This window comes from Alteromonas sp. PRIM-21 (assembly GCF_027563165.1).
GTDB classification, from domain to species: domain Bacteria; phylum Pseudomonadota; class Gammaproteobacteria; order Enterobacterales; family Alteromonadaceae; genus Alteromonas; species Alteromonas macleodii_A.
In genome coordinates this window covers 57,672-115,342 of the sequence record NZ_JADOEK010000008.1, presented here as the reverse complement: position 1 = coordinate 115,342, position 57,671 = coordinate 57,672, and the positions used below count along the sequence as shown (strand labels likewise).

The 57,671-nt window shown below is 44.6% G+C and carries 48 protein-coding genes (2 of these 48 cut by a window edge); 25 read left to right on the top strand and 23 right to left on the bottom strand.

What is annotated here, in order from left to right; all coding sequences use genetic code 11:
• Positions 1–71, bottom strand: the 5' end (the start) of a protein-coding gene (locus IW644_RS12565; RefSeq protein ID WP_269917889.1) for a sensor domain-containing diguanylate cyclase. 2,212 nt of this gene lie to the left of the window's left edge; 71 of the gene's 2,283 nt are visible here — the first part of the coding sequence; the start codon lies at positions 69–71; the stop codon falls past the left edge of the window.
• A gap of 270 nt (positions 72–341) precedes the next feature.
• Here IW644_RS12565 and plsB point away from each other — a divergent pair, with 270 nt between their 5' ends.
• The gene (plsB, locus tag IW644_RS12560) at positions 342–2,795 is read left to right on the top strand and encodes a glycerol-3-phosphate 1-O-acyltransferase PlsB (RefSeq protein ID WP_269917888.1); all 2,454 of its coding nucleotides are present in this window, start codon (positions 342–344) and stop codon (positions 2,793–2,795) included.
• A gap of 291 nt (positions 2,796–3,086) precedes the next feature.
• On the opposite strand, the gene ilvA is transcribed toward plsB, so the two are convergent.
• Positions 3,087–4,634 (bottom strand): threonine ammonia-lyase, biosynthetic, encoded by a 1,548-nt coding sequence (gene ilvA, locus IW644_RS12555; RefSeq protein WP_269917887.1) that lies wholly within the window; start codon positions 4,632–4,634, stop codon positions 3,087–3,089.
• Positions 4,634–6,484, bottom strand: a complete 1,851-nt coding sequence (gene ilvD / locus IW644_RS12550) for a dihydroxy-acid dehydratase (RefSeq protein ID WP_269917886.1) — start codon at positions 6,482–6,484, stop codon at positions 4,634–4,636. The genes ilvA and ilvD overlap by 1 nt, the downstream gene beginning before the upstream one ends.
• A gap of 428 nt (positions 6,485–6,912) precedes the next feature.
• On the opposite strand from ilvD, the gene IW644_RS12545 reads away from it, so the two are divergent.
• Positions 6,913–7,530: a trimeric intracellular cation channel family protein gene (locus tag IW644_RS12545; protein WP_269917885.1), complete on the top strand. Its 618-nt coding sequence runs from the start codon at positions 6,913–6,915 to the stop codon at positions 7,528–7,530.
• A 200-nt stretch (positions 7,531–7,730) separates the two neighbouring features.
• The gene (locus IW644_RS12540; protein WP_269917884.1) at positions 7,731–9,245 is read left to right on the top strand and encodes a YifB family Mg chelatase-like AAA ATPase; all 1,515 of its coding nucleotides are present in this window, start codon (positions 7,731–7,733) and stop codon (positions 9,243–9,245) included.
• A gap of 19 nt (positions 9,246–9,264) precedes the next feature.
• Here IW644_RS12540 and ilvY read toward each other — a convergent pair whose 3' ends face one another.
• On the bottom strand, positions 9,265–10,137 hold the full coding sequence (gene ilvY / locus IW644_RS12535) for an HTH-type transcriptional activator IlvY (RefSeq protein WP_179985055.1): 873 nt from the start codon (positions 10,135–10,137) through the stop codon (positions 9,265–9,267).
• 157 nt (positions 10,138–10,294) lie between these two features.
• On the opposite strand from ilvY, the gene ilvC reads away from it, so the two are divergent.
• A complete protein-coding gene (gene ilvC, locus IW644_RS12530) occupies positions 10,295–11,773 on the top strand; it encodes a ketol-acid reductoisomerase (RefSeq protein ID WP_269917883.1) in 1,479 nt (492 codons plus the stop codon).
• A 150-nt stretch (positions 11,774–11,923) separates the two neighbouring features.
• Here ilvC and IW644_RS12525 read toward each other — a convergent pair whose 3' ends face one another.
• Both IW644_RS12525 and IW644_RS12520 read right to left on the bottom strand, forming a co-directional pair.
• Positions 11,924–13,174: a multidrug effflux MFS transporter gene (locus IW644_RS12525; RefSeq protein ID WP_269917882.1), complete on the bottom strand. Its 1,251-nt coding sequence runs from the start codon at positions 13,172–13,174 to the stop codon at positions 11,924–11,926.
• Between the two features lie 139 nt (positions 13,175–13,313).
• A complete protein-coding gene (locus IW644_RS12520) occupies positions 13,314–15,299 on the bottom strand; it encodes an alpha/beta hydrolase family protein (protein WP_269917881.1) in 1,986 nt (661 codons plus the stop codon).
• Between the two features lie 276 nt (positions 15,300–15,575).
• On the opposite strand from IW644_RS12520, the gene IW644_RS12515 reads away from it, so the two are divergent.
• Together IW644_RS12515 and IW644_RS12510 are read left to right on the top strand one after the other, a co-directional pair.
• Positions 15,576–17,414, top strand: coding sequence for an autotransporter assembly complex protein TamA (locus IW644_RS12515; protein WP_269917880.1), 1,839 nt, complete (start codon positions 15,576–15,578; stop codon positions 17,412–17,414).
• Entirely contained in the window at positions 17,411–21,313 is a 3,903-nt protein-coding gene (locus IW644_RS12510; protein ID WP_269917879.1) for a translocation/assembly module TamB domain-containing protein, read from the top strand. The genes IW644_RS12515 and IW644_RS12510 overlap by 4 nt, the downstream gene beginning before the upstream one ends.
• Before the next feature lie 41 nt (positions 21,314–21,354).
• Here IW644_RS12510 and IW644_RS12505 read toward each other — a convergent pair whose 3' ends face one another.
• Complete coding sequence (locus tag IW644_RS12505; protein ID WP_269917878.1) at positions 21,355–21,975, bottom strand: hypothetical protein; 621 nt, start codon at positions 21,973–21,975, stop codon at positions 21,355–21,357.
• Positions 21,968–22,474 (bottom strand): RNA polymerase sigma factor, encoded by a 507-nt coding sequence (locus IW644_RS12500; protein ID WP_269917877.1) that lies wholly within the window; start codon positions 22,472–22,474, stop codon positions 21,968–21,970. Before IW644_RS12500 ends, IW644_RS12505 begins: the two co-directional genes overlap by 8 nt.
• Positions 22,475–22,612: 138 nt before the next feature.
• Between IW644_RS12500 and IW644_RS12495 the strand changes: the two genes are divergently transcribed.
• A complete protein-coding gene (locus IW644_RS12495; protein ID WP_269917876.1) occupies positions 22,613–22,963 on the top strand; it encodes a hypothetical protein in 351 nt (116 codons plus the stop codon).
• Between the two features lie 51 nt (positions 22,964–23,014).
• On the opposite strand, the gene IW644_RS12490 is transcribed toward IW644_RS12495, so the two are convergent.
• The 4 genes from IW644_RS12490 to proB form a co-directional block, all read right to left on the bottom strand.
• Positions 23,015–23,917 (bottom strand): DMT family transporter, encoded by a 903-nt coding sequence (locus IW644_RS12490; RefSeq protein ID WP_269917875.1) that lies wholly within the window; start codon positions 23,915–23,917, stop codon positions 23,015–23,017.
• Positions 23,918–23,926: 9 nt separating this feature from the next.
• On the bottom strand, positions 23,927–24,925 hold the full coding sequence (locus tag IW644_RS12485) for a D-2-hydroxyacid dehydrogenase (protein ID WP_442864438.1): 999 nt from the start codon (positions 24,923–24,925) through the stop codon (positions 23,927–23,929).
• Between the two features lie 11 nt (positions 24,926–24,936).
• A complete protein-coding gene (locus IW644_RS12480) occupies positions 24,937–25,374 on the bottom strand; it encodes an acyl-CoA thioesterase (protein WP_179985066.1) in 438 nt (145 codons plus the stop codon).
• Positions 25,375–25,478: 104 nt separating this feature from the next.
• Positions 25,479–26,579: a glutamate 5-kinase gene (gene proB / locus IW644_RS12475; RefSeq protein WP_269917874.1), complete on the bottom strand. Its 1,101-nt coding sequence runs from the start codon at positions 26,577–26,579 to the stop codon at positions 25,479–25,481.
• Positions 26,580–26,773: 194 nt separating this feature from the next.
• On the opposite strand from proB, the gene IW644_RS12470 reads away from it, so the two are divergent.
• The 4 genes from IW644_RS12470 (at position 26,774) to IW644_RS12455 (ending at position 32,031) form a co-directional block, all read left to right on the top strand.
• Positions 26,774–29,236 (top strand): M1 family aminopeptidase, encoded by a 2,463-nt coding sequence (locus IW644_RS12470; protein WP_269917873.1) that lies wholly within the window; start codon positions 26,774–26,776, stop codon positions 29,234–29,236.
• Positions 29,226–29,810, top strand: a complete 585-nt coding sequence (locus tag IW644_RS12465; protein WP_269917872.1) for a DUF6702 family protein — start codon at positions 29,226–29,228, stop codon at positions 29,808–29,810. Before IW644_RS12470 ends, IW644_RS12465 begins: the two co-directional genes overlap by 11 nt.
• A gap of 207 nt (positions 29,811–30,017) precedes the next feature.
• Positions 30,018–30,419 carry a hypothetical protein gene (locus IW644_RS12460; RefSeq protein WP_269917871.1) on the top strand — a complete coding sequence of 134 codons (402 nt, stop codon included), beginning with the start codon at positions 30,018–30,020 and terminating at the stop codon, positions 30,417–30,419.
• Positions 30,420–30,663: 244 nt separating this feature from the next.
• Positions 30,664–32,031 carry an ABC1 kinase family protein gene (locus IW644_RS12455; RefSeq protein ID WP_269917870.1) on the top strand — a complete coding sequence of 456 codons (1,368 nt, stop codon included), beginning with the start codon at positions 30,664–30,666 and terminating at the stop codon, positions 32,029–32,031.
• Between the two features lie 161 nt (positions 32,032–32,192).
• Here the strand turns inward: IW644_RS12455 and IW644_RS12450 are convergent, their stop codons facing one another.
• Together IW644_RS12450 and IW644_RS12445 are read right to left on the bottom strand one after the other, a co-directional pair.
• Positions 32,193–32,501 (bottom strand): DUF6482 family protein, encoded by a 309-nt coding sequence (locus IW644_RS12450; protein WP_269917869.1) that lies wholly within the window; start codon positions 32,499–32,501, stop codon positions 32,193–32,195.
• 96 nt (positions 32,502–32,597) lie between these two features.
• Complete coding sequence (locus IW644_RS12445; RefSeq protein ID WP_269917868.1) at positions 32,598–32,990, bottom strand: hypothetical protein; 393 nt, start codon at positions 32,988–32,990, stop codon at positions 32,598–32,600.
• A gap of 384 nt (positions 32,991–33,374) precedes the next feature.
• Here IW644_RS12445 and IW644_RS12440 point away from each other — a divergent pair, with 384 nt between their 5' ends.
• From IW644_RS12440 to IW644_RS12410, 7 genes are all read left to right on the top strand, one after another.
• On the top strand, positions 33,375–34,235 hold the full coding sequence (locus IW644_RS12440; RefSeq protein ID WP_269917867.1) for a DUF3014 domain-containing protein: 861 nt from the start codon (positions 33,375–33,377) through the stop codon (positions 34,233–34,235).
• The gene (locus tag IW644_RS12435) at positions 34,222–34,848 is read left to right on the top strand and encodes a DUF1285 domain-containing protein (RefSeq protein ID WP_269917866.1); all 627 of its coding nucleotides are present in this window, start codon (positions 34,222–34,224) and stop codon (positions 34,846–34,848) included. The genes IW644_RS12440 and IW644_RS12435 overlap by 14 nt, the downstream gene beginning before the upstream one ends.
• A gap of 196 nt (positions 34,849–35,044) precedes the next feature.
• Positions 35,045–36,337: an amidohydrolase family protein gene (locus tag IW644_RS12430; RefSeq protein ID WP_269917865.1), complete on the top strand. Its 1,293-nt coding sequence runs from the start codon at positions 35,045–35,047 to the stop codon at positions 36,335–36,337.
• A gap of 24 nt (positions 36,338–36,361) precedes the next feature.
• The gene (locus tag IW644_RS12425) at positions 36,362–36,949 is read left to right on the top strand and encodes a YqaA family protein (RefSeq protein WP_179985077.1); all 588 of its coding nucleotides are present in this window, start codon (positions 36,362–36,364) and stop codon (positions 36,947–36,949) included.
• A 171-nt stretch (positions 36,950–37,120) separates the two neighbouring features.
• Positions 37,121–37,582, top strand: a complete 462-nt coding sequence (locus tag IW644_RS12420; protein WP_269917864.1) for a hypothetical protein — start codon at positions 37,121–37,123, stop codon at positions 37,580–37,582.
• Positions 37,583–37,609: 27 nt separating this feature from the next.
• Positions 37,610–37,792, top strand: coding sequence for a hypothetical protein (locus IW644_RS12415; RefSeq protein ID WP_269917863.1), 183 nt, complete (start codon positions 37,610–37,612; stop codon positions 37,790–37,792).
• Positions 37,793–37,908: 116 nt separating this feature from the next.
• Positions 37,909–38,712, top strand: a complete 804-nt coding sequence (locus IW644_RS12410) for a DUF1206 domain-containing protein (protein WP_269917862.1) — start codon at positions 37,909–37,911, stop codon at positions 38,710–38,712.
• A 52-nt stretch (positions 38,713–38,764) separates the two neighbouring features.
• Here the strand turns inward: IW644_RS12410 and tusA are convergent, their stop codons facing one another.
• The 3 genes from tusA to rph are packed head-to-tail and all read right to left on the bottom strand — an operon-like array spanning position 38,765 to position 40,427.
• Positions 38,765–39,025 (bottom strand): sulfurtransferase TusA, encoded by a 261-nt coding sequence (gene tusA / locus IW644_RS12405; protein WP_214992661.1) that lies wholly within the window; start codon positions 39,023–39,025, stop codon positions 38,765–38,767.
• Positions 39,015–39,656 (bottom strand): orotate phosphoribosyltransferase, encoded by a 642-nt coding sequence (gene pyrE, locus IW644_RS12400; RefSeq protein ID WP_269917861.1) that lies wholly within the window; start codon positions 39,654–39,656, stop codon positions 39,015–39,017. The genes tusA and pyrE overlap by 11 nt, the downstream gene beginning before the upstream one ends.
• 57 nt (positions 39,657–39,713) lie before the next feature.
• The gene (rph, locus tag IW644_RS12395; RefSeq protein ID WP_025257195.1) at positions 39,714–40,427 is read right to left on the bottom strand and encodes a ribonuclease PH; all 714 of its coding nucleotides are present in this window, start codon (positions 40,425–40,427) and stop codon (positions 39,714–39,716) included.
• Positions 40,428–40,728: 301 nt separating this feature from the next.
• Between rph and IW644_RS12390 the strand changes: the two genes are divergently transcribed.
• Entirely contained in the window at positions 40,729–41,592 is an 864-nt protein-coding gene (locus tag IW644_RS12390) for a YicC/YloC family endoribonuclease (RefSeq protein WP_269917860.1), read from the top strand.
• Positions 41,593–41,857: 265 nt separating this feature from the next.
• On the top strand, positions 41,858–43,171 hold the full coding sequence (locus IW644_RS12385; RefSeq protein WP_269917859.1) for an ATP-binding protein: 1,314 nt from the start codon (positions 41,858–41,860) through the stop codon (positions 43,169–43,171).
• Positions 43,172–43,235: 64 nt separating this feature from the next.
• Here IW644_RS12385 and IW644_RS12380 read toward each other — a convergent pair whose 3' ends face one another.
• From IW644_RS12380 to IW644_RS12370, 3 genes are all read right to left on the bottom strand, one after another.
• Positions 43,236–44,741 carry a tryptophan halogenase family protein gene (locus IW644_RS12380; protein WP_269917858.1) on the bottom strand — a complete coding sequence of 502 codons (1,506 nt, stop codon included), beginning with the start codon at positions 44,739–44,741 and terminating at the stop codon, positions 43,236–43,238.
• Complete coding sequence (locus tag IW644_RS12375) at positions 44,719–46,410, bottom strand: tryptophan halogenase family protein (protein ID WP_269917857.1); 1,692 nt, start codon at positions 46,408–46,410, stop codon at positions 44,719–44,721. The genes IW644_RS12380 and IW644_RS12375 overlap by 23 nt, the downstream gene beginning before the upstream one ends.
• A gap of 142 nt (positions 46,411–46,552) precedes the next feature.
• Positions 46,553–49,483, bottom strand: coding sequence for a TonB-dependent receptor (locus tag IW644_RS12370; RefSeq protein WP_269917970.1), 2,931 nt, complete (start codon positions 49,481–49,483; stop codon positions 46,553–46,555).
• A 522-nt stretch (positions 49,484–50,005) separates the two neighbouring features.
• On the opposite strand from IW644_RS12370, the gene IW644_RS12365 reads away from it, so the two are divergent.
• From IW644_RS12365 to IW644_RS12350, 4 genes are all read left to right on the top strand, one after another.
• Positions 50,006–51,343 (top strand): GH1 family beta-glucosidase, encoded by a 1,338-nt coding sequence (locus IW644_RS12365; protein WP_269917856.1) that lies wholly within the window; start codon positions 50,006–50,008, stop codon positions 51,341–51,343.
• A gap of 17 nt (positions 51,344–51,360) precedes the next feature.
• On the top strand, positions 51,361–52,911 hold the full coding sequence (locus IW644_RS12360) for an MFS transporter (protein ID WP_269917855.1): 1,551 nt from the start codon (positions 51,361–51,363) through the stop codon (positions 52,909–52,911).
• Positions 52,912–52,956: 45 nt separating this feature from the next.
• The gene (locus IW644_RS12355; protein WP_269917854.1) at positions 52,957–53,958 is read left to right on the top strand and encodes a LacI family DNA-binding transcriptional regulator; all 1,002 of its coding nucleotides are present in this window, start codon (positions 52,957–52,959) and stop codon (positions 53,956–53,958) included.
• A 381-nt stretch (positions 53,959–54,339) separates the two neighbouring features.
• Positions 54,340–54,831 carry a nuclear transport factor 2 family protein gene (locus tag IW644_RS12350; RefSeq protein ID WP_269917853.1) on the top strand — a complete coding sequence of 164 codons (492 nt, stop codon included), beginning with the start codon at positions 54,340–54,342 and terminating at the stop codon, positions 54,829–54,831.
• Between the two features lie 37 nt (positions 54,832–54,868).
• On the opposite strand, the gene IW644_RS12345 is transcribed toward IW644_RS12350, so the two are convergent.
• The 3 genes from IW644_RS12345 to IW644_RS12335 form a co-directional block, all read right to left on the bottom strand.
• Positions 54,869–55,510, bottom strand: a complete 642-nt coding sequence (locus IW644_RS12345; RefSeq protein ID WP_179985088.1) for an OmpA family protein — start codon at positions 55,508–55,510, stop codon at positions 54,869–54,871.
• A gap of 379 nt (positions 55,511–55,889) precedes the next feature.
• On the bottom strand, positions 55,890–57,086 hold the full coding sequence (locus IW644_RS12340) for an HD-GYP domain-containing protein (protein WP_118491070.1): 1,197 nt from the start codon (positions 57,084–57,086) through the stop codon (positions 55,890–55,892).
• Between the two features lie 67 nt (positions 57,087–57,153).
• Positions 57,154–57,492, bottom strand: a complete 339-nt coding sequence (locus IW644_RS12335) for an MGMT family protein (RefSeq protein WP_269917852.1) — start codon at positions 57,490–57,492, stop codon at positions 57,154–57,156.
• 98 nt (positions 57,493–57,590) lie between these two features.
• Here IW644_RS12335 and IW644_RS12330 point away from each other — a divergent pair, with 98 nt between their 5' ends.
• A protein-coding gene (locus tag IW644_RS12330) for a tRNA-uridine aminocarboxypropyltransferase (protein ID WP_269917851.1) crosses the window boundary here: on the top strand, positions 57,591–57,671 show its 5' end (the start). It continues 501 nt past the right edge of the window; 81 of the gene's 582 nt are visible here — the first part of the coding sequence; its start codon is at positions 57,591–57,593; its stop codon lies off the right edge, out of view.

Genomic DNA, 57,671 nt, shown 5'->3' with positions numbered 1-57,671 from the left:
TCAAGATCCAACGGCACCTCATTGCTGAGCAAAAAGTCATCAATCGTCTTCAATCGGTTTTGATCATCCACTACAACATGCTCATATTCGTTAATATTTATAAAAATAGTAATAGACACCACTTATAGCAATTTAAATACTGCTAATGTTGCATTGCTCAAAGGGTCAGTGAGGTTTACTCTAAAAAACGCTTAAATACACAGATACTTTTGAACATCTTGAACTAACCGCTAGGTAGGAAGTCTGTAAAACAAGCAAATCAATAACATTGGCTCGTCGCGAGATTGTGACGCGATTGTGTTACACTTCACCCGTTTTTATTTCATAGGATTACATAATTCATGTCGTGGATGCGAAAAGCCCTTTTGTCGGTATTTCATTATCCTGTTAAGTTACTGGTAAAAGCTCACAGTATTCCAGTTAACGTTGAAACCGAATTAGGAATAGATAAGAGCAAGCCTATTGTTTATCTACTTCCCACAAACTCAGTGACCGACCAGCTTGCGCTGAGAATGTCGACCAAATACCTAGGCCTTCCTAGCCCAACAGACACACTTACACTGGCAGGTAGAGAGTATTCGTCTACTCTGTTTTTACGTAAAACCCAGCCTCTTTTTCGCTCGTCAGCGAAGGATACGGGTATTGAAGATGTGTTCACTGACCTTTTCCACTTACACCGAGACCACGAAAACCTCGACCTACAGGTAGTTCCTGTGTACGTAACCTGGGGCCGAGCACCTGGGCGCGGTAAACCAGGGCTAAGCGACTTAATTGCTGATAACGCTGCACCTAGCTGGCTACGTAAACTCTTCATCGTGCTATTTTTAGGCAGAGATAACTTTATCAATTATTCTAAAGCTGTCTCAGCACGCGCTATGTCAAATCAACATGGTAGTGATCAAAGCATTGCTCACAAGCTTGTACGCGTAGCAAGTACTCACTTTCAGCGTAAGCGTCAAAGTATGACAGGCCCTACGCTGCTAGAGCGACAAGAACTCAATAACAGTGTATTGGGTTCAGATGCCGTACGTCGTGCAATCGCCGAAGAGTCGAAAAGCAAAAAAGTCACCCACGAAAAGGCCAAAGAGCGAGCTCAAAGCTATATTACCGAGATTGCGGCTGATTATCGCGAAGGGCTTATCCGCTTTGGCGACAGACTGCTTACTCGTATATGGAACAAGATTTACAACGGCATTAGCGTAGGCCACGCAGACCGCATTCGCGAGCTGGCAGCTAACGGGCACGAAATTATTTATGTACCTTGCCACCGCAGTCATATGGACTATCTGTTATTAACCTACGTGATTTATCACGAAGGTATGGTAACGCCTCACATTGCAGCAGGTATCAATCTTAACTTTTGGCCTGTAGGAAAAGTATTCCGCCGAGGAGGGGCTTTCTTCCTTCGCCGGAGTTTTGCAGGCAACAAGCTTTACACGGCCGTGTTCAGAGAATATTTAGAGCTGCTGTTTAACAAAGGCTATTCGGTAAAATACTACCCTGAGGGTGGGCGCAGCCGCACAGGTCGTTTAATACCGCCGAAAACAGGTATGCTGGCCATGACAATTCAAGCCATGCTTAAAGGCGTTAACCGCCCAGTTAGTATTGTTCCTGTCTACATTGGCTATGAAAATGTGATGGAAGTGAAGAGTTACCTGAACGAACTTAAGGGTTCGAAGAAGAAAAAAGAGTCTAACCTTCAGGTTTTCTCCGCCATTCGTAAGCTTAAGAATTACGGGCATGGATATGTGAACTTTGGTGAGCCTATCGCTCTTAATCAGTTCCTTGAAAGCCATGTGCCGAATTGGCGCGACTGTCGCGATGCCGAACCAGAGAAGAAGCCTGCTTGGTTAACGCCTGCCGTTAATCAATTAGCTAACAACGTCATGACGCGCATTAACCGCGCTGCGGCACTTAACGGCATGGCATTAGCTTCGCTATGTCTACTGTCTTCTAAAAGGCAGACTATGAGTGAGGTTGAGCTTAAACAAGCCATGGATGACTTCATGAACTTGTTCAAAACAGTGCCCTTTAGCGATGACGCCACTATCCCAGATTCATCAGCACAAGAATTGCTTCGGGATACATTAAAATTAGGTCGTTTTGACGTTAAGGAAGACGATTACGGTCGTTTGATAAGTCCTCAGCCTAAATCTGCTGTATACCTGACCTATTATCGCAACAATATTTTGCATTTGTTCGCCATACCAGGTCTTATCATGGCGTCTATCTTCGCTAAGAAGGGCGCAACCAAGAACAGTATTTTCCAACTGATTGCAGCACTTTATCCTTTGCTACAAAAAGAACTGTTTTTACATCTAACACAAGATGAAGCGCTTGCGCATACTGATGCGTTGATCACCGCGATGTTAGACAACGGACTGCTGCGCCAAAAAGACGGTGAGCTTTTACCACCAGATGCACACTGCAAGCAGTTCCATTCTGCTTGGTTATTAAGCCGCTGTATGCAAGAAACATTGCAGCGTTATGCCGTAGTGCTGACGATTCTTGATAAAGAAAAGGTGATTAGCCGCAGTGCATTAGAGCGAGAAAGTAAACAAGTCGCTGAGCGCTTATCAGCCCTTTATGGCTTAAGCTCTCCTGAGTTTTACGATAAGAACGTACTTTCTAGCTTTATCGGCGCACTAAAAGATAACCATTGGTTAGATTCAGAAAAAGACGGCTGCTTAAAATACTCGGAAGAGTGTGAAGCCTTGCGAGCTGACGTGATGGCGCTGATATGGCCTGAGATGATTCAGCATTTGGAAAATGTTGCGCTTAACTCGGCAAATTAGCGTTGTAAGCAACAAAGACTATCGCTTTGTTAAAGGCGTAAAAAAACCCATGCATCCGCATGGGGTTTTTATTGGCCGTATTCCTAACTTATACCTATATTTCGATAGGCACTCAGCCAGGCCTCCATAGAGGCTGATATAGTAAAGTTGAAATAGTGCCGCTTTGTATCGCTCCTCGGTAAACCTGCGCTTAACGTGAAGCAATACAAAGCGAAAAAAGGTTTAAAACGAGCTAAGTTTCGCTTTTGAATGTATAGCTATCAAAGGCTGCTGTGCATAGCCGACAAAACGTTATGCTGGTTGCGACAGAAAAAAGCGATACGCAGGGTTATCCGTTACTTCTTCTACCTTATAGCCCAATTCAGCTACATGCTGGTTAAAGTCATCCCGGCTTTCTGGCGCAATGTCAAAACCAACCAATACCAAGCCTTCCGCAGCTCCGTGGTTACGATAGTGGAATAAAGTAATGTTCCACTGCTCGCCCAATGTATTTAAGAAGTTTAGTAGTGCACCTGGGCGCTCCGGAAATTCAAAGCTGAACACCTGCTCGTTTAAAATGGTCGGCGGGCGGCCTCCTACCATATGCCGAACATGAAGCTTTGCTAACTCGTTATCAGTTAGGTTAACGCAGTCATATCCTTTACTTTCAAGGTCACTTTGAAGGGTCGCGAATTCTTGTTGACCGCCTTTTAGCTTAACTCCAACAAAAATATGCGCTTCGCTCTCACTTGCATAGCGATAGTTGAATTCAGTAATCGCTTTTGCCCCAACGCATTCACAAAATTGTTTAAACGCGCCTTTAGTTTCAGGAATTTTAACGGCAAAAACGGCTTCTTTTTGCTCGCCTAATTCACAGCGTTCAGACACATAGCGCAGGGTGTGAAAGTTTATGTTTGCGCCACATAAAATACCGCCTAGCTTTTTACCTTTAAGGTCATGTTGCTTGGCATATTTGCGAATTGCCGCTACCGATAATGCACCAGCAGGCTCGGCGATAACGCGAGTATCATCGAAAATATCTTTTATAGCCCCGCAAATCTCATCATTGCTAACCGTAATAGTTTCATCAACTAAGCGGTTACACAGGCGAAAAGTTTCTTGCCCCATTACTTTCACAGCCACGCCATCGGCAAAAATACCTACGCTTTCCAACTCAGTAGGCTCGCCTTGCGCTTTTGCTTTAATGAAACAGGCCGACTCTTCTGACTCAACGGCTACAATCTTAATACTGGGTTTGAGTTGCTTTAAGTACACCGCAATGCCCGCGGCTAGACCGCCACCGCCAACAGCAATAAACAAAATATCCAGGTTTGGGTTTTGCTCTAACAGTTCTCGTGCAACAGTACCTTGTCCGGCGATTACATCGGGGTTATCGAAGGGCGGAACAAAGGTATACCCGTGGGTATCACACAATGCTTTGGCATGGTTGCTTGCCTGGTCGAAGCTGGTGCCATGCAAGACTACATTTACGTTATCACCACCGAAACGACGTACAGCGTCCACTTTAATGTCAGGGGTGGTTTCGGGCATCACGATAGTTGCTTGAATGCCCTTCATTTTTGCACTGTATGCTAAGCCCTGGGCATGATTACCCGCTGATGCGCCAATAACGCCAGCTTGTAACTGTGCTTCACTCAACGAACAAATACGGTTGTAGGCGCCGCGCAGCTTAAAGCTTTTTACTGGCTGCTGATCTTCTCGTTTCAAGAAGATCTCGTTGCCAAGCTCCGCTGAAAGCAAAGACATATAAGACAGCTCACTGGCCACCGCCACATCGTAAACGGGAGCGAGTAATATCTTTTTCAGATACTCGTGGTCGCTAACGTGCTCGTTTTCCATTACAAGTCTTCCAACTTAGTGACATCGCGCACCGCACCTTTGTCGGCACTGGTTGCCAGCGCTGCAAAGGTCTTAAGTGATGTAGACACTTCGCGTACACGATCTTTCGGTTTCCAAGGCTTATCGCTTGCTTCCATTTTTGCACGGCGCTCGGCAAGTGCTTCATCAGAAATAACGATGTTGATGCTTCGGTTAGGGATATCTATTTCAATCTTATCACCGTCTTCAACTAAGCCGATGCCGCCACCGCTGGCAGCCTCTGGTGAACAGTGACCGATAGACAAGCCACTTGTACCACCACTGAAACGCCCGTCGGTTACTAGCGCGCAGTGTTTACCCAGCCCCTTCGATTTCAAATACGACGTTGGGTACAACATTTCCTGCATGCCTGGACCACCGCGAGGGCCTTCATAGCGAATAAACACGACGTCACCGGCTTTTACTTCGTCACCTAAAATACCTGCCACCGCATCATCTTGGCTTTCGTAAATACGGGCAGTGCCGTTGAATTTTAGAATGGACTCATCCACACCTGCGGTTTTTACAATGCAGCCATCTTCCGCCAAATTGCCATAAAGCACCGCTAGGCCACCTTCTTGGCTAAATGCATTCTCGATAGAGCGAATGCAACCATTTTCACGGTCGGCATCGGCCTCATCCCAGCGACAATCCTGGCTGAAGGCTTTAGTAGTGCGAATACCCGCAGGACCTGCACGGTAAAAGGTTATCGCGTCTTCGTTTTCAGGGTTAGTGATGTCCCACTCGCTGATAACCTCAGTAAGCTGCTTGCCTAAGACGTGATTAACATCGGTATTTAGTAAGCCTGCCTTGTTCAACTCGTTCAAAATACCCAGTACGCCGCCGGCACGGTGAACGTCTTCCATATGATATTTAGGGGTAGAAGGCGCCACTTTACATAAGTGAGGCACTTTGCGAGACAAGCGGTCGATGTCTGCCATAGTAAACGGCACTTCGCCTTCCATTGCCGCTGCTAACAGATGCAAAATGGTATTGGTCGACCCACCCATGGCAATATCCAAGCTCATGGCATTCTCAAAAGCTTTAAAGTTGGCAATGTTCCGCGGCAATACGCTTTCATCATCATCGCCGTAGTAGCGCTTACAAAGCTCTACAATTTGCTTACCGGCTTGCTTAAACAAACCTTCACGGTCAGCGTGAGTGGCCAGCATAGAGCCATTGCCCGGTAGTGATAGACCTAACGCTTCAGTTAAGCAGTTCATTGAGTTTGCAGTAAACATACCCGAACATGACCCACAAGTAGGGCAGGCAGAGCGCTCAATTTCGTCAGTATCTGCATCGCTCACTTTATCATCAGCAGCCGCTACCATGGCGTCAACCAAATCAAGCTTAATCAGCTGGTCTGAAAGCTTGGTTTTACCCGCTTCCATTGGGCCGCCAGATACGAATATAACGGGCACGTTCAAACGCATAGACGCCATTAACATTCCCGGGGTGATCTTGTCGCAGTTAGAAATACATACAATGGCATCCGCGCAGTGTGCGTTCACCATGTACTCCACTGCATCAGCAATGATTTCGCGAGACGGAAGACTATACAGCATGCCGCTGTGACCCATTGCGATACCGTCATCTACCGCTATAGTATTGAATTCTTTGGCGACACCACCGGCTTCTTCCACGCTGCGCGCTACTAGCTGACCGAGGTCTTTGAGGTGAACGTGCCCAGGTACAAACTGCGTAAATGAGTTAGCAATAGCAATAATAGGCTTGCCGAAATCAGAATCTTTCATTCCGGTTGCACGCCATAGCGCACGAGCGCCGGCCATATTTCTACCTTGTGTGGTAGTTGCAGAACGTAACTTGGGCATAAATCCTTCCCGTTAATTTTAGGTGCTAGGGTGTAATGCTAGACCTTTATGTGAAACTTAAAAACAGTGGTAAACCAGTAATGCTTTGGCTTGTCTTCCATTACGCGCTGTTTTACTCAAAATTGCATGTCATACTGATGATGTATTAAATCATCTTAGGTCGTTCAAACGAAGGGCGACAAAGCCTTACTGCTTACAGATCAGTAGCGCTTTGTTTTATATGATATCTTTGACTTACAATGCCGTATTCCTTTGGCATTATAAAAATGAAATGTTGTTCGTTAGGGGTTATGGCTTTTCCCCTACACGCAATGCGCGATAAGTCGCGAATTGGTATTGCGCAAAGAAATAGCATGAAACACACGGTTTGATCAAGTTTTTTGCGGTAGAAATAGCGGGTTATTAAGAGTAGTAAAAGGGTAATAAGCATGTTCGATTGGTTTCACTGGTTAAACCTAGCAGGCGTTGCCGTGTGTGCAATTTCAGGCACCCTTATGGCTTATCAAAAACGTATGGACGGATTTGGCGTGGTAGTGCTTGCCAGTGCTACAGCCATTGGCGGCGGTACCTTGCGAGATGTGATGCTAGATGTACCCGTGTTTTGGATTGCCGATACCGATTACTTGTACACCACGCTAATTGCCGCCTTTATACCCATTGTTTGGCTACGAATTAGCCCACGCTTCCCTTTTCACTACCTGTTGATCGCCGATGCTTTTGGGCTAGCACTTTTTAATGTAGTAGGCATAGAGAAAGCCTTAGCCAACGACACAGGCATGGCAGTGGCGGTAGCAATGGGCACCATTACTGGCGTGTTTGGCGGCTTGCTACGAGACGTTATTTGTCGAGAAGTACCTCTGGTACTAAACGGCGAGCTTTATGCGATGACTTGTATTGCTGGCGGTATTGTATATGGCATCGCACTTGAATTTAACCTTGCTACCCAGTGGTGCGGTATTGCAGCCCTTGCAACCACCGTATTGTTTAGACTAGGCGCCATGCGCTGGCATTGGCAGCTACCTGTATTTTACAACGATCATCATTAGCATCTAACCTTCGTTGCCGAGCAAGGTAATCAATGGCCTAGCTCGGTGAGTATTGGCGATAAATCCCATCGTTAGTACAGTTACATCTTCATTGCATTCTCTCTAGAGTTTATGCCCAGTGCGTTGACTATTTAGCCGCACTTAAGTTTTGAAATTTCAATTAGGCGAACAATGAGTGTGTAAGAGAGGGTGTTCACAATATGGGAATGGCTGTTGTTAAAACCTTTGCAGGGCAGGGGGTGTCTGCACCAGAGGTAAGTGTTGAAATTCACTTGGCGAATGGCCTACCTGCCTTTCAACTGGTCGGTATGGCGGAAACCAGTGTAAAAGAAGCCCGTGAGCGGGTACGCAGCGCGCTGATTAACAGTGGTTTCGAGTTTCCTGCCAAACGTATAACGGTTAATTTAGCGCCGGCTGATATCCCAAAGTTTGGCGGCCGGTTCGACCTTCCTATTGCCGTTGGCATTTTAGCAGCATCGGGTTACATTTCAGATATTAGCTTGCTTAATATTGCCTTTGTGGGCGAGTTAGCGCTAAACGGTGAGATTAAACCGGTTAACGGGCTTATTCCTGTAGTGATGACGGCAGCGAACGAAGATATAGCCCTTGTGTATCCGGGAGATAACGATGTTGAAGCAGCCCTGGTTTCCCACGCCACACGCTTCCCGGCCTTCGATCTTCTATCTGTTTATGAACACCTTACCGGTAACAAAAAGCTCGCCAAAGGTCAGCCTTTCACTGCTCACTCATCACGCAATTCCCCAACTGGTTGGGACGATATTATTGGTCAAGAGCAGGCTAAACGAGCCCTAATTATTGCAGCTAGCGGGGCTCACAATCTACTGATGGTAGGTCCGCCCGGCACAGGTAAAAGCTTGCTTGCCAGCCGAATGTTGTCGCTATTACCGGATATGAGTGAAGAAGAAGCCTTGGAAGTCGCGGCTATTCACTCAGTGAAAGGCGAAAAGCTAAATGCTGAACGTTTTCTAACCCGCCACCTGCGCTCCCCCCATCACACAAGTTCTGCGATAGCGCTCACTGGCGGTGGTTCTAACCCTGTGCCGGGAGAAATTTCGCTGGCCCACAACGGTATTTTGTTTTTAGACGAGCTCCCCGAATTTGGCCGAAAAGCGCTGGATGTATTGCGCGAACCGCTTGAAACTGGCGACGTGCATTTATCCCGAGCATCAGGAAGTGCAACCTACCCCGCAAATTTTCAACTCGTAGCCGCCATGAACCCAAGTCCTACTGGGGATATTGACGACAACCGCCTGACACCCCAGCAACAGCTTAACTACTTAAACCGTTTGTCAGGCCCGCTGCTAGATAGAATAGATATACAAGTCGAGGTGCCTAGACTACCAGACTACGACTTGCCAGAGCGGGGCAATAGACCTGACGACTCGTTACATGACATGCGGGAAAGGGTGATAGCTGCACGGCAAAAACAAGAGTCTCGACAAGGCAAACCCAATGGCGCTTTACACGCAGGAGAGCTTGCCGACATCTGTTTGCTAGATGACGCAGATCTCCTATTTTTACAAGCAGCTGCGAAACAACTTAATTTATCTATGCGCGTATTTCACCGCACGTTAAAAGTGGCTAGAACCATTGCCGACCTTGAAGAGGAAAAAGCCGTATCTAGGGCTCATATCGCGGAAGCGCTGGGCTATCGAGCTCTCGATAACCTTATAAAGCAGCTCAGTGCTAGCTAAGCGCAACTAATAAAATAACTTACCCTCGGGAATGCAGGTTTAGCTGCATAAAGGCATTGATAAGCGGTTCGTTTTGCTTATCTTGTAAACAGCATAGGCCAAGGGCATAAGGCTCGATATCTTCAACCTGAATTTGGGTTACCGCATTAGCCATACTGGAGTGATCGAGCACTACCTTTGGCACAAAGCCTACACCACACTCTAGCGCTACCATGCTTACAATAGCTTCGTTACCGCCTACATAGGCATACACGTTAGGCCGAATACCGTGCTCGGCAAACCAGTGATAGGCGGTGCGTCGAGTTGGCCCGGTTTCAGGCATTATCACCTGATGCTTGGTCCAATCTAGCTGACTTAGCTGAGTAAGTCGCCATTCCCTTGGCGCAATAAGAACCAAAGGCACGTTATCAAGGGCGGTGAAATGCAGATCTGTCGGCATGTCAGGGGTATAGATAGCAATAGATAAATCACACTGCTTACTTTTAACTTTCTCTATAGCAAGGGCAGGGTCACCGGTTATTAAACGTATATCGACCCCAGGGTGTTGTTGCCTAAACTGCCTTAGCATAGCGGGCAAATGGCTTTGACTGGCAGTTACCGAGCAAAATACACTTAGTTCCCCCTGAAGTGCATCACTATCTTCTTTTAAGTCAATTTTTAATTGCTGCCAATCAGCTAGCGCTTGTTTTGAGAAGGATAGTAGCTTGTGCCCACTATGGGTGAGCGCGACTTTGCGGTTATCCCGTTTAAACAAGGTACAGCCTAACTCGTCTTCAAGACGCTGAATTACACGGCTTAACGTAGATGGCGATACATACATGGCCTCGGCGGTGACGCCGAAGTGTAGGCTGGTAGCCAGGTGGTTAAAGAGCTGTAAACTGCGAAAATCCATATGCATTTCACTTTTTGCAATATTATCTTGCAAATATATCATTTTCCAAAACAAAAGAAATCTTTTAGTCTCACTACCAAGTCGTCATAGACGAGGTCTGTCAACGCCAAGGTCGGTGTTTGATATTGACAAAAATGAATGTTGTTCGGAAATTTTTATGGCTAATTATTTCAACACCCTGTCACTTCGCCAGCAGTTAGACCAGCTTGGCCGCTGCCGTTTTATGGCACGCGATGAATTCGCTGACGGTTGTCAGTTCTTAAAAGGCAAGAAAATTGTCATTGTAGGCTGCGGCGCGCAGGGCCTTAACCAAGGCCTGAATATGCGTGACTCAGGGTTAGATGTTTCTTATGCGCTGCGTCAGGCAGCGATCGATGAGCAACGCGACTCTTACAAACGCGCTTCAAGCAATGGATTTACTGTTGGTACATATCAGCAGCTTATTCCAGAAGCTGATGTAGTTTACAACCTAACACCTGATAAGCAGCACGCAAGTGTAGTAGAGGCAGTAATGCCGCTTATGAAAAAAGGTGCAACCCTAGGTTACTCACACGGTTTCAACATTGTTGAAGAAGGTCAGCAAATTCGTAGCGATATCACAGTAATTATGTGTGCGCCGAAAAGCCCTGGCTCAGAAGTACGTGAAGAATATAAGCGTGGCTTTGGTGTGCCAACACTAATAGCTGTGCATCCAGAAAATGACCCTGAAGGTAAAGGTTGGGATCAGGCTAAGGCACTGGCAAGTGCAACTGGCGGTGACCGCGCAGGTGTACTTGAGTCTTCATTTGTGGCTGAAGTTAAATCTGACCTTATGGGTGAGCAAACCATTTTATGTGGTATGCAACAAGTTGCAGCAGTACTTGCGTTCGAGAAAATGGTTGATGACGGTATCGACCCAGGTTATGCAGGTGCGCTTATTCAGTACGGCTTAGAAGCTATTACTGAAGCACTTAAGATTGGCGGTGTAACTAACATGATGGACCGTCTATCAAACCCTGCAAAAGTGAAAGCGTTTGAGCTTTCTGAGCAATTAACTGATTTACTTCGTCCGCTATTTGAAAAGCACCAAGACGACATCATCAGCGGTGAATTCTCTCGCACCATGATGGAAGATTGGGCAAATGGCGATGCGAACCTACTTAAGTGGCGTGAAGAAACCGGTGAAACCGCGTTTGAAAACGCACCAGCTTATGAAGGTGAAATCAGCGAACAAGAATTCTTTGACCACGGCATTTTACTAGTTGCCATGATCAAGTGTGGTGTTGAGGTTGCGTTTGACGTAATGGTTGAAGCTGGAATTCTGCCTGAGTCTGCGTACTACGAATCACTGCATGAAACACCGCTAATTTCTAACACAATCGCACGTAAGCGTTTGTATGAAATGAACGTGGTTATTTCAGACACAGCAGAATACGGAAACTATTTGTTTGCCAATGCAGCAATTCCAATTTTGCGTGAGAAATTTATGCCTACCATCGATACCAGCGTTATCGGTAAGGGTTTAGCTTCTGCTTCTAACCAAGTAGAGAACAAACGCCTTGTTGAAATTAACGAAGCCATCCGCTCACACGGTGTGGAATCGGTAGGTAAGACCTTGCGTGGCTACATGACTGATATGAAGGCCATTATAGGTTAGGACAGTTTCTGTCGTTAGGTGCTTAACTAAGCCCTCTTGCCCGACCATTTTGGTCGGGCTTTTTTATGCCTGTAACTCAGTGAGTCACATATCCTTTTACAGCGAACTGTTTAGCTAACTCAAAGCAGTTACTAACAACCACTTATCTCTTTAAGAAACACCCACTTCTCGAACACGCTCAGCGAAGCGAACTGATGCGTAAGCTAATGCAAAAAAGATAAGAAAGCCCCAACCGATGGGCATCAAGTTTCCATTCAAAAAACTATCAACGATCAGAGCAACGGGCACCGAGAATAAGCTTGAAAAGCAACCAATAATTGCAGCACCTAAACCTGCCATATCGCCAAGAGGCTGCATGGCCATAGCGTTTAAGTTACCAAACAGTATGCCCACAAAGAAAAAGCCAACGAACATGACGGCCACGGTTGGAATTAGTGGCGGCAGACCATCGTACGCAAACAGCAATGCTAGATACACCACCGCAAACCCATTTACACCTTTTAGCGCAAATCTACACAGCTTGCGCATGCCGAAACGCATTACCATTTTACCGTTGAAGTAAGAAGCAAGCCCGATAGAAAAGGCAAGGGTAGCGAAGATATACGGGAACCACTCTCCAACATTGTAAAACACGGTAAATATAGTTTGTGACGCGCTTAAATACGCCAAAAACGCCCCGAAGATACAACCCATAGCAAAGGTATAACCCATAACTTCTGGATGGGTCAGAATAAACTTTGATGATTTAAAAAAGTGTGCCCGCGAGAATTTTCTACGCTTTGCACGAGGCAAGGTTTCGCCTTGACGAGAAAAGAACCAAATCCCCGCCATAGTAGCAACTAGCAGAAATAGCGTGAATATATGGAACCAAGATGTCAACTCCATCACAGTTTGCCCAATAATTGGGGCCAACATGGGCACTAAGATAAACACCATCATGATAAACGACATGACTTTTGCCATGGCATCACCTACGTAGAGGTCACGTATAATTGCCATAGAAGCTATACGAGGGCCAGACACCCCAAACGCTTGAATAACCCGCCCCACCAGCATGGTCTCTAGGTTGGTAGCCAGCATACACACAAAGGTACCAAGAGCAAAAATACACAGCCCGACAAGAATAGTTAAACGACGACCACGGCTGTCTGAAAAAGGACCAAAGAACATTTGCCCAAACGCCATGCCTAAAAAGAACACAGTAACAATTAAATGGGTCTGATGCGCCTCTTGCACATTAAGTGACTCACCAATTTGAATAAGGGCGGGCAACATAGCGTCTATACTAAGTGCCACCAGCGATGTCATGGTCGCCATCAAAGCAACAAATTCAACAAGGCCAAGGGCGGGCTTTTGCACAACTGCAGTATCATCAGATACGCCATTAGATGTCTGGGGCATAAAGTCTCGAATATGAAATTAAGTGAGGGAATTAAAAAAGGCGCGAAACCGTCGCGCCTTAATTAGTATACCTGAAACCTGGTTAAAAAGCCGTCAAATTTGGCTATCTTATCTTAAATACTATTACCTTTAACGAGTGTTATTCCTCTGACAGACTAGCTGTCACCGCCTCGCCGTTCTTAGTCGGTTTTAAGTATTGGTCTAAAAATATATCCATTTCTTTAAAGAATAGGTGGCGATTGCGCTGAATAGAAAGGCTATGGTCTCCATTTTCAAGCTCTACGTATTTAAAAACTTTGTCGTAGTCTTCTAACTCATCAGCCATGTAGCGACTATGAAGGGGTGGAACAATACGATCTTCTTCGCCATGCACAAGTAAGATAGGCGTTTTAATTCCTTTCGCGTTGTAATAAGGCGAGCGCGCTTCTAAATCATCGTAGTCGTCACCAATTTGATTTTTAACAAATTCGTTATTCAGGAAACGGCGAGAATGAATGATGACGTGCTTAAGCGAACTGACACCAGCAAAACTTACAGCGCATTGAAATAGTTCAGGGGTTTTAACCGTTGCCATCAACGCGGCATAGCCACCATAACTTGCGCCAACTATGCACATATTATCTTGCTCTGCGTATCCCTGTTCTACCATCCAACCTGCGGCGTCAGTGATATCGTCTTGCATAGCTAGGCCCCATCCTTTCATTTGGCTTTGCGCAAAACTATAACCATAGCCTCTTGAGCCTCTAAAGTTTGGCCTCAACACCGCGTAGCCTTTCGAGGTGAAGTATGCAGTCCAGTAGTCGAAACCGCTGAAATCTCGAGCCCCCGGCCCGCCGTGAGGATGAATAATGGTTGGGAAGGGCCCGTCCCCCTTAGGAAGGGTTAAATATGCTTCAATCTTGATACCATCTCTGGCTTCGTACTCAATAAGTTTATGCTCGGATAGTTTCGTCGAGTCTATTTGGCTGTATTGCTCAAATAGCATGTTCAGCGTGCCTTCCTTGCGATTACCCAATAAATACACACCGGGCAATATGTCAGACTCAGAATAAACAATATAAGTTTGCTCATCGTCACTGAAACTAACTAACGTGTTGTTATAATCAGGAAGGCCCTGGTCGATACCGTTTTGAAGTGCAACATAGCGTTCATCCCAATAAAATCGGCCATCATGACGCACGCCGATAGCATCTCGCGTAACGGGTGAATAAATAAGGCTGCCGTTGACGTCATAGCCTTCGTCGGCATATACCTCAGTTCGTTCGTTGGTTTTAAGGTTTAAGCTATATAATGCGCGATAGTCGCCCTTGTAGCCTTTGTAATAAAGAATATTTGGGTCTTTAGCAAAGCCCACTGGATATTCGCCCTTCTCCGTCATGGCGTTATAGGCAAACAAGGTTCGCCAGCCATCTTCTTCTTTTAGGAAGACCTCGCGCTCACCGCTATCATAATTAAGTGAAACGCCAATACGAACGTTACTTTGTTGATCGGTAAGCCAATCTCTAATGCGCTTTTTACCGCGCATAATGCGACTTACGCCTCCTGTGTTGACATTGACTTTATACACTGAAGGTAAACCTAGCACCTCGGCATCTATTGCTATAAGTACATGATCTGGGTCATCAGGTAGCCAATCGATAACGTCATCTTGAAATTGGGGAATGTGGTTAGGATTACCGGCCCGACGCTTAATTCGTTCCCATTCAACCATATTAAACGCGCCGCCCTCGCCATCGAATTTGATACTTAACAAGCGGGTGTCATACACTTTTGTGGTACCTCGGCGAGTTTCATAGCGCGCACTAACCACGACACGTTCATTGTTCACCCACTTGTACCAATTGATCTTTACACGTTCATTGTCAGAGCGAAGTAGGTAATGCTTTTCACCCTTTTCCAAATCGAAGGTGGCGAGCATGGCAAACGCATCTCCTTGTTCAACATTTTGAACAAAGGCGATTTTTGTTCCATCGGGTGACAAAGATGGCGTCCAATAGGTTGGCAGCGAACTAAACGCATCGTAGGCATTTTCCTGAGTAGTCGACTCAGCGCTTAACGTAGTCGAAATAGCTAACAATAGTAGGGCAATAAGCGTAGCTGGTGAGAAAGCCTTTTTGTAAGACATAACATTCCCTTGTAATTTTTTATTATGGGCTGAACTTAGCTAATGAGTAAACCTCAAAACTATGTTAATTCGAGTATACAAATTTGTGACCAAATGTACAAAAAACCGACCCCTGCGGGTTAATATAGATAATATTGACGCAATAATTTGATCTCTCGTCGTACTTTGCGAATACAAAATGCAGATATGGTACTATTAACCACAGATATAATATGGATTTTACCCTAAACCAGTAAGCTTCTAAGCCCAGCGTTACCTTAAGGATTTAGTCTTTTCATGCCTTCAACTTGGAGCGGGCTTGCCACTTTGCAAGGCCTATTTTCCCGACAATTAGTGCGCAAAATATCCAAAGCATGCTCTTTATTAGCTAAGGCGTTGTTGTGCGTGCAGCTGTGCTTGCTGTGCACGGTATCTTTTGCTCAAGAGTCAATTACCTACGATGTTCAAGGTGTAGAAGACGCTAAGCTACGTAACAACATCCGACTGCATTTAAGCGGACTTGATGTCGAAAAAGCACTACTAACTGACCCTTATTGGCAAGACGAAGTGGCAGAAGCGGTGGCGACGGCAGTACAACCCTATGGATTTTACAACAGTGAAACCAAGGTACGCATACAAGAAGGGGACAAGGTCACAGTAACGGTTGCGTTGAATACTCCTCTTACTATCAACAAAGTTACCCGAGAAATCATTGGTGCTGGACGTGAAGATAAAGCATTCAGAGAGCGTTTTAACTCACTTAAACTCAAAGAAGGTGATGTGTTAAATCAGACCATCTATGAGTCATTTAAATCTTCCATGTTTAACTACGCCCTTTCCAACGGTTATTTTGATTATTTCTGGCAGGCAACACGGCTAGATTTAGTACGTGACGAAAAACAAGCAAACGTGCTGCTAATTGCGCAAAGCGGACCTCAATATAAGTTTGGTGAACTCAAATTCGTAGGTGATGATAAAGCTAAAGCGATTATTCAGCGCCTAAAACCTTTTAAAACTGGCGATGCCTATTCATCATCAGTGTTAGGCGATTTTAACAGACGTTTGAATCAGTCGGGCTATTTCAACCGAGTCATAGCAAGGCCGGTAGTCAGCGACGCAGAAGGCTTACTGGTTCCTATTGAAGTCTCGCTTCAACACAGACCTACCGATGCATTCAATGTCTCGGTCGGTGCGGCTACTGATACAGGTCCGCGAGTACGTTTAGGTTGGGAACGTCCTTGGGTAAATGACAAAGGGCACTCGGTTTCATCAGATATTTTCATTTCAGAGCCTGAACAGTCGGTTACCGCCGACTACCGCATTCCAATGAAAAATATCACTCGCGACTATGCCAGTATCGAAGCGGGCTACCAGTTTATTGAGTACGCCAATACGTCATTTGAAAGCGAAACCCTTTCTTTGTCAGCACATAGATACACGCAACAAGATGGTTCGCCCTGGCAACATGATTATTCAGTAACCTACCTTAGAGAAACTTACGATCAGGGGGACCTTGATACCAATACCACCTCGTTAGTTTTACCTGGCTACTCAATAACCTACCGTGATAAAGACGACGAGCTCAACATTGGCAACGGCACCTATGTTCAAGCGCTGGCTCAATACGGCAAAGAGGGTTTTGGCTCAGATATTGATTATGCTAAAGCGGCCGTTGAAGCTATGTTAATTCGTACATACGCTAATAAGCATAGAATAACCTTACGCGGGGAAATTGGAGCAATTAAAACAAACTCTTTCGATGATGTGCCTGCTTCGCTTCGCTTTTACGCGGGCGGCGACCAAAGCGTTAGAGGGTTTAGCTATCGTGATTTGTCGCCGAAAGCAGAAGTTATTGACCCAGAGACTGGCGAATTTGATGTTGAATCTATTGGCGGAAAGTACCTAGTCACCTCAAGCATAGAATACGCTTACTCAATTGCAGACAACTGGCGAATAGCCGCTTTCTTAGACGCGGGTAAAGCTGCAAACGATATAAGCGACTCCCTCGCTTATGGTATAGGCCCAGGGGTTCACTGGCTGTCACCTATTGGCGCTGTAAGAGTATATTTAGCCAGAGGGCTATCAAAACAAGAAAATGCTTGGCGTATTCACATCATCTTGGGGCCTGAGCTATGAGAAAACGTACAGTTTCTGCCATCTTGCTCTCGCCTGTACTGCTATTGGTTGCCATTTATGCGCTACTCATCAGCCCGTTGGGCGGTCCAACGGTAAAACTTATAGCGAACAGCTTTGTTACAAACCTTTCCATTGATGATATTGATGGCAGTTTTGCCGATACCCTTGAAATACACAATTTACACTGGGAAAACGCGCAGTGGCGCGTGGCATCGCAGTACGCCTATATTGATATAACGTGGCGTTGTCTTTTTGAACCAAAAGTCTGCGTAAATGAACTCACGCTTGAAAATGCCACGTTAACGCAACTCGCTGCTGCTCCAGAAACCGTTGAAGAAACCAACACTGGCGATGAATTTTCTTTGCCTATTCCCATTGAAGTAGGGTATCTAGCGCTTGCCAATATTAACGTTGAGCTTCTTACCACAACCGTTGAAGTGGATAAGCTAGAGCTTGCAGGTTTCAGCGGCGACCAGACGCTGGCTCTTGACAGTTTAGCGACAAAAGGGGTTCGTATAGCCCTGTTAGAACAAAATACAAAAACAAGCTCACCAGCAGCAAATACGGCCTCTCGAGCTCAGCCTTCCACGTCAAAACAGACACCTAAACAAAGTGCTGAAAAAACAGCAGGGCAAGCGACACCAGATGAAGAAAGCGCCTTGCCTAAGTCATACTCGCTTAGCTACGAGGTGCCTGAATTACCAACAATCACCGCTCCAATTCCCATATCGTTTGGTACTTTATTGGTTGAAGACTTAAACCTTACCCAAGGCGATAGCACACAACAAATAGCATTGATATCGCTGCTCGACGCACAGTTCAAAGGCAGTGATATTGCCATTGAAGAAATGGTTGTCGCGCATGAACAAGGGGAAGTAAAAGCAAAAGCGAGCGCCACCCTTAGCGGGAACTTCCCGCTAAGCATTGCAGCTAGAGCAAAGACAGTGCTTGATGATGCTCCCCTTACCGTAAACTTAAACGCATCGGGAGCACTTGATGATTTGGCCCTTTCCGTCAACACAAAGGGGGCTGTAAACGCCGACGCTATTTTGGCGGCAAACATTCTTAATACCGAATTCCCCATTGAATTCACTGCAAAGTGGCAAGAACAACCCATTCCAACAATGGAAAACGCCATATTAAAAGCAGGTACGCTGTCACTTGAAGGCACTATGGGCGATTACCAGCTAAAAGGCGCCGGTGCAGCAATCTTGCCAGACATAGGCAATGTGCCTGTATCACTGGATGTTGTGCTTAAAAAGAACAATATCTATGTCAATCAGGCGAATATTGAGGCGCTAGAAGGTAGCTTAGTCAATACGGGTACCCTTTACCTAAACGAGAGTATTGCTTGGGAGGGAAAAACCACGCTTTCAAACGTGTCTGCACAGCGTTTCAGCGCTTACGCACCTGAGAACTTAAGCGGCGAGATAGAGAGCATTTTACAGTACTCAGAGCGTGGCGGACTGCATATGAGCTTTAAAGATATGCAGGTATCTGGCGTGCTACAAGGTGAACCACTAGAAATAAAAGGCAACGCCGTGTATGCCGGCCCCAGTGACTTATTCGTTACTAACGTAAACATCGTGCAAGAAGGGGAAAATGAAAAGAACGTTATTCGAGCTATTGCACAAGTCTTAAACAAGCGTCATTTAAACGCCGATATTACTATTAACGCAAACACAATAAATAATCTTTACCCAGAAGTATCCGGTGCGATAAATGGTAAAATATCTGCCTCTGGTCCGTGGCAAAATCCACGTGCTAACGGCACGTTAGATTTATCCAACATCACTATATCACCAAATTTAAATGCCTCTGCTGCGCAGCAAGGACCGTTGAGCGGCGAGATAACACTAGATGGCACTTATAAAGATCACCAAGCACAGCTAAACCTTTCGTTACCCGATAATCAAATTGCCTTCAGCCTTAACGGTTCATGGGCAAACAATCATTGGATAGGTGAGATAAGCGATACCCAGCTAGAGCTTGCTAATATGCAATGGGCGTTATCAAGCCCGTTCACACTTGATATAGGCACCGCGCCTGCGACTGCCAAAATAGGCCAGCACTGCTGGACATCACGTCGCGAAGGAGAGCTGTGCATCTCGAACGTGAATTATCAAGACAGCAAAGCAAGTTGGGATATTAAAGCAACGTCACTACCTGTAGGGCTGTGGGCGAATGAATTAGTGCCGACCATGGTTTCAGCGCCTTCTGAAGCTACATTAAGTATTCAAACAAAAGGCAGTTATTCGCAACAAGATCCTATCGATGCGACTTTTACTGCGTCAATGAGTGCAGCCCCGTGGCAATTAGGTGAAACCAGACCATTAACGCTTACCATTAACTCATTTGAAACTAGCGGTAAAATAAAACAAGGGCAGCTGGAGTCAACCTCACTGATCTCCAGTCAAGATATCGGTGATGCAACACTCACGTTAAACACCCGACCGTTTGAAGAGGAAATACCTTTGGACGGTAAGTTGGTCATGGAGGGACTTGATGTAGCGCCACTGAAACCTCTTTCTCCCGCTATTCGCACCTTAACAGGGGTGCTTAACGGTAATATTACTCTTAGCGGATATGTCAATGACCCATCCCTAAAAGGCGAGCTTACCGTTTCTAACGGCGCAATAGATATTCAAGATACGCCTGTCACATTAGCCGACTGGAACCAAAAAGTAGTGCTTAGCGACCAAACTGCAGCGCTTGATGGCAGTTTTATACTCGGAGGAGGTAAAGGTACGCTAGAAGGTGAACTCGACTGGTCATCAGAGCCTAGCGCTAACTTTAAGTTAAAGGGCAATAGCTTTGAAATAAGACAGCCAAACATTCGTCTGAAGGTATCGCCTAATATTGATGTTGCCGCAACTAAAGAGAAGGTCGATGTAACGGGCGATATTAATATTCCGTGGGCCCGTATTGAAGTAGAGTCCTTGCCTGAAAGTGCAGTTTCACCGTCAAAGGACGTTCACTTGCGCGGAGAGCCAGACAAAGAAGAACCGCTGGATATTGTTCATGCATCTGTGTTGGTTAATATTGATAAAAACAAAACAGAAGAGGTAAAGCTTGAAGCCTTTGGCCTTACGGCTAGCCTATTCGGCGGTATACGCGTGAACACTCAGCCAGCGTTAGTTGGCTATGGAGACCTGCAAATAATAAACGGTCGCTACAGCGCCTATGGTCAGCAGTTGATTATTCAAACCGGCGAAGTGCAGTTCAATGGCCCAATCGATCAGCCCTTGTTGCTGGTAGAGGCTATAAGAGACCCAGATAAAACCGATGATGATGTGATAGCAGGTATTCGTATTGACGGGGCTGCTGACGCACCGAGCATCAACCTTTTCTCTGAACCCTCTATGGACCAGCAGGGCGTATTATCGTATCTATTAACGGGGTCTGGGCCAGATTCAGGCAGTTCAGCAGATCCTAACTACGCAGCACTGCTATTAGGTTTTGGGCTGTCGAACACGGAAACCCTTACCGGGCAGTTAGGCAGTGCTTTAGGCATTGATGACTTTAGCTTGAGTACCAATGAAAACTTGCTTTCTGTTACCGGCCAAATCAACGACCGGCTTTCGGTGGAATACAATGTGGACGTAGGTATAAAAGATAACGATGCCAATAGCACCTTGAGACGTCGACAACTTCCACCTGATTTGGCACTTAAATATCAGTTACTACCTAGCCTGTATTTAGAGGCAATCCAAACCACACTGGAAGACCAATCAGAATTTGCGTTAGACCTTTATTATGAGTTTTTTTTAGGTGATAACAGAACTCGCAAAAGCGATAACGGTGATGATGACAGTGATGATACCGATGAGGTTGATAATAATTCAGAGTCATCACAGAGAAGCAACGCTGAAACCTCAAGTTCCAGCAAAGACAGTTAAACGCACTGTGTTAATGCAGTGTATTAGTTAGGCTCTATTTTCTAGCGCTGCTGCGCCATACTTTCTAGCGTTTTGAGCTGCCGCTCGAAGCGCTTTTGCCTTTTGTGTGCCCATACATACCAAATCAACATTCCGATAGTCATTAAGACCATTACAATGGACATCTTAATAATTTTTTCAGGGGTAAGATCGCCGAAGAAATAACGCTCTAGAATAAAGGCAATGCCAAAAACTACGGCTACCCAGGTTGAGTGTTTGGTAATGAATGCGATTTTTACATTGTTTTTAATTTGTTTAGTGAGTCGAGTAAGGTGATTTGCTGTCTGGCTGTCTTTGTAGAAAGCCGCCACCCGTCTTAGCCACAATTGGTATATAAGTAATGGCAGAGAGGTGACCAACATAAAAAGAAACATCATTTGTGCTACAAGCGTCATATTTCCCCAATACTTGTTTAGAACGTAAATAGCGGGGATAACCATTAAGGAGTCAAATACCATATACCAACGCTGCTTTGTTCGTTGACTGCGCAAACTGGACTTTACTTCCTCAACATCGATAGTCGTAACTGGCTGAGTTTGCCATAGCGCAGATAGGGCCTCGTTTTGTTCGTTACCTACTAATATTGGCGGCGTCTTTTGATTTTCTTTATCTGAATTATGCATGCGGTTGCTCCTGCATGATACTTTGCTTGGCGCGTTTTAATATCACACCAACATGATTCTTAGTTAGGCCACATACGTCTGCTATTTCGTCGTAACTTAAGCCTTCAAGGGAAAGGGTAAGCACCTGTCTTGGTTGCAGAGGTAACGCTCTGACAGCGCGCAAAAGGCGTTCTAAAGACTGGTGTTGGCTAGACATTTCTTCTGGGGATTTTGTGTTACTCGCGTACCCGTCAGAGCCCGTATCATCGTGGTCGTATTGATGGGTATCAATACGCTTCACTTGACTTGCTACGTGAGTCACAGCGCGGTTGTGAGCAATTTTCAAAATATAAGTTTTTACGCTGCTATCGCCTTTAAAGCGAGACAGTCCTTGCCAGACTGCAACAGCAATTTCTTGCAATAGCTCTTGTTGCATCGCTTCGTTTGCCTCATAGCTGTTAGCTACACGGCCAAGTAGTGCTCCGTATTGCGCAAAAACATCTTCAAAACCCTGGCCCAAGGTCACATCCCTAATAGCAAAAACTGTTGTTATTTTATTGTGTTACTTCTATCAGTCTGCCCATACCAGTTTTTATTACAAACTTTTTTCGATGAAGCTGTAATTTTTTTGAACAACGCCCGACTACTGATAATAGAAATGAAAATAGAACATGCCGTATTGAGAGATGCAGGCACTTCTTTAAATGCTTCGACCTTAAATGAGGAAAACACTATGTCTACGTTAAGTTTAGTTTTGTTGATTGGCAGCATCACGTCGCTTGCGCTTTTTGCAAGCTACCTAGACGCAAAGTTTCAGTGGCGATTGAACGACTGGATGAACGGCGAGTGCAGTAACCCTTTTGTAAAAGCCGTTACTGACAAACAGCAGCAGCGTTTAGAAGATAAAGATGCGCAAATTAAAGCCCTGATGGCGCGCATTGAAACCCTTGAAACCATTGTCACTGAGCCTGCTTACGAGCTAAACAAGAAAATCAATGCGCTTAAGTAAACGATTTCTCTAGGGGTTGCTGAATTAATGTATAGTAAAGTTCAACAGGCACTAGCTGGATACGGGTGGGCGACGCATAAAGCGGGGCACTTTCCCCATTGCAATAGCGTTACCCACCAGCACAATCACGACGCCAAGTACGGATAACACACTCCAGGTATAGCCTTCAAAAAACGTTGAAATAACAAGTGCAACCATGGGGTATACCAGCACCACGTAGGCTGCCTTGTCAGCGCCCATCTGTTTTAAGAGCTTCATGTAGGCGCCAAACGCAAACACAGAACCAAAAATAGCCAAATAAACAAGTGATAGATAAAACTCAATGTGGGTAGGTATTTTCAATTCACCAGGCATAGTCAACGAGGTGATGAAAAGCAGCGCCATGGCGTAGCTCATGGCATAGAAATTCATCTGTATAACAGGCGTGCCCGAGGTCAAAATACGCTCGGAAATAACGTTGCCCGTTGACGCACAGAAAAAGCTGACAAACGCGATGGCAAGACCGGTGGCTAGAGCCGCGTCCATGGTTACTTTTGAAAACTCAGGCACAAACAAACACACAATACCTACTAAGCCAAAGGTGGCCCCAACCACTACTTCTTTTCTAATGGGCTCTTTTAGCCACCACCGGCGAAGTACAACGTTAATGTAAATAATGCATGAGCTCATAAGTGCTAGCAGCGCACTAATGATATGCGCTTGCGCAATATACAGCAGCGTGTAATTTAAGCTGTATAAGAAGAGCCCTACTGCCGCCATTTTCACATGAACGTGTAAGGGAAGTTTTAGCGGCAAACGTTTAATAACACAGTATGCCCCCAAACACGCCGACGCTAAGAAGTAGCGAAGCGCTATGGCAAACGTTTCTGATGTGTGTCCGATTTGATAGGTTATTGCTATCCAGGTTGAACCCCAAATTAGGCAACAAAGAGTAAATAAGGTCGCGTTGTTCATAACTGCGTTTTAACCTAAAAACTCTGTTAAATGGGCAAGGGCTTTATCAAGCAGCTTTTGCCTGGCCCCATTCCCAATCCACGCATTATGTGGCGATACCAGTAAATTAGGTAAGGGTTCTTTTAGTAATATGTGATCCACAGGCGGTGGCTCTACGCTCAGTACGTCTAAACCTGCACCACCAATCTTGTTGTGCTTAAGCGCATGGTAAAGCGCCTTTTCGTCAACCAGTCCGCCACGAGCGGTATTGATAAGAAAAGCTGTTGGCCGCATCAATGACAGCGTATCTGCGTTAATAAGCTTTTCGGTGTCTTCAGTAAGCGGGCAATGAAGGCTTATCACATCGGCATCGGGTAAAAGGGAAGTAAGGCTAGGGCGAGGGTCGTCTTGTTTACCGGGGCGAGCAGCAATACTCACTTTCATCCCCATAGCTTTGAACAATGCTTCTACACGCTTACCAAGTTCGCCGTGACCCACGATCACCGCGTGTTTACCTGCAAGCTCGATCACTGGGTGATTAAGTAAGCAAAAATGAGAAGAAGCGGACCATGCCTGCTTATCCATATCACGTTGATATGCCACAAAGTTCGTAGCCAAATTCAGCAATAAGGTTAACGCGTGCTGCGCCACACTATCAGTGCCGTAGCCCTCTACATTTTGAACGGAAATACCCGCTTGCTTACAGTAATCATGATCGATATTGTTCATACCAGTGGCCGTTACACCAATATACTTAAGCTGCTCTGCCAGCTTTAAATCTTCGGCGTTTAGCACAACTTTATTTACTAAAACCGCATCGGCTGCTCGAATACGCTCACCAACCTCTTCAGCATCAGTCTGCTGATAAAGTGTGACGTCGGCATTAAGACTATCGAGTACAGAAGTATCAAGGCTCGATAAATCCATGGTTTCAGCGTCTAAAAAGACAACTCGCTTTTTTTGCCCGTTGCGCGACGATTGTGTTTGGTTATCCTCAATTTTACCGTTCGAAGTATTGTGTTTTGTCATTGTCGATAGGCCTACATTACTTCCACAATAGATTCTAACGCTGCTTTCACGTTTACAGGAATGGGAATAGCTTTATCGGTCTTCCTATCAACAAATACATGTACAAATTGACCATGCGCCACGCGTCGCTTATTTTCGCCGGCATACACAGACAATCCATAGGTCACTGAACTTCGGCCAATTTTAATTACCCGCAGTCCAACAAAAATGTCTTCAGGGTATGCCGCCGGAGCCACGTACTGGCATTGACTACTTACCACATACGCAACGGTTTGCCCGTTGTGTATATCTAAATTGCCTTTTTCAATCAAAAAGCGGTTTACCGCGCTATCAAAAAAACCGTAATACACAACATTGTTGATATGACCGTATGCATCATTGTCTTGCCAGCGGGTGGCAATAGTGACGTTATAAGGGTAATCGGCAAGTGTCGGTGTAATATCAGTCATGATCAATCCTTGGCATATACATTTAGGTGAGTGTTGTTGCCCAATCAACACAAACAGTGAACATATATAGCGCCTAAGCGCTATATCGTATTTTATTGTTTGTGCTAAGAATAAAGCACCATATCGTCACGGTGAACTGCAACATCGCTTGTTTCATAACCTAACACATTGGCGATTTCTTTCGACTTTTTCCCTTTTATTAGGGTTAAGTCTTTTGCGTTATACAAGCAAAGGCCTTTAGCGATGACTTCTCCATCGCACATCACTTCAACGGCATCACCTTGTTCAAATGAACCGGTCACGTTCAAAATGCCAGTGGGTAATAGCGACGCACCTTTGCTTACCAGCGCCTCTTTCGCACCGCTATCTACCTCGACTCTGCCAGCAGTTTTAAGGGTGTGAGTAAGCCAAAGCCTTCGGGCGCTGGCCGGCGTGCTGCTAGCAGTAAATAAAGTCCCAGGTACCTTGCCTTCAAGTAAAGCATCGAAGGTTTCGCCTTTTCGCCCATTAACAATAAGGGTTTGGATACCACTGCTGGTGCACTTATCCGCCGCTTCAATTTTTGTACGCATACCACCTGTACCTACCGCAGTACCTGCGCCCCCCGCTAGTCCGTAAATAGTACGGTCTATTTTCTCCACCTTCGGAATAAGGGTCGCAGAGTCATCTTTTCTGGGGTCTGCAGTAAATAAACCGTCAATATCAGAGCAAATAATTAAGGTATCAGCCTGCGCGACCAATGCCGTGTAAGCCCCCAAATTATCGTTATCGCCCACTTTAAGTTCATTAACGGCGACTGTGTCGTTTTCATTCACGATAGGTAGTGCATTGTGATTTAAAATTTCACGTAACGTGTTTTTGATATTTACGTAGCGCGTTCTATTGCGTAAATCATCTGCGGTTAGCAATACCTGCGCACATGGGAAATCAAAAAAGCGCTGCCAGTTGGCCATCATTAGGTTCTGCCCGATTGCAGCCATGGCCTGCTTCTCCGCAATAGAAGCGTTGTGGCGAACTTTAACTTGGCTACGACCAGCAGCGACACTGCCAGATGAAACCAAAATCACTTCTTTGCCAGCCTCTCGGCTTGCGGTAATAAAACGAGCAAGAGACAAAAGGTAGCGTCCGCTACACCCATTGCCTTCGGGTGCAATAAGGGCACTGCCAACTTTAATAACAGCACGTTGCCAATTAAAACAATTCATAGGGGGGAAGAAAAAAGATAACAAGAGCTTAAGAATACGACAGTTAAACCGTATAACAAAACGTTCTGTTACAGTTTTTTTGCGTTAAAACATGGTTAGTTTACGGTCAAAAAATTGGATTGTGCGGGCCATACTTATATACTAGCAAGTGTTATCTTATAACAATTCTAACTTACAAGTTGCAAGGAACCTGCATGAGCACCGCAAAACGACACTTTTTCTGGCTAGCGCCAGTACTGTCTATGCTGATTTCTCTTCCTAGTACCGCCGCTATAAAACAAACAAAAGGCGACTTTGAAGATAAATTCCGTCAGCTAGACGAAGTACTTCCTACTCCCAATGTTTATCGCAACGCCGCTGGTGAGCCTGGTCATCAATACTGGCAACAGCAAGTAGATTACGATATCGACGTAAAGCTGCTTGAAGACGAGCGCCGTATCGAAGCAAGCGAAGAAATTACGTATTACAACAACTCGCCCGATACCCTTAAGTACCTTTGGGTTCAACTTGATCAAAACAAGTTTCGTGACGACTCAATGTCTGCGCTTACTACCACTTTCGGTGGCATTGGTAACCGTGGACCAGGCACGCAAGCCGCAAGTGGCAATACGCCCGCTAAATTAAGCATGGGCGCACTGCGCCGCCAGCAGTTTGTTGAAGACAATGAACTGGGTTACACCATTTCTCGCGTTGAAGACAAAGCGGGCAATGACTTACGCCACACTATTGTGGGTACCCTAATGCGGGTTGACCTAGCTAAGCCACTAAAGCCGGGCAGCAAAGTAACCTTTGATATCGACTTTGCCTTTAATATTGTTGAAGAAGATGCGGTTTCAGCACGTGCAGGTTACGAGCACTTCCCAGATGATGAGCGCGAAGGCGGCAACGATATTTTCTTGCTAGCTCAGTGGTTCCCTCGTTTGGCGGCTTACACCGATTACGAAGCATGGACTAACAAAGAGTTTATTGGCCGTGGTGAGTTCACCCTAGAATTCGGTAACTACGAAGTAGATATCACGGTTCCGGCTGATCACATCGTATCGTCAACAGGTGTGCTTCAAAACCCGAAAGACGTGTTAACTAAAACACAACGGGATCGACTGAAAAAAGCAGAAAAAGCTGATCGTATCGTATTTATCGTTACTCCTGAAGAAGCGATTGAAAACGAAAAGGAAGGCACTTCTAGGCTTAAGACTTGGACCTTTAAAGCGGATAACGTACGTGACTTTGCTTGGGCTTCGTCGCGTAAGTTTGCATGGGATGCACGTGGCTATCAGCAAGGTGGTGACACTCAGCCGCTTGTAATGGCAATGTCCTTCTACCCGAAAGAAGGTGGTGAGCTTTGGCAGAAGTATTCAACAGAGTCAATCATCCACACTATGGATGTATACAGCCGTTTTAGCTTCGATTACCCATACCCAGTAGCGCAGTCAGTCAATGGTCCAGTTGGCGGCATGGAATACCCCATGATCACCTTTAATGGACCTCGTACAGAACTTCGTGATGACGGTTCACGCACCTACTCGCTAGCTGAGAAACGCTTCCTAATTGGCGTAGTTATTCACGAAGTTGGCCATATCTACTTCCCTATGACGGTAAACTCTGATGAGCGTCAGTGGACGTGGATGGATGAAGGTCTTAACAGCTTCCTAGATGGCGTTGCCGGTCGCGAATGGGACCCAACGATTCCATGGGGTGTAGAGCCGCGTGATATCACAGGCTACATGAAGTCTCAGACGCAGGTGCCAATTATGACGCAGTCTGACTCGGTACTTCGCCTAGGTCCAAACGCATATACCAAACCAGCAGTAGCGCTAAATATTCTTCGTGAGACGATTCTTGGCCGCGAACTGTTTGACTTCGCGTTTAAAGAATACGCGCAACGCTGGATGTTTAAACGTCCAACTCCATCTGATTTCTTCCGCACTATGGAAGAGGCCTCGGGTGTAGACCTAGATTGGTTCTGGCGCGGTTGGTTTTATACCACAGACCACGTAGATATTAGCCTAGACAGCGTACACAAGCTGCGTTTAGACACTGAAGATCCAGATATCGACTTTGCTCGTGAGCGCCAAGCAGAAATGGAAAAACCTAAGTCACTTACCGATATTCGCAATAAAGAAGAAGGTAGAAAACTGTGGGTAGACCGCTTTGAAGATATCAGCGATTTCTACGATGAAAACGACCGCTATACCGTAACCAACAAAGAGCGCAACAAGTACAAGAAGTTCCTTGATAAGCTTGAACCTTGGGAGCGTAAAGCCTTTGAACGTGCGGTAAAAGAAGACAAAAACTACTACGTGCTAGATTTTAGTAACAAAGGTGGTTTGGTAATGCCGATTATTCTTGAGCTAGCCTTTGAAGACGGTACGAAAGAAGAAATGCGCATTCCGGCGGAAATCTGGCGTCGTACACCTAAGGCCGTAAGCAAGCTTATCGTGACTGACAAAGACAAAGAGCTGGTAAGCGTTACGGTTGACCCACATTGGGAAACTGCGGACGTAGACGTGGAAAATAACCACTACCCACGCCGTATCATTCCTTCTCGCATTGAAGCGTATAAGAACAAGCCGCGTAACACTTACGAGTACCGCGACCTTATGCACGATTCAAAGACCGAGCTAAAAACTGACGACGAGGATAAAGATGACGAATAAGTTGTCTTTATCCCGCCTGCTGCAGAGCTCTCATGCTCTGCTTGCAAGCGTTAGTGGGTTGGCTATTGCGGCTGCGCTATTTGTTAGCGCGATGTCGTTCAGCACAATTGCCCAAGCGCATCAAATAAAAGCAGCGATAACAACGGTACTGTTCAACCCCAGAACAGAAAATATCGAAGTGATGCACCGCTTTAATTTGCATGATGCTGAGCACGCGGTTAAAGCCTTATTCGATAAGCATGCAGATATTATGGATGACGTTAAAACGCAGCAACAATTTGCTGATTACGTTGCCCATCACTTTGCGATTTTAAATGCGGCAGGCGAATCGTTAAAACTTGCAGATGTGGGCTTTGAAGTTGAGGGTAAGCACTTTTGGGTTTATCAGGAAACTGCTGAACCGCCTGTGCTAGAAGGTATTAAAATTCGCCACGATGCATTACGCGACTTATGGCCGAAGCAAGTGAATACGCTAAATGTAGAAGGCAAGGGCGATATTAAAACCCTAACCTTTGCTGATAGTGTAAATCTGCTGGAAGTGAGCTTTAAAAGTCAAAGTAGCGACCATCATTAACATTTAGCGGTTAAAAGTTATTAAAGCCCACCGGCTTTCACTGTTGAAGGACTGTGAATGCCGGTGGGCTTTTTTGTATTACTTTGTATCAAAGGGCGCTCTAATAATATGTAGTGTGAGACCGAAGTCTTATAGTCATAGCTGCAAGCATGCTCTACCTTATCAGTAGACAAATACGTTACTCACACCTAGTTAACGAGGTATATCATGACCAATAGCGCTACAGCACCGTTGCCTTCACAGGTCAAGAAAACCCAATCAAGAAGCGAGCGCCGCGCAAGAAAAATGCGTACTGCTAATGCAGCAGTGCGCACTGAGCAAGAGCCAAATGCTAGCTTATCAAGTGATAAAACCAGCAATGCGTTCGCTGATAAGAAAAATATCATGTGGGTGCTGTTGAGCGGTGCCATGGCACTGACATTTATCGTAATGCTATTTCTGCCAGATACAGGCATGGGCGGGGGCCTAATATCAACTTATTCTGCAATGCTATGGTGCGGATTCTTTGGTGCTGCGCTTTGGCGTTACAGAACAGCAAGCGGCTGGGCAGGGTTTGCTTATGGCAGTGTTATAGGTCTAGTGCTTCAATTTATTTCTCAGTTCATCTAAATATATAGCACTGTGTAAACCGCGCACTTATGCAGTGCTCAATCTTATTTTTAAATCTCTGCCTGATTCTATAATCTTAACCTTACTATCAAGCTACCCAATGAGATATTTGGAGACTTACGGCTCTTATACCCGATCCAGCCGCCGTACTTAAATGTATAAAGGGTCAGAGTACTTTTTAAGTTATGCTTTAAACGATAAATATTAATGTCCCTTTCCGTCTTCAATAAAACAGAGTGAACCTATGGCAGAGAAGCCAAATAAATCTTCCGAATCGCCGCCCCGTTCGAGCAAGGCAGTACCCTCGTCTCGTTTATCTCGTATAGGTCGCTTAGGCACGTTAGCAGGTAGGATAGCAGGTAATGTGGTTTCTCAGGGTGCTGGCCAGTTGCTAAAAGGTGAGAAGCCGGTCTTGTCTTCGCTGCTTTTAACACCAAAGAATATTTCAAATATTGCCGATCAGCTTGCCAGTATGCGTGGCGCCGCTATGAAGCTTGGACAACTCATTTCCATGGATGCGGGTGACTTTTTACCCGAAGAACTCGCCGTCATTTTAGGACGTTTACGGGACGATGCTGACCCCATGCCCAAGGACCAGCTAATAGCCACGCTAAATCAGTCTTGGGGCGACAAATGGCAAGATGACTTACTTTACTTTTCCTTCGCCCCTGTTGCCGCAGCCTCCATAGGCCAAGTTCACAAAGTTATTACTATGGACGGCAAAATGTTAGCGGTAAAAGTACAGTACCCAGGCGTGAAGAAGAGTATTGATAGCGATGTGGATAACGTAGCAACGCTTATAAAGCTTACTGGCTTGGTGCCAAAATCATTAGATATAGGCCCGCTGTTGCAGGAAGCCAAAGCGCAGCTTCACCAAGAGGCGGATTATGAACGAGAAGCCGATATGCTTAACCGTTATCGCAACCTAGTTGAAGCCACTGATATCCGAGGTGAAGAACAAAGCGCGTTTATTATTCCAAAGACCTATTCACCGCTTACCACAAGTACGGTACTAGCCATGGACTTTATCGAGGCGAAAGATTTGGATGTGCTAATTGATGAACCTCAAGAAGTCCGAGATGCCGTGATGACAGCGTTAATGACGTTGTTTTTTAATGAGGTTTTCCACTTTAAGCTGCTTCAAAGCGACCCTAACCTAGCCAACTATCAGTTTAAACCCGATACCAAAGAAATTGTGCTGCTAGATTTTGGTGCCACTCGCGAAGTGCCTGAAAATATATCTCAGCAATACCAAGCTTTGCTTAAGAGCGCCGCAGACAATGATAAAGCACTGATGCAGCAAGCTGCATTCAATATTGGGCTTATTGATGACAGCCATTCTCAGATGCAAGTAAATGCAGTCATAGATATAGGCATGGAAGCCTGTGAAGCCATTCGCTTTGAGGGGGCTTATGACTTTGGAAAAAGCGATTTAATCGCAAGGCTTCACGAAAAAGGAATGGCGCTTACAATGGAACATAACTTTTGGCACACACCGCCCGTCGATGCGCTCTTTATACATAGAAAGCTCGGAGGTTTATTTTTGTTAGCGAAGCGGTTGCAAGCCAAAGTGGATATGCGCGAGGCCGCAGGCAACTGGCTTTGCTCTTAACAAGGTTTGGCCCCTTCTTACGATGAATCCTACCGCGCTTTATGCAGCTTGTTTGAAAGTGGGATTATCGGAAAAGGACGAAGACTCTACTTAATGCCTTCGCCTAATTTTTACACTTCTAATAGCACTGAGCCGGTAGTATTGGGTAGTTTGCGTTGCGTTTAATAGGGCAGTTCCATACTAAAAGGTAGGGCCATCTGCTCTTTACTTTTCGGCGGGTTGCCTATCATCTCATCGTACGGTGTATCGTGCTTCATTACAGCCTGTTGAACGCGACAATGGGCGAACGCTTCACGTATGTGCCCGGCACTAAAAAAACGCATTGGCTTGTCTTTATTGTCGTAAAGCATACCGCTTTGTTTATCGATAGTTAGATAAACCAAATAGACGTTCATTTCATAAGACTGAACTTCTAAGTAATCGATAACCGTCGGCGACTCTTCAATATCCCGAAAATAAAACTTATGCATTTTCCTACCTCATGAAATCAGCGTGCGCATTACGCTCGCCCTGCTTGGTGTTATTTATATTGAATATAGCCAGGGCGAAATAATGACTTTTATACGCTATGCGAGGTTTTCAGGTTCATTCAGAAGATGAAGTGGGGGGCGGTGATTTTTATGTCGCACTGCGTTGGCTAAAACCAACAACGAAGCAATAGAAAAAACGGTGTACACAAGAGCAGCTACCCCCATTCCCGTTGCTATCCATAGGAGTGGGAAAACTAGCAACCGAGGCCCTTCTACAGCAAGTGCAACTTTTGCTCTCGACAAGATAAAGCCATTTTGTATGCCCATAACAACCACGGTTATTACAGTAATTAGTTGATGATGCGGTGGCAGACTATGCATATTCCAAAATAGGTAAAGCATTATCCCTAGTGCAATAACGTATTGTATAGCAGTGTACCGTGTAACGGCTCGGTGTAACTTTGGATGATATGATTTGAATTTACTCACGCTTACTATCCTACGAGGGCACATTTAGGTAACACTGGGACTCAAGGACTCAAAATGTTAGTTAATTACTGTAAATAGCAGTGCTCTAGCATTTGCTTTTCAATGATTAATCAACACATTAGTACACAAAGCCCCAAATGTTAAACAATTGTTTTAAAAATTACTTTCACATTTACATTATATGGCGAACTGGAAGATCGAAAAAATGGGGAGTTCCCACTAATTTTTGGTCGAAAACAAATCGGAAAGTGTCTTTTAAACGTTAAAATCTGTTCAAAATAAGGAATTTGGATTTTGAGGGAACATTTCTCTTGATTGATTTTCTAATTTTGGGTGTTATCTCTGGTAGTATTACCGAAAGGATATTTTTGTAGCGGAGTCATTATGAGCGAATCGTCAGAAAAGAAATCGTTAGGCCCACATTTTATTATTGTCGGCATCCTTCTTATCGTTATTCTGGCTGTAGTTTTTTGGCCAAGTGACGAAGAGCCTGAGCCAGTCATTACGCCTGAACCTGAAGTGACCGAGCCTGAAGTCACAGCGCCGCAAGAGCCAGAGATTTTTGAGCCTACCCAGCCTGCGCCCACCGTTGAACTTGAAGAAAAAGACGACGTTGAACCATTGCCAGAACCCGTTGAACCAGATCCAGAACCACTCGATACAAGTGACCCAGCAGTCAAAGCGTCATTGATTGAGAGTTCGTCTGCAGACGAAGAAACCGTAAATCGTATGCTGGTTAATGAAGGGCTTATTCAGCGCTTTGTAGTCTCTGTAACTAATCTAGCGAACGATGAGATGGCACCAAACCATCAACTACTTACGCCGCCAGAACAAAATTTTCGTGTTTATTCTCAAGCAGGAAAGCAGTGGATTGACGCTGCAAGTTATAAACGATATACGCCTTATGTAGATATGCTGGAGTCGTTCGATAATGAAGCGCTGCTAAATATCTACGGTATTTATAAAGACGATATCCAAGCGAAGTTTGCAGAGATTGGTAATCCAGACCAAGACTTTAACAGCGTATTGCTAGAGGCCATAGACCAGTTACTTGATACACCAGAAGTACCGGTTCCTGTTGAGGTGTATACAGATTCGGTAGCTTATAAGTATGCCGACGATCGTTTAGAAAGCCTCAACGAGCCACAAAAGCAGCTACTGCGTACCGGGCCAGACAATATGCGTCGTATTAAAGCAAAGCTACGCGAATTGAAAGTTTTGGTTGAAGAGCGTGGATCTAACTAAGTTTCAACAACAACTTAAGGGCACGTCTTCAAAAGCGCGCCCTTTGCCCCCCGTCGACCAATGGAATCCAGATTTTTGCGGTGATATTAATCTGACGATAGCCCTTGATGGCCGATGGTTTTACGAAGGCAGCCCTATCGGGCGGGCAAGCCTGGTCGAGCTTTTTGCCTCTGTACTGAAGCGAGAAGGCGATAAGTACTTTTTAGTCACCCCTGTCGAAAAGGTAGGGATCACTGTTGAGGACACGCCCTTCCTAATCACCCAATGGCATATAGAAAGAAATGAAGGCGGCGAAGCGGGTGAAGTTGAGATAGAGGTTGAACCAACTAGTGACTGCACCTATGTCTTTACTACGCAAACCGGCGACACTATTCGCTTAGAGCGCGAAGATCAGCTAGAACTTCGAGTTCCCCCACAAGCTATTCAAGACCCACAGGCAACACCTATTCCTTACACTCGCGTTCGTAGAAACCTATGGGCAAGGCTACATCAAAACACTTATTATCAGCTGTTAGAACAAGCCGAAGAGTCATCGGATGGTTCGAATACGCAATTTAGTATTCAATCTAGCGGTACGACCTTCGTATTGGGTGAAATACTTCAAACACCCTAATTCGCGTTTTCTACTCTTACGTTACTTATGGTTACGCTACTAGTCTTTCACCGCTATTTTGCGCCTGTAAGTTGCGCCTACTATTAAAATACGTATCTCCATCAAGATGTCATTAAAAGCACTTTATTTTGCGTTATCTCGTTGTGTGCATTACATTCGATGTAGTCTATAAAACAATCAAAAGAAGACCTACATTATGAAAAAGCCTTTGATCACCCTTGCGATTACCAGCGCACTAATCTCATCACCTTTTTCTACGGTTGCCGATACCCTCATACACGCGGGAAAAGTGTTTACTGGCACCTCAAAATCACTTCAAGAAAAAATGACCATTGTTATTGAAGGCAACAAAATAGCGGAGATAAAGAAAGGGTTTGCTAAACCACAAAAAGGCGACATCGTCATCGATTTAAGTGCTTCAACGGTTATGCCCGGTCTTATGGATATGCATGTTCATTTATCGTCGCAACACGGCGGGCCGCAAACCTACTTAGAACGTTTTTCCCTTAATGAAGCCGATTACGCATTGCGTGCAGCAAACTACGCAGAAATAACCTTAGATGCAGGCTTTACCACAGTGCGTAATCTTGGTGATGGCTATAACGAAACAGTGGCTTTAAGAAATGCTATTGCGAAAGGCTATGCTACCGGCCCACGTATTTACACGGTAGCTAAATCTATTGCGACTACAGGCGGACATGCTGACCCAAGCAATGGTATGTCTCACTTACTTCGACCAGATGTAGGCCCCAAACAGGGTGTAGTTAACGGCGAAGTGGAAGCCCGCGAAGCGGTACGTGCCCGTTATCAAGATGGTGCCGACCTAATTAAGATTACTGCAACTGGCGGCGTACTAAGCGTGGCTAAAAGTGGCCAAAACCCTCAGTTTATGACCGACGAATTAGAAGCAATTGTCGATACAGCAAAAGATTACGGTATGACGGTGGCAGTGCATGCTCATGGTAAAGAGGGCATGAAACGCGCAATAGAAGCAGGAGTGGATTCTATTGAGCACGGTACCTACATGGACAATGAAATTCGCAAGCTAATGAAGAAACACGGCACCTATTATGTACCTACTATATTGGCTGGGAAGTTTGTAGCAGATAAAGCCAAGATTGATAGTTTCTTTCCTGAGCTCGTTCGCCCTAAAGCAGCAGCCATCGGCCCCTTAATTCAAAATACCTTTGAACAAGCGCACAAAGCGGGCGTAAAAATTGCTTTTGGTACAGACAGTGGTGTATCGGCCCATGGGGATAATGCACAGGAATTTTCTTTAATGGTTGAAGCAGGAATGAAACCTGCTGACGCGCTACTTAGCGCTACCGTTAATAGTGCAGATTTATTGGGCATAAGCGATATTCTCGGCACGTTAGAACAAGGTAAGTTAGCAGATATTGTTGCTGTTCAAGGCGACCCGCTTGACGATATATCGCTTATGGAAAGCGTGTCTTTTGTGATGAAAGACGGGGTAGTTTACAAGCAGTAAAACAATAAAAGTGGTAGAGGTTACATGGCACTAGGTAAAAAGGTTAAGCACAAAACCAAAAAGCTTATCGATTCCAAACATATGTTAAAGGGTATTACCTTAGCGTCATTTTTAGAATCGACCATTGTTCCTATACCGCTTGAAGCCGTTATGGTGCCGTTAATGCAAGCTAGACGAGAGTCGCTCTGGAAAATTGCATTAATGGCTACCGTGGGCTGTGTGATTGGCGCTGTTTTCGGCTATGCCCTTGGCTATTACCTTTTCGACCTTGTTGGTCAGTGGGTTATTGATACCTTTTTTAGTCAAGATCAGTTCGACAGCGTTAAACAACAAATGCAAAACCAAGGCTTTTGGTTTGTGATGACCCTAGGCATTGCGCCTATTCCTTTTCAAGTGGCCATGTTAGCTGCCGGCGCCACCCAATACTCACTTCCGCTTTTCCTTTTAGCTACGGTCATTGCCCGCGCTATACGTTATTTTGGCCTTGCAGTAGTGGTATATTACGCAGGTGACAAAGCAGAGCAACTTATAAAACGCTACAAGATGAAAGCCGTGTTTGCTATCACGCTAGTGGTAGTCTTACTATGGTGGCTGTCTAATATGTTCTCTTAATTAAAGAGTCTTTCGATTTGACGGCGCTAAAGCTATCAAAATAGCATCGACCAAATCGTGCGAGGCCCCCCTTAAATTCCCAAATCAAATTACGCTGATAGATTTTTTGAACTTTACATTTGATAATGATTCTTATTTGCACTAATGTAATAAAAAACAGGAGGTGCTTATATGAATGTTCAACGTTTATGCCCAGTTTACAGAAAGTGGCTACAGCTAAACCCTTCAAGCGCACGAGAGCATCGCTTAGCAATGCAGGCACAGACGCAGAAAGCCCATCAACAGGGTGAATTAGATTATGCCAGAGAGTTGGGTTATCAAACTTTTGAAGCCGCGAAGGCCATTCTTAATGCGCTGCAGCCCATATCCTCTCAAAAAGTAAACGCGGTGCAAGAAGATATACTCGCGTTCGGCACTATGGGCATGTACTTATCTTCTTTACTTGCTCAAGAGCACAAAAGACAAGAATCTCACGCAATTTTGCAGGAGTGCCAACAGCAGCTAATTGCCATATTGCCTTTGCATGCCACTAACCCGTCTGTATGCCGGCTTATATCCGCCATTCAGCACACGCTTGAGCAAACCTACCAACCTCAATTTAGCAGACAGCTTGCTTCTGCAGCTCTGCATTAAATCAAACAGTTGAAGGAGCAAATGATGATGTCGAAACAAATCCCAAATGAAGACGGCTTTGTCACTTTGAATATCAGAACGTCTGCACTACAGCAAATGCTTAAAGGTGAAGTTCTGCATATGACAGATGTTCACTGCAATTGTGCTCACAGCAAACGTACGCTTCAAAACTTGCTGCTAAAAGCCGTTGCAGACAGTTCAGAACGTTAACCTGAAACGCTAGCTCGCAAGCGTAAAATACAGACAGGAGCAAAACGGAACATAACTTGATACAGGATAAATAACTAAGTCGTTTTTATTTTGCAATTAAGCTATGAGAGGACACCGTGGAACCTTCGTCTAAATGGAAAGAGATAACCGCTAGAGCGGGATATAGTGCCAAAACCGTCATGTACGTTATGCTTGGTGTCTTCATTCTTACATCTGTATTTACTGCGCTTAACCGTGAAAAAGCCTCTCAGTCCAATGTCTTTCTTACACTTAAAGAACAACCACTCGGACAGATCTTATTAGGCATTCTTGTTCTTGGCTTAGCATGCTATGCCTGCTGGCGTTGGCTGCAGATTTTCATTACTGAAAAATCAGATGATGACAGTTGGCTCTTTCACATTATAAACAAGCTGTTCTTCTTTATATCAGGCGCCTTCTATTTTGTTGCTGCTTACGCAGGGGGTAAAACCTTATTAGAAGTACAAAGTAGCTCTTCATCCCAAGGAAGTGGAAAGAAGGTGAGTGAATTTTTAATGCAATACGAATGGGGGCTGTTGCTTGTAGCCGCAATCGGGCTTTGCATCATCATATTTGCCGTTGTGCAGTTCAAACATGCTTACACTGCAGACTTTTTAAAGAAGTTTTCACTACACGCTTTAAATCAGCGCATTAGAAAGAGTGTGAAAGTAACTGGTCGCTTAGGGTATACCGCAAGAGGTGTCGTTTATTCCTTAGTAGGTGGTTTTTTTATTCTTGCCGCCATATTGAGTAACCCATCACAAGCAGGTGGATTACAAAAAGCACTAGAAACCTTAATGAAGCAACCCTTCGGCCCTTATCTAATTGGTGCAGTGGGCGCAGGCTTTGTTATGTTTGGCCTTTATTGCGCGCTGGAGGCGAAATACAGAAAGGTAGAGTAGGAAATTTAAATGGAAGGCGCTATAAGCCTAAATTTGGATGATAAAAGGGCGCTTAGGCGCGCCCTTTTTTAATAACATATTGGTAAGGCAGGGTCTCTGTTTGAGACGCTACCAATGTATGGTCCATAAAACGGCAAAAGCTAGGAATATCTCTTGCCGTTGAGGGATCGTCAGCTGTGACCGATAAGGTTTCCCCATCGGCCAGCTTACGAATATTTAAACGCACCATCATCACCGGCTCTGGGCAACGTAAACCTAGTGCGTCTAAATGCTGACTTGCTGCGCTAAAGGCGCTATCAAAATCAGACGCCATAGTTTTCACGGTAGGCATTAATGGCATTGATTTCATTTTCAAAATCGCCTTTCTCAGTCAGATAAGCTACCACATCGGCTAGCGATACGATAGAAATCACCTGAGTGCCAAAATCACGTTCTACTTCTTGAATAGCTGACAGTTCACCATTACCGCGCTCTTGTCTGTCTAATGCGATCAATACGCCAGACAAACTTGCCTGCTGCTGTTCAATTAATGTCATCGATTCACGAATAGCGGTACCCGCGGTGATTACGTCATCCACCAGCATAACCTTGCCTTCTAGCGGACTGCCTACCAAATTGCCGCCTTCACCGTGAGTCTTCGCTTCTTTACGGTTGAAGCAATAAGGTACGTCAAGGTTGTGGCTATCGGCCAGTGCGACGGCGGTAGTCGTCGCAATAGGAATACCCTTATACGCTGGACCAAACAGTACATCGAACTCGACACCTGCATCCATTAGCGCATCAGCGTAAAAACGCCCTAGCTTGGCCAAATCGCCGCCGCGATTAAACAAGCCTGCATTAAAAAAATAAGGGCTAACGCGGCCAGACTTTAAAGTAAATTCGCCAAATTTTAGTACGCCACGTTCAATGGCGAACTCGATAAAATCACGCTGAAACGCTTTCATGATGACCTCTTAATTACTAACTAATACGTAGGCGTTAAATACGCTTAATTGCCTCGCTTACGCAAGCGCCGCTTTTTGAATATCGAATAATTCGCGTAAGCCGTGCTTACCAATTTTCAACAATTCATCAAGCTCTTCAAACGAGAAGGGTTCACCCTCAGCTGTACCTTGAACTTCAATCAGTTTACCGGTCTCGGTCATCACAATGTTCATGTCTGTTTCTGCTTCAGAGTCTTCGGTGTACTCAAGATCAGCGATTGGCGTACCCTCATAAATACCCACCGAAAGTGCAGCAATCATGTGCTTAAGCGGATTAGTTTTGATAATGCCTTTTGCACGCATATAGGTAAGCGCATCAACAAGAGCTACGCATGCTCCGGTAATAGATGCCGTGCGTGTACCGCCGTCAGCCTGAATGACATCACAATCTAGTGTAATTGTATTTTCACCTAGAAGTTTTAAATCAATTGCCGCGCGAAGTGAGCGCGCAATTAGACGTTGAATCTCTAGCGTACGACCACCTTGCTTACCGCGGGCCGCTTCACGACCGCTACGTGTATGGGTTGCACGTGGAAGCATGCTGTACTCTGCGGTAACCCAACCTTTACCTTGGCCTTTCATAAAGCGTGGTACACCTTCTTCCACCGTCGCATTACACAACACCTTAGTGTTACCAAACTCTACTAAAACAGAGCCTTCTGCATGGCAAGTGTACTGGCGAGTAATAGTAACAGGGCGAATTTGACTGGCGGTTCTGCCGCTTGGACGCATAGTGTTCTCCACAACGTAAATGCTTAAAAAAAGGGTAGCGTTTCACAGGTTTTTCTTACGACATAGGAATAGAAAGCTTAATGCGCGGTCAAACCCTGTAAATTCGATGTAGCTACGAAATTGCGCTAAGTATAACGCATTACCCGTGACCGATAAAAACGAACTTTACATGTTTGCTTACTGAATTGCCTAAATGTGCGCTAATATACGAAATACGAGAAAACCTGCTTTAGATATTCACGTATACAACACGACGTTCGGGTTGTTTTTGCAGGCTTTCAGTTAAATTTAAAGGATATTTATGATTTACAGCATGACAGCGTTTGCGCGCGTAGAAACGAAAAAAGAGTGGGGCTCAGCCGTATGGGAAATACGCTCGGTAAACCAACGCTTTTTAGAAACGTATTTTCGCTTACCGGAACAATTCCGCTCGTTGGAGCCGGTTTTGCGCGAGCGTTTTCGTAAAAAGCTGGCGCGAGGCAAAGTTGAATGTGCACTTCGTTTTACTGCTAACGATGCTGCTGTAACCAAGTTAAGCCTAAACGAAGAACTGGCTAAACAAGTGCTTCACGCTGCCGACTGGGTGCAGTCACATGGTCAGTCTACCGGCGTTAACCCGCTTGATGTTTTGCGCTGGCCTGGAGTGATTGCTGCAGAAGAAACTGATATGGATACCATTCACGGCGACGTAATGGCAGCGTTCGATCAAGCGTTAAACGACTTTATCAGTGCTCGCGCTACAGAAGGCGAAGCCCTTAAAGGTATGATCACGCAGCGCTTAGATGCCATTGAAGTTGAAGCAGAAAAAGTAGCCGCGCGTATGCCTGAAATTATGGTGTGGCAACGAGAAAAAGTGCAAACCCGCTTTGAAGAAGCAAAGGTAGAGCTTGATGCAGGCCGTTTTGAACAAGAAATGATCATGCTAGCGCAAAAAGTGGATGTTGCCGAAGAACTAGATCGCCTAAACGCCCACGTTAAAGAAACCCGCAACATCCTTAAAAAGGGTGGGGCTGTGGGTCGCCGTTTAGATTTCATGATGCAGGAATTTAACCGCGAGTCGAACACGTTAGGTTCAAAATCTATCAGTACTGACATCACACAATCGGCCGTTGAACTTAAGGTGTTGATTGAGCAGATGCGCGAGCAAATTCAGAATATAGAATAGGTTCTTGGGTAAAAAGCTACCCGACCAAAGACGTCTAAAAAGCCCTGTTATTTGCTTGTAAAAACAGGGCTTCTTTATTTTCCCCGCTCAAACCGGTTTGCAGATAGTGCCCAAAATCATCTTAAAAGGGGAAGTTTTGCCCAATTAGCGCATCTTGACAATTTTTCGCGCATAAAAATGTAAAATTCCACACTTTAATGCGCGAAAAAATGTGGGATAAGTTATACTACAGGCAGTTAACAGTCTCAATTGACGGGAAATGACAATGCAGCGCAACCTACTAGACGCTCTCATAGCATGGAAAAATCAACCTGTGCGTAAGCCATTATTGATCGATGGTGCAAGACAAACAGGTAAAACCTATCTGCTGCAAGAGTTATTTGGGAACACCTTTGCCAACACCCTTCGTATCGACTTCCTCGAAAACCCTACTTACAAAGAAGCGTTCGATGGCTCGTTGTCACCTGACGAGCTAGTAATGAACATTGAGTTGTTAACCAACCAAGTGTTCAATCCAGAAACAGACTTGTTGATATTAGATGAAATTGGCGAATGTGAACGAGCCGTCACTTCGCTGAAGTATTTTGCCGAAAAAGCACCGTCCTATTTTGTCGCAGCCATCGGCTCTAACATTGGTTTGCTTAATACCTTCCCTGTAGGCAAGGTAGAACAATACAATTTACGACCACTGACCTTCCAAGAATTTGTTTACGCATCCAACGAGCAAGCACTGATCAAAGCGTTTGATAGTCAAGTAAGCACACCGGCAGTACACACTAAATTGATGGATAAACTTACCGACTATTTTTTTACCGGCGGTATGCCGGAAGCCGTTTCTGCTTGGTATCAGTTTAAGGATTCAAGCATTCTAGAGCGTGTTGAAAAAGTCACAAAAATTCATGCCGACTTAGTTGAAGGTTATCGTCGCGACTTCGGTAAGTACGCGGGCAAGGTCGATGCCACACTGATTGAATCGGTATTCAATAGCATTCCAGCGCAGCTATCACTTGTCAGCGATGATTCGGTTAAACGCTTTAAATTTAAGCATGTGCATAAGCGTAAATCTCGTTATAGCGATTTTGAAACCGCGATCCATTGGCTTAACTGTTGCCGCTTAGCTTTGCCAAACTACCCTATAGAAGGATTGCCGAAATCTCCGTTGGCGGCCTATAAAAAAGAAAATATGGTTAAACTGTTTCTTTTTGATGTGGGCCTGCTCAATCATATGTTAGGCAGCAGTTATAGAGAGATTAAGCAACAAAACTATGAATACAAAGGCTATGTAGCTGAAAACTTTGTGCAACAAGAGTTCACTGCTATGGGCGTTGACCCAAGCTATTCGTGGAATGACGCCCGCGCCGAAATCGAATTTATCTTGGCGACCGATGTTGGCGATATCGTCCCTGTTGAAGTCAAAAGTGGCAAGCGTACAAGAGCAAAATCGTTGGCATCCTACATTGAAAAATGTAATCCAAGTAAAACTTTTAAGTTGACCGGTACACAAGGTTCTTCAGCGTTAGAAAAAACCAATATCGTGATGCCCTTATATTTCACGCAGTATTTACCTGAGAGATGGTAAAAGCGAGTTGCTAGGCTCACTGTTAACGCGCGACCTGCCGCCAACAACTAACGCTTCTAATAATTCACCCCAAATACTGTGTTAAGAAGGACTCGTGCGTGGGAAGTTTAGCTACGTGGTTATCCACCTGCTGCTTTAACCCTGCCATAAACTGCTTAAGTGACTGTTCACTCATCTCATCGGCTACGCGGTGATATTGCTTGGGCGTCATGCCTTGGCCCATCAATACTTGCGTCCAAGAATCGACGCGGAAGATATCTCCATCATCTAAAAACACACGGCCAGACTCGGCGAACAAAGCTAATTTATGCTTAAGTGACGGCGGTACGTCCATGCGTTGGCACTGTTGCCAAAAAGGGCTGTCTTCGCGTTGTGTAACCTTGTAATGCATAACAATGAAATCGAGTATGGCCGACATTTCGCTATCGAACTTGTTGTTGTATTCATCGATTGCGCTTTGGGTGATGCCATCAAAAGGGAATAAACGCATTAGGCGTATAAGGCCGGTCATGATTAGATGAATGCTAGTCGACTCTAGTGGCTCAATAAAGCCACTGGATAGCCCTAACGCTACGCAGTTTTTATTCCAACCACGTCTGCGCTTACCGGGCGTAAAGCGAATCACTCTCGGCTCATTAATTGGCGCACCTGTCACCTGCGATTTAAGTGTATTAATGGCGTCCTCATCGCTCATAAAGCGGCTACAAAATACCAATCCGTTACCCATTCGCTCTTGAAGTGGAATTTGCCAGCGCCAGCCCGCTTGATGTGCCACGCTTTTGGTGTACGGCACAGGTGGCGCAGTAAGCTCCGTTTGCATGGCAACTGCTCTATCACAAAATAAATAATGCTGCCAATCGTCGTATCCAGTATGAAGAGCTTGTTCAATAAGCAGGCCTTTAAAGCCCGTACAGTCTATAAAGAAGTCACCGTTTATTACTTCTCCGCTTGCTAATTGAAGGGACTGTATGTTGCCTGATTGCGGGCAAACATCGACCTTTTCTATATCTCCTTCCTTGTGCATTACCCCAGCTTCGCAAGCTAACGATTTTAAAAATCGACCGTAGGCGACGGCATCAAAGTGATAAGCAAAGTTGAGCGGCATAGCTTCTGATGTAGCAAATTTATTCTGCTTAGCGGCAATCAGTTCAGGGCAATAATCACCAAATTCCCCCCCGAAACCATATTCTTTAGCCCTTAGCCAAAAATGGTGAAACTCTCCTGCCCAGCATTCTCTTCCGGTAATGCCAAACGAGTGGATATAGCTGTGACCCTGTTCACGCCAGTTTTCAAACTCTATACCCAATTTGAACGTGGCTTGTGTAGCGCGCATAAAGGCTTTTTCGTCTATACCTAGCAACTTATGAAATGTTCTAATCGGCGGAATAGTGGCTTCGCCAACGCCCACAATACCAATATCTTTTGATTCGACTAGCGTAACCTTTATCGACTTACCCAAAAGCCGAGACAGCGCCGTGGCCGCCATCCATCCTGCAGTACCGCCACCGGCAATAACAACGTTCTTAACGGGCGTTTGATTGTTACTGCTATCTAAACCCGATACGGCCATATGAGGTGTCCTTTTTATCTGAAGAGGTATTGTTGTTTAAATTTGTAGCGCGATCACCTTCACTTGAAGCGCAAGCGTTGCCATAGTCCTGACGTTGAGTATGCGAGTGAAGGTGTTTCTGCTCATTGTAATAGCGATTTGAAATATCTTTGAGCAGCGCATTATTAGTTGGCAGTCCCTGCAAATAGGTATTTTTAGTCTGTTGTAACGTTTCACTAAGATGCAGGGCCTTACGCTTATCTTTTTCGTTTAAACGTAGTGGCGGCCCTAACGTAGTAAAGCCCATCCCGTACAAAACATATTGGTAGCTAGCAGAGGGAAAAATCTCTTCGTTCTCGATAAGATCTAAGCGTGAAGGACTTTGATACTTCCACAGTTTAAGCAGCTCAGCGAGTGAGTCAGGAATTGAAGCATCACTTCTCTGTGCTACCCAATAAGGCTCTTCTCTATCACTAAGAACATAATGTAGCTTCAAAAAGTCGATGACTCGCTCCCAGCGGTATTCAAAACGCGTGTTGTAGCGTTTACTGACTATTTCCATGTGATCTTTATTATGCGGAAAGGTTTCACATAGCATACGTAAGCCAAGCTCAACCATTGCAATAGCTGATGCTTCTAGCGGCTCAACAAAACCCGAAGACATACCTAAACTTAAACAGTTCTTTACCCAGAACTTTGACCTGTAGCCCGGCTCAAAAGAAAGTGTGCGAAAGGCAAGTTCATGCTCATTTGCATCAGAATAACGTTCACAAACATAGTCAATAAGGACCTGCTTTGCCTGTTCTTCATTTGTGAATTGGGAAGAATAAACCAGGCCAGTACCTCGCCGGTGCTGCAATGAAATATCCCACGTCCACCCACAGGTTTGTGCAGTAGCCACAGTGGTACTTTTTATTTCGTTATCATTGTCTGCATAAGGCACTTGCAAGGCTATGGCTCTATCGTTAAGCATGGCGCACTTAACGGGTACCCACGGAACCTTAAAATGTTTATCAATAAGCAAACCGTTGTTACCGGAACAATCGATAAACAAATCGCCAAACACCTCTTGCCCACATTCTGTTACTACTTTTTCAATGTAGCCATTTGGATGTGAAGTGACCGAGGCAATATGGCCTATAACGTGTTCAACGCTCAGCTTGTTTACACAGTGCTTTTTCAATAAATCAGCGAGCTTTGTGGCGTCAAAGTGGTAACCGTAATTAAGCACATGAGCATAGTCGGGCGTAGCAATTTGCTTTGGCGCCTTGCCTGCTGCACACATTGTCGATTGTAGAGAAAAGGCGTCTTCGTATGGCATGTCGGACGCAAAAGCTTGCCAACAAGCATGAATATCAAGTTCGTTGTAGCCCGTTGGAATAGTAAATGGATGATGATAGTGGTGCCCGCCTTTACGCCAATTAACAAAGCTAGAGCCTTGCTTGAAAGCACCTTGGCATAGGGTTAAAAATTCAGATTCATTAATGCCAATATCCAGAAGAGTATCGCGAAGTGACGGCCATGAACCTTCACCAACGCCGATGGATGACACAGTAGGAGATTCAATAAGGGTAACCGAGTGTTTTTCGCTAAGCTTCGCTGCAAGAACGCCAGCACCAAGCCACCCTGCAGTACCACCTCCAACAATGACGACCCGATGTAGGCCGCATTGGTTTTGTGAATTACTCATAAAACGATAACCACGCTATCTTGAAAAGCTCTGTTTCTCTCACGTGCGGAAGCTTTTTGTACACTATTCAAACAGCACTATGACAAAAAAGCCCGCTAAAGCGCAACCCTAAGCGCTATAGCGGGCAAACACACCCTAATTTTTAGAATGTATATCTAGCACTTAGCGCATACCTTGCGCCAAACTCATCCAAGTTCCAAAGCATTGCACTGGTGCGCCCATGTCGACGAATATTTTCTTCAGTAATATTAATACCTTCGAAGGCCACCGTTAAATCTTCGGTTATATCGTAAGAGATACTCAAATCAATTTGTGAATAAGCTTCGGTATAGCCCGGTTCATTAATATACTGAGACGTAGTGTCTAAGAACTTGTCACGCCAGTTGTATGCAATACGAGCTTGCAGCGCATCTTTTTCGTACATGAATACTAGGTTTGCAGTGTCGCTTAATCCCACTAGCGCGAACTGAGTAATTGAGGGTGCTGCTTCATTGTCAAACCCGATATCACCTTTAACAGACGTGTAGTTCGCTAACACACCAAAACCACTGTCGCCAAAGAAGTGTTGCGCAGCTACTTCAAAGCCATAGATATTTGCGGCTTTGTTGTTCACTGGCTTTGAGTTGATAAAAGTGATGAGAGGGTCGTCGCTGTTCGGTAGAATATCGAACTGCTGCTCAAATTGTTCATCGGTTAATGAGTCATATTCAATACCGTTTTCTATGGCAGCAACCATATTAAAGAGAGATGTATCGTTTACCGGAATTCCACGGGCTTCTAACTCTGCACGCGCAGCTTCTGCGCGAGGGCCATTTGTCACATCTCTTAGGCCGAATACGTTCTCTTCAACTTGTTCATTACCTATGAAATTTTTCACCCGCTTGTCGTAAAAGCCCACCGATACATAGCTTGTTTCATCAAAATAATACTCAACAGATAGGTCTAAATTATCAGACTCAAGCGGTATCAAAGATGGGTTACCAGAACTCGCCGTTGCAGTAATACTATCGGTAAGCAGGGTAGGTCCACTTTGCGGCGACACTGACGCAGCAGCACTTAGATTGTTATAGGTAGGGCGCGCGATTGTTTTGCTGTAAGAGAATCGAGCAATCACATTTTCAATCACTTCAATATCGAAGTCTAACGCAGGAAGCACATGGTCATAGCTGGCTTCCACTTCAACGTCTTCCATTTCACTACCGAAGCGTACATTGAAATCGTTATTTCCTTCCCATGCTATACCGCTGGGCAAACTAATATTTGCAATTGAAGTAACATCGGTATTTTCGTAGCGTACACCGGTCAGAAGGTTATACTCCATTCCGTTTAATTCGCCCGATAAGTCTAGCTCGAAGTAAACGGCGGTAATATCTTCTTCAATAGTTCTGTTGGTAGCAAACGGGTTGTTAGCAACTAAGTCAAAACCATACTGCTGCGCTGCAAATGCACCAATCTCAGCCACGCTCCCAGTAAAACCTTGAGAAAACATACCATCGGTATTGAAGTCATCAAATTCGCTTGCTAAATCGAGCGGAGTTAGCGAGCCTGAAGGTAATTCACCTGGGTTTTCTATTCCCCAGTTACCCATAGTGTGGCGCGTTAGTGACTGAAGCGATGTACTTTCCATAGAACGCGACTCTATACCAAAGTTAATGCTTCCTGTGTCCATGTTATAAGACCCATCAAGACGGGCTTGAGTAATTTCAGTATCTTGCGATGAAAAGTTCATATCCAAAATTGACGTGCCCACATCATCTTGATCTAACACGCCGTTACCGTTCAAGTTGTCCCGCGCGGCATCGTCAAAATCAACAAACATAACAGGAAAATCGCCGCTAAAGTCGACGCCTTGCCCTTTAACCACATTTGCACCTAGCCCTAAGTTTGTCCACGTCCCATAAGGGGCATCTGGGCGGCCTTCAGCTGACGAGTTATGAAGGTCAAAAACCAGCGTAAAGTCATCGTTAACGAAGTACTCAAGGTTTAGGCCAATCGATTTATTTTCGTTTACTTGGTTAAGTTCTTGTAGCGCTAGGCCTAAATCGCGAGGAAGCAAATCCCGGCGCTCTTGTGAAATTAATATTGGTGTTTTAACTGCTTCATCATCGAAAGTTAGCTCAGCGAAATACCTATCGTCCATCCAAATTGACTGTTCAGCACGCGCTTCATAGAGATCTTGTTTCGAATAAGTATAATCAAGCGTAGCCGTCATTTTTTCTGAGGGCGCAAATTGGAACGTTAGCTGTGCATTGGTTCTCTCACGCTCTCGGTCTGCCATGTAGTAACGAAGGTCAGAAGGAATAGCAAACAGTTGTCCCATAGCTGGCGCATTATTTAATACAACAGGGTCACCGCTGTCTGGGTTCGCTGGGTCTGGAGATTGAGGAACAGTTCCATCGAAAGGATTTACTCTCCATTGATTAACAAATGCACCTTGTGCTGCACTGTCGCGCTGCTGGAAAGAGCCCGTAAATGTCACGCCAAATGTATTGTCGTCATTAAGATAATTAATAAACCCTGACAGTTCCGGCGTAACATCATCGCCCACGCGATTTGTGGTATCGTGCAAGGCTTTAGCACCAACACTAGCAGTTATGCCGTTGTCTGCTGCATCAAATGGGCGAGCAGTTCGAATGTTAACCGTTGCACCTATTCCTCCCGTTGCAATACTAGCTCTGCCGGTTTTATACACTTCCACAGCCCGAACACTTTCAGAAGCAAGGTCAGAAAAATCGAACGCACGAGAATTTGGCGTACCGCCGCCTCCAGGTAAAGCAGAGCCTGGCATGGTCCTACCGTTTAAGGTGACCATGTTAAAATCAGGTCCAAAACCACGGGCAGTGACTTGGCTACCTTCACCATTATTTCGACTAATTGAGATACCTGTTATCCGCTGAAGGGATTCAGCTAAGTTTGTATCTGGAAACTTTCCGATGTCTTCCGCTGAAATGGCATCGACAACGCCCGACGAGTCACGTTTTATTCCCATCGACTCTTGAACACTGCTTCTGATACCGGATACCTGAATCACTTCAATATCGCTGTCCGAATCTTGTGCGGCGACCGGTGACATAACGCCACTGCTTAATGCGGTTCCCAGTATTAACGACAAGCTTGTTGCGATTTTACTTTTGTGTGGTGTTTTGTGTGTCACGATCGCTCTCTCTTTCATCTGTTATATAAGTGTGTTTGAACCTTTAGCGCCTCAGAAAGGGCTTTCTCAAAAAGCGAGCAAAAAAACCTCGATAAGAAAGCGCTTTCCGAACATTAATTCAACAAGAGAATTAGATCAACACATTTTTTACAATAATTTCACAGAGAGTGTGCTTCTCTAAACTAATGAACGATGAAATTAAAATAAAAAAGACTTTAAATTCAAAGAAATAACATAAAAGATCGCTTTTGACTCACTATTTTTTATATATGTCAGATAATTGACCATCCCTAGATCTGTTAACTTAAAAATGACATTATATCGAGAAAGCGCTTTCTAATTGTTTTTTATTTGTGCTATAACTCACCTCTATTAAAAATTTATCATACTGCTTTCCTGCGCAATATGGTCTTTGCGCAGGAAGAAAAGAGGTTATCTATTATGCACAGTATTTCTCTGCCCGCAGACAGTCCTTTGTTAAAGCAATCATTTCTTTATGGAACCGCTACCTCAAGCTTCCAAATTGAAGGTGATGTAGAAAATCGCTTAGAGTGTATATGGGATAGATTTTGTGAGCGTCCTTCTGCAATTGCCGATCATTCAAATGGCGATGTGGCCTGCGACCACATTGCGCGTTGGAGAGAAGATTTCGAGATTCTGTTAGACCTTAATGTAGACGCTTACCGCTTCTCTATTTCTTGGCCTCGCGTCATGACGCAAAACGGTGAGTTAAACCCTAGAGGCGTAGCCTTCTACAAAACATTAATTGATGCCCTAAACGAGAAGGGCATTAAGCCATTCGTAACACTTTATCATTGGGATCTGCCGCAATATTTAGAAGACAAAGGCGGATGGCTATACAGACAAACGGCTTATGAATTCCAAAACTATGTGGATAAAATTTCCCGTGCTCTTGGTGAAAACGTTTTTTCTTACGCCACCTTCAATGAACCATTTTGCAGTGCTTATCTCGGATATGAAATTGGTGTACATGCGCCGGGCAGGACGGGAACGAAGAATGGACGCACTGCAGCTCACCACATTTTGCTAGCTCATGGGCTAGGTATAAAAACACTTCGAGAAAACGTTCCAAACAGTGAAGCCGGTATAGTATTGAATTTCACGCCATGCTACCCCGCCACACAGAAATCAGAAGACTTATTAGCCACCCGCAAAGCTGATGAATATATCAATCAGTGGTATATGCAGCCAGTGATGGAGGGAAGCTATCCTGAAGTCTTATTCGAGCTAGACGAAGCAGACAGACCACCGATAGAAGCAGGGGATTTGGATATTATTTGCCAGCCTATCGACTTCTTAGGCGTTAACTTCTACACGCGTTTACACTATTCAGCGCCAAAGGAAAAAAACGCATTATTTTTCGAACACCCTCACCAAGGGCCGTTAACCGATATTGGGTGGGAAATCTATCCAAAAGCACTTTATGATTTACTTACGTCATTAAATGAACGGTACACGCTGCCACCTATTTTCATTACTGAGAACGGCGCTGCTATGGCAGATAAATTAATAGATGGCGAAGTTAACGACGTCGACCGTGTTAAATACTACCATGAGCATTTAAATATGGTCCATAAAGCAGTCAAAGAAGGAGTGAAAGTGAGCGGTTACTTCGCATGGAGCCTCATGGATAACTTTGAATGGGCAGAAGGTTATGAAAAACGATTTGGCCTAGTTTACGTTGATTTTGAGACCCAGAAGCGCACACCAAAACTTAGCGCAAGTGTTTACAAAACTTTGCTAGCAAGTCGAACATAGTGATGTTGGAAAAAACGATGGACCATAAACTGACTATAAAAGAAAAAATAGGTTATGGCATGGGCGATGCTGCTGCTAACTTAGTATGGCGAGGCGCGCTCGCCTATCTTGCAGTATTCTATACCGACACCTTTGGTATTACTGCGGCCGCCGCTGCCATGTTGTTCCTCGTGGTTCGTCTTTCAGACGGCGTTTCCGATATCATTATGGGAATGATTGCCGACAGAACACAAACCAAAATGGGGAAGTTTCGGCCATGGATACTAGGCTCTACGCCATTTCTTGGCCTTTTTATGATCCTTTGTTTTACTACTCCAGAACTTTCTTACTCTGGCAAGCTGGTTTATGCCTACCTTACTTACATCGGGCTTACACTGGCGTATACGGTTAATAATGTGCCTTACTCAGCGTTAATGGGTGTAATGACTACCGACGATAGGGAACGAACAAGTCTATCTGGGTTTCGCTTTGCTGGTGCTTTTTTAGGTGGTTTAGTAGTTATGGGCTGCTTGCCCATGCTAGTAGATTGGTTAGGAAAAGGTAACGATGCTACTGGCTATCAGTATACGATGTGGCTATTTGCTGCCTTGTTGGTTGCGTTAATGTGCATTACCGTATTCACCACAAAAGAGCGTGTGACCATACAAAAATCATCTCAACGCTCTCGCACTTTGTCATCTGAACTTTCTGATTTAGCTAAACAGCTGCCACTAATTTTGATTCCACTTTCAGCGATAACAGCCTTTTTCTATTTCCGCGATATACTAACTGGTGTGATTTTTATAGCTGTTATGGTGTTCACCTCCATCGCAATTAAACAGCTAACTCGTCGCCCAGAATCTATGAACACCCGCTCACAGCAGGATATTATCGATTTACTGTCAAACAAACCTTGGTTGATACTATTGGGAATGGGTTTTTTAACCATGATGTTTAACGGTATCAAATATGGCGTTATTGCTTATTACTTTAAATATTATATGGGAAATGAGCTACTCACAGGGTACTTCTTCATTGCTCTACTCGTGGTATCCATTTTTGGTGCGCTAGCTACGGCTAAGCTATCTTCAATAATGGGACGAAAGAAGCTTTTTATAGTCGCGCTTTTAGCGAGTAGCTTACTAACCTGTGGCATTTACTTTGTGCCCCAAGGTGATGTGATCGGAATATTCATTCTTGGCTGCAGTGCCGAATTTTTTGCAGCTATTTTACCTACCTTATTTTTCTCTATGCTGGGCGACTCCGCGGACTATAGTGAGTATAAAACCGGACGTAGAGCTACTGGTCTTGTGTATTCTGCAGGCTCATTTGTACAAAAGACCGGGGGCGGCTTTGCCGGTGCTTTAGTACTATTGGTGTTGGGCAGCTACGGTTACAACGGACTCGATGTCAATACTATCAACCAATCTCTTCCTGGTATGAAGTCATTGATGAGTTGGATACCTGCATTATTCGGCTTCGCTGGAGCAGCACTTATCTGTTTGTATCCTTTAAATGACGAGAAACAGCGAGAAGTCACTAAAGCTTTGCTTACTCGACGTAGCGAACAACCGCCGATAACGGCATAATACAAAAACGTTAAGTGATTGATTTAAGAAACGAGGTTTTTACACGTGCCTACCATTTACCAAGTTGCCGAGCGCGCAGGTGTTTCTCTATCTACCGTATCCCGCGTTTTAAACGGAAAAGCCTCGGTAAATAAGGTGCTGCGAGAACGGGTGGAAAAAGCGGTAGAAGAATTAAACTACCGTCCAAATTCTGTCGCCCGCTCTTTGGCTAATAGCCGAACAGACAGCATTGGTGTGCTTGTACCTGAACTAAACGCTCCTTTTTTTGGCGACTTGATGCAGGCAGTAGAATCAACGTTACGAGCTGCTGATAAGCACGTCATCATTACTGTAGGGCGAAACTGCTTAGAAACTGAAAAAGATGCGGTGGAATTCTTGATAAGCCGTAATTGCGACGCACTTATCATGCACGCCGAGGCGCTGTCAGATGAATACTTATTAGAACTTAATCAGTCCAAACTTCCTATTGCTTTAGTTAACAGGCAAGTCGAGGGTCTCTCTGAAGCGTGCACTACGCTGGATAATGAAAAAGGGGGATATCTTGCCACCCGCCACTTACTCGAATTAGGCCATAAAAATATTGCGTATATATCAGGTCCAATAGAAAAGCGGGACGCCAAACTGCGTTTGGAAGGGCACAATCGTGCGCTGTCTGAAGCTGGACTTTTAGTTAACTGCGAACTCGTTTTTGAAGGCCATTATACTGAAGAAGACGGAAAGCTTGGATTATTGGAACTGATGGCTCGAGACCAACCATTTACCGCATTAGTATGTGCTAACGACTGGATGGCGTCAGGAGCGATAAGTTGCGCCCGAGATTTGGGTATGAGTCTTCCTCACGACCTATCAATTGTTGGTTTCGATGACGTCGTTTTCGCACATCATGTATTTCCCCGACTTACGACGGTAAGTAACCCTGTTGCTAACATGGCCGAGATGTCAGCGAAATACATTTTAAACAAAGTTTATGGGCAAGCTAATGACGTTAAACTGAGCTTCGAGCCCACGCTTATACTGCGAGATTCTACAATGAAGTATGATGGCTAAGTTAAGTTGGAAACTTTAGCTGCTGCAGAACTATAAGAACTATAAAGGAAAATCTATTTATATCATGTAAATAGAACCAATCTGAACCATGGCTTATATGGTTTGGGAAAATAGTGTATAGAGCCTGTTCCATGTGGAACATGGCAAAACGTCAGCATCGTTTATAAGTATCGGACGCCTCCGAACTATATAAATTCCCTTTGTGATCTAGAGCGTATTTACGCCTGCTAATTAGACAAGCTAAGCTCTAAGCTACATTTATCTTTCAGTTAAACTACAAATGAATCACCTAAGGCGTTAGGTTACCGAAAAATAGAAGTTTACTTCCGATGTAGGCACGGTAGATTTATCAGCATAACGCGGAAAGTTTGGGAAAAAATCATGAAACATTTTTTGTTGGGTTTGGTATTGCTTTGTTTAGGGGTAGGAACAAAGGTCAGTGCCAATACTGCCGAGGTCACTGTAAATCGAACCCTTGATGCGCTGCATCACAATGCGTCCGTTGCTAACTTTAAAGCGTATTTCAGCTTGTATCACGAAAATGCCATATTTATTGGTACTGACGCGTCGGAAGTTTGGGATAAAGAAACGTTTAAAGCCTATGCGAAACCCCATTTCGATAAAGGTACGGGATGGACGTATTACCCTAGAGATAGACATATCTATTTTTCGCCAGACCGCAATATAGCTTGGTTCGACGAGTTGCTAGACAATAAGAGTTTAGGCGAGACAAGGGGGACTGGTGTTCTGATAAAAGTTGGCGAGGATTGGAAGCTAGCACAATACCATCTAGCTATACCCATTCCTAACTCAATAGCTGACAGCGTTGCCGAACAAATTAAAACAATGGACAACGAAAAAGCCCCGCTTTAATACGGGGCTTTTAGCGCTTTCGCTTACGTACTAGGCATTAAGTATTAGATTGGGTAAGCGGCTGAATTTCCATCTCAACGCGACGGTTCATAGAACGGTTTGCCGCACTGTTGTTAGGCACTTTTGGCGAGTATTCGCCCATGCCCACAGTGGTAATACGTGTGGGGTTAACTGAGTAGTTAATCAGTAAGTTTTTAACTGCACCTGCACGACGCTCAGATAAAGACTGGTTATACTGCTCTGACCCCGTATCATCAGTGTGACCTTTAATCATCAATACGGTTTTTTCGTAGTTGTTTACGACTTTAGCAACATCTTGAAGCACTGGGTTAAAGTTAGGGCTAATGCTCGAGCTATCTGTGGCAAATGTAATATCACCTGGCATGATCAATCGCAAATTATCGCCCTCACGAACCACTTGAACACCAGTATCAGAAAGTTCGCTTCGAAGTTCTTCTTCCTGTTTATCCATGTAATTACCAATTGCACCACCTGCGATAGCGCCTACCGCAGCGCCCCACGCATAGCGACTTTTATCGTTATCGCCAGTAGCTTTACCAAGCAGTGCGCCTACTACAGCGCCGATTGCAGCGCCTTTTTGCGTATTGTTAGGGTCATTTGCACAACCAGCCACCGTTAATGATGCAGCAATCAAACTTACAGCAAGAGTCTTTTTCATAACTTCCTCTTTTTCGATTAAAAGCCCTGTATTGAGAAGTACCAGATGTCCATTGCCACTCTCAATAGGCTTTGTATAAAAACTTCTATTAATTACTTAACCTTATACTCAAGTTTAGCAATTAACGTTCCACTCATTATTTTCGAGATAGGTAGCAGGGTATTGATACTACTATCTATATTTAAAAATTAAAAAATTATTGCTGTTAGATCAGTGATAAACGACGAGTCCTTCTTATCCTGATTAGCTAATCTCGATAAATTCTAAACGACACATTCTGAACCCAAGCTAAACAGATGCGTTTATTTTTGTAAAATGAGAGAAAAGAGATGGAGCGACACAGTGTAAACTCTACACTGTGTTGCCAATAGGTAACGTTTTAACCAACCGAAACAGAGCGCTCAAAGAATGCATTTACGTCTATTTTGTAGTCTGAAGCGATAACAGCCTTTGTGATGCTTACGGTTTTATCTATAGATAGGTCAATATCTTTTGGTGTTAAATAATGACTGTTACGGACGGAATAGAAAACCTTTACCAATGGTGTAAGAGGTGAACCTTTCTGTTCCAGTACCATAGCTAGCCTTTCATTAGACAGTAATACTAGGCTACCTACGGGATAAACACCTAAGCATTTTATGAATTGCTGAACAAGCGACTTATCAAGTCGGGTGGGGGCATCATTCATTAAAATAGAGAATGCTTTTTGGCTAGACATACCTGCTTTGTAAACCCTATCCGCAGTCAGCGCATCGTACATATCTGCAATAGCCAACATACGTCCGGCTTTGCTAATGTCGTCACCCTTGGTTCCGGCTGGGTAGCCTAGACCGTCTAAACGTTCATGGTGTTCACTAATCGCCTGTATAAGCGGTTGCGCTATGTCTGTTTCTTTTAGATAGTCTACGCCGTGCTTTACATGCCCCTTCATAATATCCATTTCGCTATCTGTTAAGCGACCTGGTTTATGAAGTATTTCATCTGGAATTTTTATCTTGCCTAAATCATGCAAAAAACCCGCGTAAGAAAGATCTTGAACCTCTTCTTCTGACATACCTAAAAACTTGCCAAAATTCGCTAACAGAATAGCAACGTTAAGGGAGTGTTCTAGTAAGTAATCATCTTTTTCGCGAATTTTAGTTAAGCAAAGCAGCGCATCAGGATTTCTATCAACTGACTCCACCAGCTTGCTCGAAAATGCTTTTGGAATGCTTGCATCAAAAGGTGTTTCCTTTTGAACACTAGCAAGCAAAAGCTTTTGAATCGCTTTGCCTTGTTCGTGAAGTTTAGATGCCCTCGTTAGCTCATTTTCAAGGGAAACTTTTTTAGCTTTTTCAGCCTTATTCGAATTATTCGGCTTACTATTGTCCGTAGAAGAAGTTGAATTATTACTAGGATCAAATGCTTTCTCAGTATCGATAGCTAACGTTTTTACGCCTTGCTTTTTCAATACATTAACGACATCGTTTGATATAACACGCCCTTGGCTTTTAACTGTTAAAGTACCTTTTTGCTCTAGTATTTGATGAACAAACATACCCGGTATTAGCTGATCTATCGTAATCTTTTTAATCATTCTAAATGCACAACACTATTTTCCAAATGCAGTTCGGTGCTATTAAGGAGTCTCATAACTGCAAACCCTAATACTCTAACTCTACCAGTATAGTGTGTAAATCTGGCATCCATGCGAATTTTCTCATATTGACCCGGTTATTTTTAACTACAACACCTTCCGCTGTTAAACGCTGTCGTTGCTCCTCTGCTTTTTCCGAGCCAGCAGGAAAAGCAATTTTTCCGTCACTACGTAATACTCTATGCCAGTTACAGTCTATATTTATCTCTCTTAAACATTTTCCCATCATTCTTGCTCTGCCAGGTAACCCACATAAATCAGCGAGTTGGCCGTAACTAATTACATGTCCTGATGGTACGTAAGAAAGCGTTTTCTCTACTCTAGATTGTACGGCTTCACCTGCCATGTTGTATATTATCCTATCTGGTAAATTGCGCTGTTAAATAGGTGATTGCGATAAATGAACGCAGTTAACATTGTAAAAAAAGGTAGAGAAATTAGGTAATGCGCCTTTATTGTAAAAAATGTGGATACCCCGAAGTAACGTGTATCTGCGCCCATATTAGCACCGTGAATACGTCGTTG

What these genes read in the sequence shown, in the direction of transcription:
- plsB (WP_269917888.1), top strand. Translation starts at nt 342, where the DNA reads ATGTCGTGGATGCGAAAAGCCCTTTTGTCGGTATTTCATTATCCTGTT.
- ilvA (WP_269917887.1), bottom strand. Translation starts at nt 4,634, where the DNA reads ATGGAAAACGAGCACGTTAGCGACCACGAGTATCTGAAAAAGATATTA.
- ilvD (WP_269917886.1), bottom strand. Translation starts at nt 6,484, where the DNA reads ATGCCCAAGTTACGTTCTGCAACTACCACACAAGGTAGAAATATGGCC.
- IW644_RS12545 (WP_269917885.1), top strand. Translation starts at nt 6,913, where the DNA reads ATGTTCGATTGGTTTCACTGGTTAAACCTAGCAGGCGTTGCCGTGTGT.
- IW644_RS12540 (WP_269917884.1), top strand. Translation starts at nt 7,731, where the DNA reads ATGGGAATGGCTGTTGTTAAAACCTTTGCAGGGCAGGGGGTGTCTGCA.
- ilvY (WP_179985055.1), bottom strand. Translation starts at nt 10,137, where the DNA reads ATGGATTTTCGCAGTTTACAGCTCTTTAACCACCTGGCTACCAGCCTA.
- ilvC (WP_269917883.1), top strand. Translation starts at nt 10,295, where the DNA reads ATGGCTAATTATTTCAACACCCTGTCACTTCGCCAGCAGTTAGACCAG.
- IW644_RS12525 (WP_269917882.1), bottom strand. Translation starts at nt 13,174, where the DNA reads ATGCCCCAGACATCTAATGGCGTATCTGATGATACTGCAGTTGTGCAA.
- IW644_RS12520 (WP_269917881.1), bottom strand. Translation starts at nt 15,299, where the DNA reads ATGTCTTACAAAAAGGCTTTCTCACCAGCTACGCTTATTGCCCTACTA.
- IW644_RS12515 (WP_269917880.1), top strand. Translation starts at nt 15,576, where the DNA reads ATGCCTTCAACTTGGAGCGGGCTTGCCACTTTGCAAGGCCTATTTTCC.
- IW644_RS12510 (WP_269917879.1), top strand. Translation starts at nt 17,411, where the DNA reads ATGAGAAAACGTACAGTTTCTGCCATCTTGCTCTCGCCTGTACTGCTA.
- IW644_RS12505 (WP_269917878.1), bottom strand. Translation starts at nt 21,975, where the DNA reads ATGCATAATTCAGATAAAGAAAATCAAAAGACGCCGCCAATATTAGTA.
- IW644_RS12495 (WP_269917876.1), top strand. Translation starts at nt 22,613, where the DNA reads ATGAAAATAGAACATGCCGTATTGAGAGATGCAGGCACTTCTTTAAAT.
- IW644_RS12490 (WP_269917875.1), bottom strand. Translation starts at nt 23,917, where the DNA reads ATGAACAACGCGACCTTATTTACTCTTTGTTGCCTAATTTGGGGTTCA.
- IW644_RS12485 (WP_442864438.1), bottom strand. Translation starts at nt 24,925, where the DNA reads ATGACAAAACACAATACTTCGAACGGTAAAATTGAGGATAACCAAACA.
- IW644_RS12480 (WP_179985066.1), bottom strand. Translation starts at nt 25,374, where the DNA reads ATGACTGATATTACACCGACACTTGCCGATTACCCTTATAACGTCACT.
- proB (WP_269917874.1), bottom strand. Translation starts at nt 26,579, where the DNA reads ATGAATTGTTTTAATTGGCAACGTGCTGTTATTAAAGTTGGCAGTGCC.
- IW644_RS12470 (WP_269917873.1), top strand. Translation starts at nt 26,774, where the DNA reads ATGAGCACCGCAAAACGACACTTTTTCTGGCTAGCGCCAGTACTGTCT.
- IW644_RS12465 (WP_269917872.1), top strand. Translation starts at nt 29,226, where the DNA reads ATGACGAATAAGTTGTCTTTATCCCGCCTGCTGCAGAGCTCTCATGCT.
- IW644_RS12460 (WP_269917871.1), top strand. Translation starts at nt 30,018, where the DNA reads ATGACCAATAGCGCTACAGCACCGTTGCCTTCACAGGTCAAGAAAACC.
- IW644_RS12455 (WP_269917870.1), top strand. Translation starts at nt 30,664, where the DNA reads ATGGCAGAGAAGCCAAATAAATCTTCCGAATCGCCGCCCCGTTCGAGC.
- IW644_RS12450 (WP_269917869.1), bottom strand. Translation starts at nt 32,501, where the DNA reads ATGCATAAGTTTTATTTTCGGGATATTGAAGAGTCGCCGACGGTTATC.
- IW644_RS12440 (WP_269917867.1), top strand. Translation starts at nt 33,375, where the DNA reads ATGAGCGAATCGTCAGAAAAGAAATCGTTAGGCCCACATTTTATTATT.
- IW644_RS12430 (WP_269917865.1), top strand. Translation starts at nt 35,045, where the DNA reads ATGAAAAAGCCTTTGATCACCCTTGCGATTACCAGCGCACTAATCTCA.
- IW644_RS12425 (WP_179985077.1), top strand. Translation starts at nt 36,362, where the DNA reads ATGGCACTAGGTAAAAAGGTTAAGCACAAAACCAAAAAGCTTATCGAT.
- IW644_RS12420 (WP_269917864.1), top strand. Translation starts at nt 37,121, where the DNA reads ATGAATGTTCAACGTTTATGCCCAGTTTACAGAAAGTGGCTACAGCTA.
- IW644_RS12415 (WP_269917863.1), top strand. Translation starts at nt 37,610, where the DNA reads ATGTCGAAACAAATCCCAAATGAAGACGGCTTTGTCACTTTGAATATC.
- tusA (WP_214992661.1), bottom strand. Translation starts at nt 39,025, where the DNA reads ATGGCGTCTGATTTTGATAGCGCCTTTAGCGCAGCAAGTCAGCATTTA.
- pyrE (WP_269917861.1), bottom strand. Translation starts at nt 39,656, where the DNA reads ATGAAAGCGTTTCAGCGTGATTTTATCGAGTTCGCCATTGAACGTGGC.
- rph (WP_025257195.1), bottom strand. Translation starts at nt 40,427, where the DNA reads ATGCGTCCAAGCGGCAGAACCGCCAGTCAAATTCGCCCTGTTACTATT.
- IW644_RS12390 (WP_269917860.1), top strand. Translation starts at nt 40,729, where the DNA reads ATGATTTACAGCATGACAGCGTTTGCGCGCGTAGAAACGAAAAAAGAG.
- IW644_RS12385 (WP_269917859.1), top strand. Translation starts at nt 41,858, where the DNA reads ATGCAGCGCAACCTACTAGACGCTCTCATAGCATGGAAAAATCAACCT.
- IW644_RS12380 (WP_269917858.1), bottom strand. Translation starts at nt 44,741, where the DNA reads ATGGCCGTATCGGGTTTAGATAGCAGTAACAATCAAACGCCCGTTAAG.
- IW644_RS12375 (WP_269917857.1), bottom strand. Translation starts at nt 46,410, where the DNA reads ATGAGTAATTCACAAAACCAATGCGGCCTACATCGGGTCGTCATTGTT.
- IW644_RS12370 (WP_269917970.1), bottom strand. Translation starts at nt 49,483, where the DNA reads ATGTCACCGGTCGCCGCACAAGATTCGGACAGCGATATTGAAGTGATT.
- IW644_RS12365 (WP_269917856.1), top strand. Translation starts at nt 50,006, where the DNA reads ATGCACAGTATTTCTCTGCCCGCAGACAGTCCTTTGTTAAAGCAATCA.
- IW644_RS12360 (WP_269917855.1), top strand. Translation starts at nt 51,361, where the DNA reads ATGGACCATAAACTGACTATAAAAGAAAAAATAGGTTATGGCATGGGC.
- IW644_RS12350 (WP_269917853.1), top strand. Translation starts at nt 54,340, where the DNA reads ATGAAACATTTTTTGTTGGGTTTGGTATTGCTTTGTTTAGGGGTAGGA.
- IW644_RS12345 (WP_179985088.1), bottom strand. Translation starts at nt 55,510, where the DNA reads ATGAAAAAGACTCTTGCTGTAAGTTTGATTGCTGCATCATTAACGGTG.
- IW644_RS12340 (WP_118491070.1), bottom strand. Translation starts at nt 57,086, where the DNA reads ATGATTAAAAAGATTACGATAGATCAGCTAATACCGGGTATGTTTGTT.
- IW644_RS12335 (WP_269917852.1), bottom strand. Translation starts at nt 57,492, where the DNA reads ATGGCAGGTGAAGCCGTACAATCTAGAGTAGAGAAAACGCTTTCTTAC.